41 protein-coding genes and 2 tRNA genes (1 of these 43 running past the window's edge) are annotated in these 57,671 nt (G+C 71.0%); 36 read left to right on the top strand and 7 right to left on the bottom strand.

The genetic code is table 11. From position 1 onward, the window contains the following. The 10 genes from ACWCXB_RS06410 to ACWCXB_RS06365 all read left to right on the top strand — a co-directional run. On the top strand, nt 1–1,330 hold the 3' portion of the coding sequence (locus tag ACWCXB_RS06410) for a TIGR03960 family B12-binding radical SAM protein (protein ID WP_450719623.1). 596 nt of this gene lie to the left of the window's left edge; only the last 1,330 of its 1,926 coding nucleotides appear in the window; its start codon lies beyond the left edge, outside the window; its stop codon occupies nt 1,328–1,330. 62 nt (nt 1,331–1,392) lie between these two features. Then, nucleotides 1,393–2,499: a hypothetical protein gene (locus ACWCXB_RS06405; protein WP_450719621.1), complete on the top strand. Its 1,107-nt coding sequence runs from the start codon at nt 1,393–1,395 to the stop codon at nt 2,497–2,499. Between the two features lie 127 nt (nt 2,500–2,626). Further along, nucleotides 2,627–3,382 carry a TIGR03936 family radical SAM-associated protein gene (locus ACWCXB_RS06400; RefSeq protein WP_450719619.1) on the top strand — a complete coding sequence of 252 codons (756 nt, stop codon included), beginning with the start codon at nt 2,627–2,629 and terminating at the stop codon, nt 3,380–3,382. A gap of 285 nt (nt 3,383–3,667) precedes the next feature. Then, nucleotides 3,668–7,915, top strand: coding sequence for an Rne/Rng family ribonuclease (locus tag ACWCXB_RS06395; protein WP_450719617.1), 4,248 nt, complete (start codon nt 3,668–3,670; stop codon nt 7,913–7,915). A 336-nt stretch (nt 7,916–8,251) separates the two neighbouring features. Continuing rightward, nucleotides 8,252–9,370, top strand: coding sequence for a DegT/DnrJ/EryC1/StrS family aminotransferase (locus ACWCXB_RS06390; protein ID WP_450719615.1), 1,119 nt, complete (start codon nt 8,252–8,254; stop codon nt 9,368–9,370). Beyond that, on the top strand, nt 9,367–10,383 hold the full coding sequence (locus ACWCXB_RS06385; protein ID WP_450719613.1) for a Gfo/Idh/MocA family protein: 1,017 nt from the start codon (nt 9,367–9,369) through the stop codon (nt 10,381–10,383). The genes ACWCXB_RS06390 and ACWCXB_RS06385 overlap by 4 nt, the downstream gene beginning before the upstream one ends. Before the next feature lie 106 nt (nt 10,384–10,489). Further along, on the top strand, nt 10,490–13,069 hold the full coding sequence (locus ACWCXB_RS06380) for a glycosyltransferase family 4 protein (protein WP_450719611.1): 2,580 nt from the start codon (nt 10,490–10,492) through the stop codon (nt 13,067–13,069). 20 nt (nt 13,070–13,089) lie between these two features. After that, nucleotides 13,090–14,676, top strand: a complete 1,587-nt coding sequence (locus ACWCXB_RS06375; RefSeq protein WP_450719609.1) for a glycosyltransferase family 4 protein — start codon at nt 13,090–13,092, stop codon at nt 14,674–14,676. Then, nucleotides 14,673–16,325, top strand: a complete 1,653-nt coding sequence (locus ACWCXB_RS06370) for a glycosyltransferase family 2 protein (RefSeq protein WP_450719607.1) — start codon at nt 14,673–14,675, stop codon at nt 16,323–16,325. The genes ACWCXB_RS06375 and ACWCXB_RS06370 overlap by 4 nt, the downstream gene beginning before the upstream one ends. Beyond that, nucleotides 16,322–17,605 (top strand): nucleotide sugar dehydrogenase, encoded by a 1,284-nt coding sequence (locus tag ACWCXB_RS06365; RefSeq protein WP_450719605.1) that lies wholly within the window; start codon nt 16,322–16,324, stop codon nt 17,603–17,605. The genes ACWCXB_RS06370 and ACWCXB_RS06365 overlap by 4 nt, the downstream gene beginning before the upstream one ends. An 88-nt stretch (nt 17,606–17,693) precedes the next feature. Here ACWCXB_RS06365 and ACWCXB_RS06360 read toward each other — a convergent pair whose 3' ends face one another. The 4 genes from ACWCXB_RS06360 to ACWCXB_RS06345 form a co-directional block, all read right to left on the bottom strand. Then, nucleotides 17,694–19,238: a N,N-dimethylformamidase beta subunit family domain-containing protein gene (locus tag ACWCXB_RS06360; RefSeq protein ID WP_450719603.1), complete on the bottom strand. Its 1,545-nt coding sequence runs from the start codon at nt 19,236–19,238 to the stop codon at nt 17,694–17,696. A gap of 150 nt (nt 19,239–19,388) precedes the next feature. Further along, nucleotides 19,389–20,543 (bottom strand): acyltransferase family protein, encoded by a 1,155-nt coding sequence (locus ACWCXB_RS06355; protein ID WP_450719601.1) that lies wholly within the window; start codon nt 20,541–20,543, stop codon nt 19,389–19,391. A gap of 108 nt (nt 20,544–20,651) precedes the next feature. After that, nucleotides 20,652–21,254 (bottom strand): acyltransferase, encoded by a 603-nt coding sequence (locus ACWCXB_RS06350; RefSeq protein ID WP_450719599.1) that lies wholly within the window; start codon nt 21,252–21,254, stop codon nt 20,652–20,654. Between the two features lie 58 nt (nt 21,255–21,312). Further along, a complete protein-coding gene (locus ACWCXB_RS06345; RefSeq protein WP_450719597.1) occupies nt 21,313–23,184 on the bottom strand; it encodes a hypothetical protein in 1,872 nt (623 codons plus the stop codon). 250 nt (nt 23,185–23,434) lie between these two features. On the opposite strand from ACWCXB_RS06345, the gene rplU reads away from it, so the two are divergent. From rplU to ACWCXB_RS06285, 12 genes are all read left to right on the top strand, one after another. Then, entirely contained in the window at nt 23,435–23,755 is a 321-nt protein-coding gene (gene rplU, locus ACWCXB_RS06340) for a 50S ribosomal protein L21 (RefSeq protein ID WP_017944922.1), read from the top strand. A gap of 14 nt (nt 23,756–23,769) precedes the next feature. Next, the gene (gene rpmA, locus ACWCXB_RS06335; RefSeq protein ID WP_189937709.1) at nt 23,770–24,024 is read left to right on the top strand and encodes a 50S ribosomal protein L27; all 255 of its coding nucleotides are present in this window, start codon (nt 23,770–23,772) and stop codon (nt 24,022–24,024) included. A 124-nt stretch (nt 24,025–24,148) separates the two neighbouring features. Beyond that, a complete protein-coding gene (gene obgE, locus ACWCXB_RS06330) occupies nt 24,149–25,585 on the top strand; it encodes a GTPase ObgE (protein WP_450719595.1) in 1,437 nt (478 codons plus the stop codon). A gap of 188 nt (nt 25,586–25,773) precedes the next feature. After that, nucleotides 25,774–27,942 (top strand): glycosyltransferase family 4 protein, encoded by a 2,169-nt coding sequence (locus ACWCXB_RS06325; RefSeq protein WP_450719593.1) that lies wholly within the window; start codon nt 25,774–25,776, stop codon nt 27,940–27,942. Between the two features lie 199 nt (nt 27,943–28,141). Continuing rightward, on the top strand, nt 28,142–29,641 hold the full coding sequence (locus ACWCXB_RS06320) for an SDR family NAD(P)-dependent oxidoreductase (RefSeq protein WP_450719591.1): 1,500 nt from the start codon (nt 28,142–28,144) through the stop codon (nt 29,639–29,641). A 134-nt stretch (nt 29,642–29,775) separates the two neighbouring features. Continuing rightward, nucleotides 29,776–31,941 (top strand): hypothetical protein, encoded by a 2,166-nt coding sequence (locus ACWCXB_RS06315; RefSeq protein WP_450719589.1) that lies wholly within the window; start codon nt 29,776–29,778, stop codon nt 31,939–31,941. 179 nt (nt 31,942–32,120) lie between these two features. Further along, on the top strand, nt 32,121–33,461 hold the full coding sequence (locus ACWCXB_RS06310; protein ID WP_450719587.1) for a glycosyltransferase family 2 protein: 1,341 nt from the start codon (nt 32,121–32,123) through the stop codon (nt 33,459–33,461). Between the two features lie 154 nt (nt 33,462–33,615). Beyond that, on the top strand, nt 33,616–34,722 hold the full coding sequence (gene proB, locus ACWCXB_RS06305) for a glutamate 5-kinase (protein WP_450720064.1): 1,107 nt from the start codon (nt 33,616–33,618) through the stop codon (nt 34,720–34,722). 156 nt (nt 34,723–34,878) lie between these two features. Beyond that, nucleotides 34,879–35,469 carry a hypothetical protein gene (locus tag ACWCXB_RS06300; protein WP_450719585.1) on the top strand — a complete coding sequence of 197 codons (591 nt, stop codon included), beginning with the start codon at nt 34,879–34,881 and terminating at the stop codon, nt 35,467–35,469. 160 nt (nt 35,470–35,629) lie between these two features. Further along, nucleotides 35,630–36,913, top strand: coding sequence for a glutamate-5-semialdehyde dehydrogenase (locus ACWCXB_RS06295; RefSeq protein ID WP_450719583.1), 1,284 nt, complete (start codon nt 35,630–35,632; stop codon nt 36,911–36,913). 67 nt (nt 36,914–36,980) lie between these two features. After that, on the top strand, nt 36,981–37,589 hold the full coding sequence (locus ACWCXB_RS06290) for an SCO2584 family spore wall biosynthesis protein (RefSeq protein ID WP_450719581.1): 609 nt from the start codon (nt 36,981–36,983) through the stop codon (nt 37,587–37,589). A gap of 78 nt (nt 37,590–37,667) precedes the next feature. Next, complete coding sequence (locus tag ACWCXB_RS06285) at nt 37,668–38,783, top strand: SCO2583 family membrane protein (RefSeq protein ID WP_450719579.1); 1,116 nt, start codon at nt 37,668–37,670, stop codon at nt 38,781–38,783. Here ACWCXB_RS06285 and ACWCXB_RS06280 read toward each other — a convergent pair. Next, nucleotides 38,768–39,850, bottom strand: coding sequence for a M48 family metallopeptidase (locus ACWCXB_RS06280; RefSeq protein WP_450719577.1), 1,083 nt, complete (start codon nt 39,848–39,850; stop codon nt 38,768–38,770). The genes ACWCXB_RS06285 and ACWCXB_RS06280 overlap by 16 nt on opposite strands. Nucleotides 39,851–40,102: 252 nt before the next feature. Between ACWCXB_RS06280 and ACWCXB_RS06275 the strand changes: the two genes are divergently transcribed. The 9 genes from ACWCXB_RS06275 to ACWCXB_RS06235 all read left to right on the top strand — a co-directional run bounded on the left by ACWCXB_RS06275 (nt 40,103) and on the right by ACWCXB_RS06235 (nt 45,046). Next, the gene (locus ACWCXB_RS06275; protein WP_450719575.1) at nt 40,103–40,264 is read left to right on the top strand and encodes a hypothetical protein; all 162 of its coding nucleotides are present in this window, start codon (nt 40,103–40,105) and stop codon (nt 40,262–40,264) included. Between the two features lie 59 nt (nt 40,265–40,323). Then, the gene (gene nadD / locus ACWCXB_RS06270) at nt 40,324–40,926 is read left to right on the top strand and encodes a nicotinate-nucleotide adenylyltransferase (RefSeq protein WP_450720062.1); all 603 of its coding nucleotides are present in this window, start codon (nt 40,324–40,326) and stop codon (nt 40,924–40,926) included. Between the two features lie 19 nt (nt 40,927–40,945). Beyond that, complete coding sequence (locus tag ACWCXB_RS06265; protein WP_450719573.1) at nt 40,946–42,715, top strand: LCP family protein; 1,770 nt, start codon at nt 40,946–40,948, stop codon at nt 42,713–42,715. A 162-nt stretch (nt 42,716–42,877) separates the two neighbouring features. Then, the gene (gene rsfS, locus ACWCXB_RS06260) at nt 42,878–43,318 is read left to right on the top strand and encodes a ribosome silencing factor (RefSeq protein ID WP_450720060.1); all 441 of its coding nucleotides are present in this window, start codon (nt 42,878–42,880) and stop codon (nt 43,316–43,318) included. After that, nucleotides 43,315–43,974 (top strand): histidine phosphatase family protein, encoded by a 660-nt coding sequence (locus ACWCXB_RS06255; protein ID WP_450720058.1) that lies wholly within the window; start codon nt 43,315–43,317, stop codon nt 43,972–43,974. Before rsfS ends, ACWCXB_RS06255 begins: the two co-directional genes overlap by 4 nt. A gap of 152 nt (nt 43,975–44,126) precedes the next feature. After that, nucleotides 44,127–44,199, top strand: a tRNA-Ala gene (locus ACWCXB_RS06250). A 152-nt stretch (nt 44,200–44,351) separates the two neighbouring features. Continuing rightward, the gene (locus tag ACWCXB_RS06245; protein WP_450719571.1) at nt 44,352–44,516 is read left to right on the top strand and encodes a hypothetical protein; all 165 of its coding nucleotides are present in this window, start codon (nt 44,352–44,354) and stop codon (nt 44,514–44,516) included. A gap of 3 nt (nt 44,517–44,519) precedes the next feature. Then, nucleotides 44,520–44,753, top strand: a complete 234-nt coding sequence (locus ACWCXB_RS06240; RefSeq protein ID WP_026277450.1) for a hypothetical protein — start codon at nt 44,520–44,522, stop codon at nt 44,751–44,753. A 220-nt stretch (nt 44,754–44,973) separates the two neighbouring features. Continuing rightward, nucleotides 44,974–45,046, top strand: a tRNA-Ala gene (locus ACWCXB_RS06235). A gap of 66 nt (nt 45,047–45,112) precedes the next feature. On the opposite strand, the gene ACWCXB_RS06230 is transcribed toward ACWCXB_RS06235, so the two are convergent. Then, nucleotides 45,113–46,687 (bottom strand): NADH-ubiquinone oxidoreductase-F iron-sulfur binding region domain-containing protein, encoded by a 1,575-nt coding sequence (locus tag ACWCXB_RS06230; protein ID WP_450719569.1) that lies wholly within the window; start codon nt 46,685–46,687, stop codon nt 45,113–45,115. Then, nucleotides 46,684–48,240 (bottom strand): ferric reductase-like transmembrane domain-containing protein, encoded by a 1,557-nt coding sequence (locus tag ACWCXB_RS06225; protein WP_450719567.1) that lies wholly within the window; start codon nt 48,238–48,240, stop codon nt 46,684–46,686. The genes ACWCXB_RS06230 and ACWCXB_RS06225 overlap by 4 nt, the downstream gene beginning before the upstream one ends. Before the next feature lie 454 nt (nt 48,241–48,694). Here ACWCXB_RS06225 and leuS point away from each other — a divergent pair, with 454 nt between their 5' ends. From leuS to ACWCXB_RS06200, 5 genes are all read left to right on the top strand, one after another. Further along, nucleotides 48,695–51,592 (top strand): leucine--tRNA ligase, encoded by a 2,898-nt coding sequence (gene leuS, locus ACWCXB_RS06220; protein WP_450719565.1) that lies wholly within the window; start codon nt 48,695–48,697, stop codon nt 51,590–51,592. A gap of 128 nt (nt 51,593–51,720) precedes the next feature. Next, nucleotides 51,721–52,512, top strand: a complete 792-nt coding sequence (locus ACWCXB_RS06215; protein WP_450719563.1) for a hypothetical protein — start codon at nt 51,721–51,723, stop codon at nt 52,510–52,512. A 305-nt stretch (nt 52,513–52,817) separates the two neighbouring features. After that, on the top strand, nt 52,818–53,666 hold the full coding sequence (locus tag ACWCXB_RS06210; protein ID WP_450719561.1) for a DegV family protein: 849 nt from the start codon (nt 52,818–52,820) through the stop codon (nt 53,664–53,666). 101 nt (nt 53,667–53,767) lie between these two features. Beyond that, on the top strand, nt 53,768–54,967 hold the full coding sequence (locus tag ACWCXB_RS06205) for a helix-hairpin-helix domain-containing protein (protein WP_450719559.1): 1,200 nt from the start codon (nt 53,768–53,770) through the stop codon (nt 54,965–54,967). Continuing rightward, a complete protein-coding gene (locus ACWCXB_RS06200; RefSeq protein WP_450719557.1) occupies nt 54,964–57,465 on the top strand; it encodes a ComEC/Rec2 family competence protein in 2,502 nt (833 codons plus the stop codon). Before ACWCXB_RS06205 ends, ACWCXB_RS06200 begins: the two co-directional genes overlap by 4 nt. Nucleotides 57,466–57,671: the final 206 nt, after the last annotated feature.

Here is a 57,671-nt window from a genome sequence, read left to right as displayed (position 1 = left end):
CCGCCTCGCGAAGACCGGTGGCGTCTACGTCCCGGGCTTCTACGACGTCGAGTACCTGCCGGACGGCCGCATCGGGCGCGTCGTACCGAACAAGTCGGGTGTCCCGTGGCGCGTGTCCAAGCACACCGTCATGGACCTCGACGAGTGGCCCTACCCGAAGCAGCCGCTCGTCCCGCTCGCCGAGACCGTCCACGAGCGGATGTCCGTCGAGATCTTCCGCGGCTGCACCCGTGGCTGCCGCTTCTGCCAAGCCGGCATGATCACGCGCCCCGTGCGCGAGCGCAGCATCACCGGCATCGGCGAGATGGTCGAGAAGGGCCTCAACGCGACCGGCTTCGAGGAGGTCGGCCTGCTGTCGCTGTCGTCCGCGGACCACAGCGAGATCGGCGACATCGCCAAGGGCCTCGCGGACCGGTACGAGGAGGACAAGATCGGGCTGTCCCTCCCGTCCACCCGCGTCGACGCGTTCAACATCGACCTGGCGAACGAGCTGACCCGCAACGGCCGCCGCTCCGGTCTCACCTTCGCCCCCGAGGGCGGCTCCGAGCGCATCCGCAAGGTCATCAACAAGATGGTCTCGGAGGACGACCTGATCCGGACCGTCGCCACGGCGTACGGCAACGGCTGGCGCCAGGTGAAGCTGTACTTCATGTGCGGTCTGCCGACCGAGACCGACGACGACGTGCTGCAGATCGCCGACATGGCGACCAAGGTGATCCAGAAGGGCCGCGAGGTCTCCGGCTCGAACGACATCCGCTGCACGGTGTCGATCGGCGGCTTCGTGCCCAAGCCGCACACCCCCTTCCAGTGGGCCCCGCAGCTCTCCGCCGAGGGGACCGACGCCCGTCTGGAGAAGCTCCGCGACAAGATCCGCGGCGACAAGAAGTACGGCCGCTCCATCGGCTTCCGCTACCACGACGGCAAGCCCGGCATCGTCGAGGGCCTGCTCTCGCGCGGCGACCGCCGCATCGGCTCCGTCATCCGCGCCGTCTACGAGGACGGCGGCCGCTTCGACGGCTGGCGTGAGCACTTCTCGTACGACCGGTGGATGGAGTGCGCGGAGAAGACGCTGCCCGAGTTCGGCGTCGACGTCGACTGGTACACGACCCGCGAGCGTACGTACGAGGAGGTCCTGCCCTGGGACCACCTGGACTCCGGTCTCGACAAGGACTGGCTCTGGGAGGACTGGCAGGACGCGCTCGACGAGACCGAGGTCGAGGACTGCCGCTGGACGCCGTGCTTCGACTGCGGTGTCTGCCCGCAGATGGACACGCACATCCAGATCGGCCCGACGGGCAAGAAGCTGCTCCCGCTGACGGTCGTCAAGTAACACTCCTGCGACGGCCCGGCCCCGGGGAAACCCGGGGCCGGGCCTTTTGCGTCTCCTCGATCATGGATCTGGAGAAGCGGCAGCAGCGGCCCGAGCAGCCCGAAGGCTGTCTGACGGTGGCCATCAGGATCCCGGTACGCATCGTGGTGCTGCTGGTCGTCGTGCCCCTGCGCATGGTGTGGGACCTGCTCGTGGTGTGCGGACGGGTGCTGGAGCGCGTGCTGCTGCGGCCGCTCGGCCGGGCGCTGGAGTGGCTCTACGAGGCGGTGCTGGCCCCGGTCGGACGCGCGATCGCCCGAGGGGCCGAGGTGGTCGCCATGGGGGCGTGGTGGCTGTTCAAGGCCGTCTTCTACTGGCCCTGGGTGGCCCTGTGGCGGTACGTGGTCGTGCCGGTCGCCACCTACGGCATCGCGGTTCCGCTGGCCTGGCTGTACCGCGCGGTCCTGACCCCGGTCGGCCGCGGACTCGCCCGGATCCTGGGCTGGGTGTACGTCCGGCTGCTCACACCGCTCGGCCGTGGCATCGGGTGGCTGGTGTGGGCGGTCTTCGTCTGGCCTTGGACCGCGCTGTACCGGTGGGTCCTGACCCCGCTGGGGCACGGTCTGGCCTGGGTGTACGCGTACGTGCTCGCCCCGGCGGGCCGCGGGCTGTGGAACGCCGTCGTATGGCTGGCCCGGATCCTGGTCGTCGCGCCCGCCCGCTTCGTGTACCGCTGGATCCTCACCCCGGTCGGCCGTGCCCTCGTGGTCGTCGGCCGGGAGATCGGCGACGCGCTCGTGGTCGCCTGGCGCGTCGCCGGGTACGTCTCGAGGGCCGTAGGGCGCGCCCTGAAGTGGCTGGCCCGGAATCTGCTCGGGCGCCCGGCGGCCTGGTTCTACCGGAACGTCTGCACACCGGTCGGACACTTCGTGCGCGATCAGGTCTGGGCCCCGGCCAGGCGGGCAGCCGTCGAGGCCGGACAGGCCGTCCGAGGCGCGCTGAGCTCGGCCCGCGAGACGCTCCGGCAGGCCCGGCGTGATGCCTGGCGGGCGCTCGTGGGCGGGGCGCCCGCGCCCGAGCCCGTGGAACCGGCACTGCCTCGGGCGCGTAACCTGGAACATACGCAACAGACACCGACCGTCCCCGGCGCGGAGCCCGGACCCGAGATCTCCCTGCGGAAGTGGGGGTGAGCCGGGCGACGGGCCCCTGGGGGGTCACCGAAGACCAGAAAGGACGGCGCACGACAGCGCCGCCCCGCACCGAGGAGAAGAACCACTGGGCAAGCGACAGCCCGAAGGCCCGCCGCCCGCACCTGCGGTGCAGCGCATCCGACTGCGCTACACCAAGCGCGGCCGCCTCCGGTTCACCAGCCACCGCGACTTCCAGCGCGCCTTCGAGCGTGCGCTGCGCCGTGCCGAGGTGCCGATGGCGTACTCGGCAGGCTTCACTCCGCACCCGAAGGTGTCGTACGCGAACGCCGCGCCCACCGGCACGGGCTCCGAGGCCGAGTACCTGGAGATCGCGCTCACCGAGACCAGGGACCCCGAGAGGCTGCGGGTCCTGCTCGACGAGTCGCTGCCGGCCGGGCTCGACATCACGGACGCGGTCGAGGCCCGTACGTCGGGTCTGGCGGACCGGCTGACCGCGTCCGTGTGGGAGCTGCGGCTCGACGGCGTCACGGTCGAGGACGGGGAGAAGGCCGTCGAGGCCTTCCTCGCCGCCGAGACGGTGGAGGTCCAGCGCCGGACGAAGAACGGCATGCGGACCTTCGACGCACGGGGTGCCGTGGCCGGGCTGGAGGTGGACTCTCCACAGCCTGATAGGCCCGGAGAGGGGCCCTGTGCGATACTGCGGCTGGTTGTGCGGCACGTGACACCTGCCGTGCGACCCGACGACGTCCTGTCCGGTCTCCGAGCTGTGGCCGACCTGGCGCCGCCGGTCCCCGCAGCGGTGACCAGGCTGGCGCAGGGGCTCTTCGACGAGGAGTCCGGCACGGTGACCGACCCGCTCGCGCCCGACCGCGAGGCAGTCACGGCCGCCCCACCCACGGCCGCCGGACTCGCCTCCCCCTAGCTCCGCTGGGGTCCCAACGACGGCGCCGGAAGGTGCCGGTCCCGCGCAAGGGCAGTCGTCGTAGCGCCGCCCTCGTACTCGGGAGCCACCTGGGTCGGGCAGCGCACAGACCAGGAGACTTTCGCCAGGCCGTGCGTACATCGCGTACGGAACCGGCGAGCCAGACATACAGCTCCCGTGCGGCGCCCGCGCCCCGGACAGCGGCTTCCGCGCTCATCACGCGGAACGTGCCGCCGGACCGGAACCAGGCGCGGCGCCCGGGAGCGTGACGGGAGAACCGCCCGCATGCTCGAGCCGAACGACCCCGGTGTGACCGGGGACGACAACACCCAGGACAACGAGAACTCCACCCCCAGCGACACGCTGCCCCCGCGCCGTCGTCGCGCCGCGTCGCGCCCGGCGGGTCCGCCGGCGGCCGCCGAGGTGGAAACGGTGACGGACGTGACTGCGTCTCTCACCGCAGCCATACCGGCACCGTCCGCGGAGGCGCCTGCCGCCGAGCCCGCTGCCGATGAGGCCCCTGCGCCGCGTACGCGGCGTCGTGCGACGCGCAAGGCGACCGCGCCCGCGGGTGCCCCCGCTGCCGCCGAGGCCCTCGGCGGGACCACCGCTTCGACCAGCGACGCCCCTGAGGCCGCCGCTGCGGAGGAAGCCACCCCCGCGCCGGCCCGCACGCGTCGGCGCGCGACCCGTAAGGCGACCGCTCCGGTCGGCTCGCCCGCGGCTGCCGAGACCGGGACCATCGCCGAGTCCACTGCCGCGGAGGCGCCCGCCGCCGAGCCGGCTGCTGCCGAGCCTGCTGCCGATGAGGCCCCTGCGCCGCGTACGCGGCGTCGTGCGACGCGCAAGGCGACCGCGCCCGCGGGTGCGCCTGCCGCCGCCGAGGCTGCCGAGATCGTTGCTGAGCCCACTGCGGCATCTGCCGCTGCCGAGCCCGCCGCCGAGGCGCCCGAGCCGCGTACCCGCCGTCGGGCCACACGCAGGACGGCCGCGCCCGAGGGCTCGCCCGCCCCGGTGGAGGCGGCCGTGGCCGCCGGCGCCGTCGAAGACATTGAGGAAGGTGCCGTGAGCGACAACGCCGCGGAGACCGAGGGTGCCGCAGAGGCGCCCGCCCGCCGCACCCGCCGTCGGGCGACCGCTCCGGCCGGTGCGCCGGAGGCGGTCGAAGCCGCCGCTCCCGAGGCCGCAGAGGCCGAGGAGACCGTGAAGACCGAGGCCGAGGCCGAGGAGGCCCCCCGCGGCCGTACGCGTCGGCGCGTCAGCCGTCGGGCGACCGCTCCGGCCGGTGCGCCGGAGGCGGCGGAAGCCGCCGCCCCCGAGGCGGCAGCGGCCGAGGAAGCCGAGGAAGCCGAGGAGGCTCCGCGCGGCCGTACGCGTCGCCGTGCCACCAGGCGGGTCGGCGCGCCTGTGCAGGAGGACGAGGCCGTGGCCGGAGGCGAGGGCCTGCCCGCGGACACCGTCACGCAGATCGCCGCCGACGAGGCCGAGGTCGAGGCGGCCGAGCGGGCTGCTTCGCGCGGGCGTACGCAGCGGCGCGCGACCGCGCCGAAGTTCGCCACCGCCCCCGAGCCGGAGAAGCCGGAGAAGGCCGAGGAGCCCGCGCGCGGGCGCCGGGCCGCACGGCCGGCCGTGGCCGTGTTCCAGGCCCCGGTGTTCACCGAGCCGATGTTCCAGACGCCGGAGACCGCCGCTGCCGCGGCCGCCGCCGAGGCCGCCGAGGTGGCCGAGGAGGAAGAAGAGGCCGTCGAGCCCGCCCCGGTCGCCGGGACCACACCGCGCCGCCGTCGCCGCCGCCGTGGCGAGCCCGTCGAGGTCGCCGAGGTCGCGGAGGAGCCGGAGGCCGAGACCGCCGAGGAGCCGGAGGCCGAGGCCGAGGGCGAGGAGGCCGAGGAGTACGAGGACCGGCCTTCGCGCCGCCGCCGCCGCGGTGGCCGTCGCCGTCGCCGTGGCGAGGCCGTGGAGGCGGAAGGTCCCGAGGTCGCCGAGGAGGCCGAGCAGGCCGAGGAAGAGGCGGAGGAGGAGGCCGAGGAAGAGGCCGAGTCCGAGGCCGTCACGCCGTCCGCCCCCGGTACCAGCAGCAGCCGTCGTCGCCGTCGCCGTCGCCGTCGCACCGGTGAGCCCGCCGACGTCGAGGCAGAGGCAGAGGCCGGCGAGGAAGAGGGCGTTCGTACGGTCGTCAAGGTCCGTGAGCCCCGCCCCAAGGCCGAGCCGTCCGACGAGGTGCAGTCCATCAAGGGCTCGACCCGTCTCGAGGCGAAGAAGCAGCGCCGCCGCGAGGGCCGCGAGCAGGGCCGCCGCCGTGTGCCGATCATCACCGAGGCGGAGTTCCTGGCCCGCCGCGAGGCGGTCGAGCGTGTGATGGTCGTCCGGCAGAACGGCGACCGCACCCAGATCGGCGTCCTCGAGGACAACGTGCTCGTCGAGCACTACGTCAACAAGGAGCAGTCGACCTCGTACGTCGGCAACGTCTACCTGGGCAAGGTGCAGAACGTCCTGCCGTCGATGGAGGCCGCCTTCGTCGACATCGGCAAGGGGCGCAACGCCGTCCTGTACGCGGGTGAGGTCAACTTCGAGGCGCTCGGGCTGGCCAACGGCCCGCGCCGAATCGAGTCCGCGCTGAAGTCCGGCCAGTCCGTCCTCGTCCAGGTCACCAAGGACCCGATCGGTCACAAGGGCGCCCGGCTCACCAGCCAGGTCTCCCTCCCCGGCCGCTACCTGGTGTACGTGCCCGAGGGCTCGATGACCGGCATCAGCCGCAAGCTGCCCGACACCGAGCGCGCCCGGCTGAAGACCATCCTCAAGAAGATCGTCCCCGAGGACGCGGGCGTCATCGTCCGTACGGCCGCGGAGGGCGCCAGCGAGGACGAGCTGCGCCGCGACGTCGAGCGACTGCAGGCGCAGTGGGAGGAGATCCAGAAGAAGGCGAAGAACGGCAACGCTCCGACCCTTCTGTACGGCGAGCCGGACATGACCGTCCGTGTCGTCCGCGACATCTTCAACGAGGACTTCTCCAAGGTCATCGTCAGCGGTGACGAGGCGTGGGACACCATCCACGGCTACGTCGGGCATGTCGCGCCCGACCTCACGGACCGGCTGAACCGCTGGACCTCCGAGGTCGACGTCTTCGCCACGTACCGGATCGACGAGCAGCTGATGAAGGCGCTGGACCGCAAGGTCTGGCTGCCGTCCGGCGGCTCGCTGGTGATCGACAAGACCGAGGCGATGGTCGTCGTCGACGTCAACACCGGCAAGTTCACCGGCCAGGGCGGCAACCTCGAGGAGACCGTCACCAGGAACAACCTGGAGGCGGCCGAGGAGATCGTGCGCCAGCTGCGGCTGCGCGACCTGGGCGGCATCGTCGTCATCGACTTCATCGACATGGTCCTGGAGTCCAACCGGGACCTGGTGCTGCGGCGCCTGCTCGAGTGCCTGGGCCGGGACCGTACGAAGCACCAGGTCGCCGAGGTCACGTCGCTGGGCCTGGTCCAGATGACCCGTAAGCGGGTCGGCCAGGGCCTGCTGGAGTCGTTCTCGGAGACCTGCGTCCACTGCAACGGCCGTGGCGTGATCGTGCACATGGAGCAGCCGACCACCGCCGGTGGCGGTGGCGGTGGCAAGCGGGCGAAGAAGCGCGGCCGCGGCGGCGCCGAGCTCGTCCACGAGCACGAGGTCGTTCTCGAGGCGCCGGGTGGCGAGGCTCCGCCCGTCGAGGAGGAGATCGAGGCCGAGACCGTGGCCGAGGTCGCGGCGGAGGCCGCGGCGCCGGTCGCGCTGCCCGAGCCCGCCTTCGCCCCCGACGAGGAGCTGTACAGCAGCGCTGCCGAGGCCGAGGCGGCCGCGACGCGTGGCCGTGGCCGCCGCCGGGCGAGCCGCAAGGCGACCGCCCCGGCGGGTGCGCCGAAGCAGCCCGAGCCGGTGCAGGAGGTCGTCGAGGCCCCCGTCGTCGAGGTCCCTGCCGCCGAGCCTGTCCGGCCGGTCGAGGAGGAGCCGGCCCCCGCGGGCCGTACGCGCCGCCGCGCCACCCGTAAGGCGACGGCCCCGGCCGGTTCGCCGAAGGGGACCGAGGCCCCCGTCGAGATCGTGGCCGAGGCACCGGCCCCCGAGCCCGTGGCCCCCGCGGCCGAGGTCCCGGCGGCCGAGGCGGAGGCGCCTGTCGCCGCTCCGCCGCGCGCCCGCCGTCGGGTGACCCGCAAGGTCACCGCCCCGGCCGGTTCGCCGTCCGGCGCGGAGGAGGCCGCGGTCGTCGTGGTCGCCTCGACGCCGCAGGCCGCGCCCGAGGCGGCCGCCGAGGCCCCGGAGGTCCCGGAGGCCGAGGAAGGCGCGGAGGCCCCGGCCAAGAAGGCGGCCCGCAAGACCGCCAAGAAGGCCACGGCGAAGAAGGCCGCCACCAAGAAGACGGCGGCCAAGAAGACCGCGGCGAAGAAGACGACCGCCAAGAAGGCCACCAAGGCGGCGACGAAGAAGACCGCCGCTGCGGAGCAGCAGGCGCTGCCCTCTGTGACGGCCTCTGCGACGGTGTCCACCGAAAGCTGAACAACCGATGGCCGGTCGCTGAACGTTCGTGTCCCGCTCCTCATGACCGAGGGGCGGGACACGGCTTTTGTTTCGCAATTGATGCCTGACAGCGTTAACGGCCACGAAATTGACTAGGAAATTCCTGATAATGTGACGGCGGTCGCTGCCGTGTCGGGGCCTCGCCCGGAGACTACAGTCGGTGACCGGCCCGGTTGAACGGACAGACCGGTCCCAGCAATTCCTCGGTAGGGCGTCGGCCATCGCGCCGGAGGGGTACGCGCGGCCCACAGGACGCCCCGCAAACCCCGGACCTCTGCCACATAGAGCTCTTGCGGTGTTCAAGGAGGACGTCCAATGCCGAGCAGCATCGAGCAGCCCATCCCCGCTGCCCGCCCGGTCATCGGTGAAGAAGAGATCGAAGCCGCCGTACGCGTACTGCGCAGCGGCCGGGTCGTACAGGGCCCCGAGGTGGCCGCTTTCGAGGAGGGCTTCTCGGAGCTCGTGGAGGGCCGCCACTGCGTGGCCGTCAACTCCGGTACCTCCGCGCTGCACCTCCTTCTGATGGCTTTGGGTATCGGTCCGGGTGACGAGGTGATCGTCCCGTCGTTCTCGTTCGCCGCATCGGCCAACGCCGTCCGCCTGGTCGGTGCCGACGTCGTCTTCGCCGACATCGAGGCGGACACGTACTGCCTCGACCCGGCCGCCGTCGAGGCCGCCATCACCCCGCGCACCGCCGCGATCATGCCGGTGCACCTGTACGGTCACCCGGCCGCGATGGACAAGATCATGGCCATCGCCGACAAGCACAAGCTCGCCGTCGTCGAGGACGCATGCCAGGCGCACGCGGCCGCTCTCAACGGCACCCCGGTCGGCGCCTTCGGCTCCGGCGGCACGTTCAGCTTCTACCCGACCAAGAACATGCACAGCCTCGAGGGCGGCATGATCTCCACGGCCGACGCCGAGATCGCCCGCACCCTCCGTCTGCTGCGCAACCAGGGCATGGAGCAGCGGTACGCGAACGAGATCGTCGGCGCCAACATGCGCATGACGGACGTCGCCGCCGCCGTCGGCCGCGTCCAGCTGTCGAAGCTGGGCGGCTGGACCGAGCAGCGCATCGCGAACGCCGCGTACCTCACCGCGAACATCACCGCGCCGAACGTGGTCACGCCGGTCGTCGCCGAGGGCGCGCGCCACATCTACCACCAGTACACGATCCGTGTGAGCGGTGACCGCGACGCCGTCATGGCGAGCCTCACCGAGGCGGGCATCGGCAACGCCGTCTACTACCCGACCCCCATCCACCGGCTGAAGCCGTACTGGGAGCCGGACCAGAAGGCGGGCCGCAACTGGGACCTGCCCGAGACCGAGCGTGCGGCCGCCGAGGTCGTCTCGCTCCCCGTCCACCCCTCGCTGTCCGAGAACGACCTTGAGCGCATCGTCACCGCTGTGAACGCGCTGGGAGAGAACCTGTGACTGCCGCTGCACTGCGGGCCGGCCTGATCGGCCTCGGTTCCATGGGACGCCACCACGCCCGCGTCCTGGCCGGTCTCGACGGCGTCGAGCTGGTCGCCGTCGTCGACCCGATGGGCGACAAGAACGGCTGGGCGCAGGGCGCCCCCGTGCTGTCGACCGTCGAGGAACTGATCGCACTCGGCATCGACTACGCCGTCGTCGCCTGCCCGACCGGGCTGCACGAGGAAGTCGGCCTGAAGCTGGCCGAGGCCGGGATCGGCGCGCTCGTCGAGAAGCCCGTCGCGGACACCGTCGACGGCGCCCGGCGCCTCGTCGAGGCCTTCGAGTCGCGCGGCCTGGTGGCCGGTGTCGGCCACATCGAGCGCTGCAACCCGGCGCTGCGGTCCCTGCGCTCCCGCCTGGAGGCCGGCGAGCTCGGTGACGTCTACCAGGTCGTCACCCGCCGCCAGGGCCCCTTCCCGCACCGCATCGCCGATGTCGGTGTGGTCAAGGACCTCGCCACCCACGACATCGACCTCACGGCCTGGGTCACCGGCCACGAGTACACGTCGATCGCGGCGCACACCGTCTCGAAGTCGGGCCGCCCGCACGAGGACATGGTCTCCGCCGTCGGCCAGCTCTCCGACGGCACGATGGTCAGCCACCTCGTGAACTGGCTGAGCCCGCTCAAGGAGCGCTTCACCTCGGTCACCGGTGAGCGCGGCTGCTTCATCGCCGACACCCTCACCGCCGACTTGACGTTCTACTCGAACGCTGCCGTGACCACCGAGTGGGAGGCGCTGCGCGCCTTCCGCGGTGTCGCCGAGGGCGACATGATCCGGTACGCCATCCCGAAGCGCGAGCCGCTCCTCGTCGAGCACGAGCTCTTCCGCGACGCGGTCCTCGGCAAGTCGCAGGACATCTGCACGCTGCGGCAGGGCCTGCGTACCGTAGAGGTGGCCGCCGGCGTGCTCGAATCGGCACTCGGCGGCATTACTGTCCGCTTCGACAAGGTCAGCGGCGGAGTTGCCTGAACCACCAGCTCGGCGGTGGGTTACCGCAGCCCGTCAGTCCCCGGTTCCCTCCTGACCAAGGGAACCGGGGCGCCGAACTTTGTGTTCCACCCGGAGGAAGTACGCAATGGAATCCCCTGCCCGTCGGCCGAAGCTCGCGGTGATCGTCGGCAACGGCATCACGGGCGACTCGCGGGTACAGAAGACCGCTGTCGCGGCGGCACGTGACGGCTGGGACGTCACCCTGATCGGCAGGAGCGACACCAAGCGCGTCCAGCACTCCAGGATGGGCCCCATCGATGTGATCCGGGTCCCGGTGGGCAAGGAGTACTCCCGGGCGGTGAACACGCGCAAGCCCCTGCGCGCCACCGCCACCCAGTTCCACATTCAGGACCAGGCAGCGCTGAACCGCTACCGGGCGGCCTACCGCGCATGGGATCGCCAGAAGTCCGCCGAGACCGCCTGGGCGGGCACCCCTCGCCGGGTCTCGGTCAAGGCGCTGCTGAAGGCCCGCCGCACGATGCACCGGCTTCGCGTCCGTGCGTACCAGTGGGAGCAGCGGCGCCGTCCGAAGGACCCGGCGCCCATCGGCGACTGGCGCCGCGACTGGCCGCAGGTCGTCGATCTGGACCTGGCCTTCGGACCGGTGATCGAGGAGCTGAAGCCGGACGTCATCCACGCCAATGACGCCACCATGATCGTCACCGCCGCACGCAGCGCCGCGCGGCTCAGGGCGAGTGGCCACCGCTGCGCCTGGCTGTACGACGCGCACGAGTACATCAAGGGCGTCGAATGGCCCAACGCCCGCCAGGCGGCGGCCCTGCCTGCGATGGAGGCCGAGTTCATCGGCCGCGCCGACGCCGTGGTCACCGTCTCCACCCAGCTGGCCGAGCTGCTCAAGAACGACCACAAGCTGCCCGAGCTGCCGCTGGTGGTGGGCAATTCACCGGTCCGCGAGGTGATCGGCGGCGGCAAGGCCCGGGCCTCGGTCCGTGAGGCCTGTGGCCTCGGCCCCGAGGTTCCGCTGATGGTCTACTCCGGCTGGATCGGCCCCGAGCGGGGCGTCGACGCGGTCATCGCCGGCCTGCGGGAGCTGCCGGGTGTCCATCTCGCCCTGGTCGTCGGCCGTACGACTCCGCTCCTGGAGAAGCTGCTCGCGCAGGCCGAGTCCCTCGGCGTGCGCGACCGGATCCATCTGGCGCCGTACGTCCCGCAGCACGAGGTCGCCGACTATCTGTCCTCCGCGGACCTCGGCCTCACCCCGTTCAGGCGGGTCCCCAACTGCGAGGTCTCGCTGCCGACCAAGGTCTCCGAGTACCTCCAGGCCCGCCTTCCGCTGGTCACCAGCGATGTGAAGGTCATCAAGGCCTACGTGGAGGAGCACGGCCTCGGCGAGGTGTTCACCTGGGACGACCCGAAGACCTTCGCCGACGCCGCTGCCCGCGCCATGAAGGGCCGCGACGAGCTTGCCGCGAACATCACGGAGGAGGTCCTCACCGACCTCTCGTGGGAGGAGCAGAGCGGCCGGCTGCTCCAGCTCTACCGCCGGCTGTCGAAGAAGACCCCGCCCGGTCCGCGCCCCGAGGTGTCGTGGACCGTCCAGGAGTCCCCGAGCGGAGTCCGTACCGCCGAGGGCAGCGGGACGGACGGGCCGGCCTGGCGGAAGCTCGGCAACACCCGCGTCAAGCTGGGCCTCGGCCCGGCCAACTACGCGGGTCAGGCCGCCGCGTACGCCCAGGCGATCACGCGCCTCGACCGGGACGTGTCCGTCGAGGTCGTCATGAACAAGCGCCCGGAGTCCTTCGACTACCCGGCGGACGTGTACGTCGACGCGACCCGGCTCGGCGAGCTGGACGTGCAGGTCCAGCAGGTGGAGCGGGTCGTCGGCCGCTACACGCACCTCCTCGTCGACGCGTTCCTGCCCGTCTTCGGACTCCTCAACGGCGGTACGGTCGCGGGCGATCTGGACGCCCTCAAGCAGGCCGGGATCAAGGTCGGGCTGCTGGCGCACGGCAGCGACATCCGCCACCCCGGCCGGCACCTCGAGCGCCACGAGTTCTCGCTGTTCCGCGACGCCCCCAAGGGCATCGCGGGGAAGCTGCAGGTCAAGGCCGAGCGGAACAAGAAGATCGCCGACGAGAGCGGACTTCCGCTGTTCGTCACGACCCCGGACCTGCTCGACGATCTCCCGAAGGCCACCTGGACCCCCCTCGTCGTCGATGTCGACGCCTGGGCCACCGACCGCCCGGTGATGGAGCGCAAGCGGCCCATCGTGCTGCACGCCCCCTCCAAGCGGTGGACCAAGGGCACCGACCGGATCATGCCGGTCCTCACCGAGCTCCACGACAAGGGCGTCATCGACTTCCGGCTGGCCGAGGGCATCCCGTGGGCCGAGATGCAGGAGCTGGTCAAGGACTGCGACCTCGTCCTCGACCAGTTCACCACCGGCAGCTACGGCACCTTCGCGGTCGAGGCCATGGCCGCGGGCAAGCCCGTCGTCGCCTACATCAGTGAGCAGGTGAAGGGCGCCACCCAGGGCGCGCTGCCGATCGTCAGCGCCACCCCCACCGACCTCCGCGAGGTCATCGAGTCCCTCGTCGGGGACCGTGAGAACTCGGCCCTGATCGGGCGGGAGTCGGCGAAGTTCGCCCGCACGTACCACGACGGAACCTGGACCGCACAGGTCCTGAGCGGCTTCCTCAAGTGACCGGTCCAGAAAGGCTGTTCATGGATACGCAGAATGCCGACGCGTCCCGTCCCGTGAAGGGACGCGTCGTCATGCTGGTCGACAACAAGGTCGAGGGCGACTCGCGGGTGCAGAAGGCCGCCGAGTCGGCCGCCGCGGCCGGCTGGGACGTCGTGCTGCTCGGCCTCGTCCGTTCCGGCAATGGGCGGACCTGGAAGCTCGGTGACGCCGAGGTCCGGTTGCTGCCGCTGAAGACTCCGCTGGCCAAGCGGCATGCCGAGCGGCACCGTTCGCTGCTGCGCCGCCCGCTCGCCTACCCGCCCGGCCCCCTCGCCGCCTACCGCCGGCAGTGGGCCAAGGCGTGGCGCGCGGACGTCGCCACCCGCCGTGCCGCGCTGCGCGTGGCGCCCCAGGCCGTCGGCTCGCCGCTGTTCCGCAAGGTCGAGAAGGCCCGGCTGACGGTGGCGGGACCCGCCTCCAAGTTCATGCAGAAGTGGGTCGGCTTCCGCGCCCGCCAGACCGGCGAGGCGCAGAAGGCCGGGCGCCGGCTGCGCGGCCCGCTGGACCGCGCGTTCACCGCGTCCTGGAAGGCCGCCAAGGGCAAGCGCGCCTGGCGTCGGCTCGAGCCGGTCCTGTGGGACTACGAGCTGACGTACGGCAAGGAGATCGACGCACTCAAGCCCGATCTGATCCACGCCAACGACTTCCGCATGCTCGGTGTCGGGGCCCGCGCCGCGATACGGGCACGGGCCGCCGGCCGTCAGGTCAAGCTCGTCTGGGACGCCCATGAGTTCCTGCCCGGGGTGCGCCCCTGGGAGGACAACGCCCACTGGATTCCGGGCAACACCGCGCACGAGAGCGAGTACGCCCCGTACGCCGATGCCGTCGTCACCGTCTCCGACGGGCTCGGCGACCTGCTGCGCGAGCGGCACGGTCTCAAGGAGCAGCCGACGGTCGTCCTCAACGCCCCCGACCGGCCGGTCGAGGTCGACGAAGCACTGGAGGACTCCGAGCCGGTCCCCGACCTGCGCGCCCTGTGCGGCATCGGCCCCGAGGTCCCCCTGGTCGTCTACAGCGGCTCGCCCGGTCCGCAGCGCGGGCTCGGCGACATGGTCGAGGCCCTGCCGAAGCTGGACGGCGTCCACATGGCGTTCGTGGTGCCGAGCCCGGCCGCCGGTTACATCCAGGGGCTGCTCCGCCGCGCCGAGGAGCTCGGAGTCGGCGACCGGCTGCACGCCGTGCCGTACGTCCCGCACTGGCAGGTGGTCCGCTTCCTGTCCGCGGCGAACGTCGGCTGCATCCCGATCCACCACTGGCCGAACCACGAGATCGCGCTGATCACGAAGTTCTTCGAGTACTCGCACGCCCGGCTGCCGCTGGTCGTGAGCGATGTGAAGACCATGTCCGAGGTCACCCGGGCCACCGGTCAGGGCGAGGTCTGCACCGCCGAGGACATCGACGATCTCGTACGAGCGATCAAGGCGGTCCTCGCCGACCCCGAGCGCTACCGCGCCGCCTACGACAAGCCGGGGCTCCTCGACACCTGGACGTGGGAGGCGCAGGCCGAGGTCCTCGACCAGCTCTACACGCGCCTGCTGTCCGACCGGAAGCCTGGGACGAGAGCATGAAGAAACCCTCCGGCGGCACGGCCGCCGCTCCCGACGTCACCGTCGTCGTGGCCGTCTACAACACGATGCCGTACCTGACGGAGTGCCTGAACTCCCTCGTCGGGCAGAGCATCGGCCTCGACCGCCTGGAGGTCGTGGCGGTCGACGACGGCTCCACCGACGCCAGCGGCGCGGAGCTGGACCGTTTCGCCGAGCGCTACCCCGGCACCGTCAAGGTCGTCCACCAGGAGAACTCGGGCGGCCCGGCGGCGCCCAGCAACCGGGCCCTGGAGCTGGCCACCGGCCGGTACGTCTACTTCATAGGGTCGGACGACTACCTCGGCAGCGAGGCGCTGGAGCGCCTCGTCGCCTGCGCGGACAAGCACGGCTCGGACGTCGTCGTCGGCAAGATGGTCGGCACCAACGGGCGCTATGTCCACCAGGCGCTGTACAAGCAGAACGATCCGGACGTCAGCCTGTACGACTCGGCGCTGCCGTTCACGCTCGCCAACACCAAGCTGTTCCGGCGCGAGCTGGTGGAGCGGTACAAGCTGCGCTTCCCCGAGGACATGCCGGTCGGCAGCGACCAGCCGTTCACCATCGAAGCCTGCGTACGGGCCCGCAAGATCTCGGTCCTCGCCGACTACACGTTCTACTACGCGGTCAAGCGCGGCGACGCGAGCAACATCACCTACCGGGCGAACCATCTGTCCCGGCTGCGGTGCACCGCCGCGATCATGAAGCAGGCGGCCGGACTGGTCGAGGCCGGCCCGAACCGCGACGCCCTGTTCAAGCGCCACTTCACGTGGGAGCTCGCCAAGCTCGTCCAGGACGACTTCCCGTCGCTGGACCCGCAGACGCAGCGCGAGATCTGCGCCGGTATCGCGGCCCTCGCCGACGAGTACTTCACCGAGGCGCTGCGCGACTCGATGGACGTCAAGCGACGGGTACGGATCGCGCTGGCCCAGCGCGGCGCCGTCACCGAGCTGGTGCGCGCCATCAGCGACGAGGCCGAGCACGGCGCACCCCCGTTCCTGCTGGAGGACGGCCGCGCCTTCGCGCGCTACCCCGGCTTCCGGGACGAGGGCCTGGCGCTGCCCGACCGGCTCTTCGAGGTCGTAGGAGAGTCCGTGGCCCGGCAGCTCGCCGACGGCACGGGACTGGTCTCGGCCACGTGGGAGCAGGCGGGCCGCGAGCTCGCTTTGTCCCTCGCGGTACGGGTCCCGGTCGCCGGTGAGACCGATTCGGCCGTGATCCGGCCGGCTCCCAAGGCGATGCCGAAGAGCGCCGACAAGCCCGGCGGCCGGAGGCTGCCGGTCGGCACCGAACTGTCCGCCCCGGCGGGGGAGTCGAGCAGGACGTCGACCCCGGACGGGACGGCCACGGTGGTGACCACCCTGATCCCGATCCCGGCCGTCCGCGCCAGGCTCGGCGTCCGTGCCTACCTGGACGTGGCAGGCTCGACGTATGAGATTCCGGTGACCACCCGAGGCCTGCCGCTGCCGCTGGCACGCCGCTGGCGTGCGCATGTCCCGTACCGCGTCTCGGTCAACGCGAACGCCAAGGGACGGCTGGTGATCACGACGGCTCCGCTCTGGGAGCCCTCGCCCGGCGTGGGCAAGCGACTGCGCCGAACGTTGTCCCGTGTGAAGAGGAAAGTAATCCGATGAATATCTGTGTAGTCGCGCTGGGCAAGATCGGCCTGCCGCTCGCCGTGCAGTTCGCCGCCAAGGGCCACAAGGTCATCGGCGCCGACGTCAACGAGAAGGTCGTCGAGCTGGTCAACGCCGGCACCGAGCCCTTCCCGGGCGAGCACGACCTCGACCGGCTGCTCAAGGAGACCGTCGGCGCCGGGCTGCTGTCCGCGACCACCGACACCACCGCGGCTGTCGCCCAGTCCGACGCCGTCGTGGTCGTCGTCCCGCTGTTCGTGGACGCCGAGGGCATCCCGGACTTCGGCTGGATGGACGCCGCCACGAAGGCGATCGCCAAGGGCCTCAAGCCCGGCACCCTCGTCTCGTACGAGACCACCCTGCCGGTCGGCACCACCCGCACCCGCTGGGCGCCGATGCTCCAGGAGGGCTCGGGTCTGACCCCCGGCCAGGACTTCCACCTGGTCTTCTCGCCGGAGCGCGTCCTCACCGGCCGAGTCTTCGCCGACCTGCGCCGCTACCCGAAGCTCGTCGGCGGCATCGACGAGGCCTCGGCGAAGCACGGTGTGGAGTTCTACGAGCAGGTCCTCGACTTCGACGAGCGCGCCGACCTGCCGCAGCCCAACGGTGTGTGGGACCTGGGCACCGCCGAGGCCTCCGAGCTCGCCAAGCTCGCCGAGACCACCTACCGCGATGTCAACATCGGCCTGGCGAACCAGTTCGCGCGCTTCGCCGACAAGAACGGCATCGACGTCAAGAAGGTCATCGAGGCCTGCAACTCGCAGCCGTACAGCCACATCCACCAGCCCGGCATCGCCGTCGGCGGCCACTGCATCCCGATCTACCCGCGGATGTACCTGTGGAACGACCCGGAGGCGACCGTCGTGCGCTCGGCCCGCGAGGCCAACGCCGCCATGCCGGAGTACTCCGTCGACCTGCTGGCCGCCGCCTACGGCGACCTGAAGGACGTGCACGTGCTGGTGCTGGGCGCCGCTTACCGCGGTGGCGTCAAGGAGACCGCCTTCTCCGGCGTCTACGGCGTCGTCGAGGCCCTCAAGGCGCGCGGTGCCGTGCCGTTCGTCTCCGACCCGATGTACACGGCCGAGGAGCTGGCCGCGCACGGCCTCACCCCGCACCGGGGCGAGAAGGTCACCGCCGCGATCCTGCAGGCCGACCACGCCGAGTACCGCGAGCTGGCCGCCTCCGACCTGCCGGACGTGACCGTCCTGGTCGACGGCCGCCGCACCACGGACCCGGCCAACTGGGAGGGCGTGCGCCGCGTCGTCATCGGCGGCTGACACGAGAACCCGTGAACGGGAGGGCCCCGTCCGGCAGTGCCGGGCGGGGCCCCTTCGTGTCGATGCGGCCCGTTCCACAGGACAGGCCCTAGCGCAGCATCCGGGTGACCAGGTTCGCGGTCGCCGTCCGAATGTGCTCGTGCCGGTACTCCGGGTCGTCCAGGGCCAGCGCCCAGTGGAAGGTGCCCGCGACGAACACCATGGCGCCGCTCGGCATTTCGGTGAGGGCGGTGTGCTGGACACGGCGCTTCCCCTTGCCGCGCTTGTCGCGGTACGGCGACTCGGCCAGCAGGGTGCGCCGGGCGCCGGGCGGGCTGGGGGCCTTCGGGTCGTAGCCGTCCGCCTCCACCCCGACCATCCGGGGCAGCCGGGCGCCCTCACGCAGCCCGGTGCCCGCCCAGAACCAGTGCCCGCTCTCCTTGACCACCAGCGGCGCGGGATCCTTCAGGATCCCGTTGAACTGGATTCCGAGCAGACTCTGCTCGGCCTGCCGCTGATCCGGTGAGAGCTCCCGCCAGCGGGAGGTGCAACCGGCCTTGTCGGGGGCGGGGTCGGCCGACGATTTGTAGCAGGCCATGATCCGGTTCGAGCGACCGTCGGCGGACGGCTCCATCCGGACGTGGAAGTAGACGTTGTTCGATGCGAGGAACGCGAGGTGGGTTCCGGCCGAGACGGACTTCTTCGCGGAATCCAGCATCGGCTTGGACCAGTACTCGTCGTGGCCGGGGAAGAACACCGCGCGGTAATTGGCCGTATCGACCGTTCCTTCGTGCAGATCGAGACTGCTCGCATACGTCACATCATGTCCGGCCCGCTCTGCCCAGCGGATGAAACTGGTGTCCATCTGGAGCCAGTTCGGAGTGCCGGCGCCCGAATACGGCCGGTCGAAGGAGACCTTGTACGCGCGTTCATCCGCGCCGCCGACCTTTCCCGACGCGGTGTATCCCCGGTAGAGGTTCTTGCCGGTGTGACCGTTCTTCGGCCACATGTTGTAGGCCTGGTAGGTGGTGAACGGCAGCACCACCAGGATGTCGGACGCGCGGTCCGGCTCCCGCACCACGAACGGCGTGCTGCTGCGATGCCCGTCGTCGGTGGTGAACACGGCCTGATAGAGGCCGGACATCCAGTCGGACGGGATGCGCAGGCTCCAGGAGACGGGCCAGTCGCAGGCTATGGCCCCGGTCTCCGGATCGGCCTCGGGTATGGTGCGGCGCCTGCCCTGAAGGCTGGAGCTGGTGGTCCGCAGCCGGGCGCCGGTGCCGCCGTAGTCGCCCAGCCGGAACACCGTGATCCGGTAGCGCTGACGGTCGTGTACCGAGACATGGAAGTCGATCACCTCGCCGTGGCCCACCGATGTGGCCGAGGCGTACCCCTGGATCTGGCCACGCCTGTCTCCGGAGGCCTGGGGATGACGGGGGTCGGAGAGCCATTGGTCGGAGCCCGTCAGGAGGTTCTCGTCCGCGACGGAGGGGGAGGGAACCGAATGCGCAGGCTCGACCGGCTGCGGTTTGGGCTCGGTGACCGGGAGTTCCCTGGCTTCCGGCATCAGATCGTCGCGGGAGGCGTAGGCCGCCACCCCGGCCGCTCCGACCCCCAGCAGCCCCAGCACAGCACGGCGTGACCGAACCGACATTTCATACCCCCAAGTGCTTACTCGGGAGGTATGAGGGCTGCTGATTACGTGAGGTTCATTCCGACGCTGATCTTTCTTCGGATAATCGTCACATCGCCCGCGAGTGCCGAAAGCGGACGCAGAACTTCCGCGCCGGGGCCGGTGCGCGGCTCAGATACGGCTGATCTCCGGCGGGTTGCCGGACTCACGCGCCAGGGCGGCGCGCAGCCACCGCTGCGAAGGCCCTTCCACGAACCGGTGCACCAGCCAGGCCAGCACGAGCAGTGCGGCCGTGGTGATGCCCAGGGTGGCCCAGGCGCCCGTACGCCCGTACAGCTCGCGGATCATCGCCCAGCCCAGCTCCTCGTGGAGGAGATAGAGCGGGTAGACGAGTGCGCCCGCGGTTGCCAGCCACTTCCAGCTGACCCACTCGAGCTTGCGCAGCGCGACGGCGAGGACGAGGAGGTAGCAGACGGTCACGATGGCGAGGGCCACGTAGAAGCTGCGGTCGTAGCCCCGCTCGCGCCCCTTCATCACGGACTCGAACAGGTCGTGCTGCATGACCAGCCAGCTCGCCCCGAGCAGACCCCACAGCTTGAGGTCCGGGCCGAAGCGGTACATCAGGTACATCGCGATGCCCGCGACGAACAGGGCCGTGTTCAGCGGCTGGGTGAAGACGCTGAGCAGCGGGACGGCCTGGCCGGGCTGCTGCATCAGGACGCCGGCGATCAGCCAGACCCAGCAGAAGACCGTGACCCTCATGTAGTCCAGGCCCTTCCAGAGGACCACCAGGAAGATCATGTAGAAGGTGAGCTCGACCCACAGCGTCCAGTAGGCGCCGACCAGATGGCGCGCCGAGAGCGGGACCTGGAACATCGTGAAGTTCGCCAGCGAGTCGCTGACCGTGGGCGCCTGGCGCTGTCCGTCCGGCAGCCCCCGCCAGATCACCAGCGCGACCACCACGGAGAACCAGTAGGCCGGGAAGAGCCGCAGGAAGCGGGCCCTGACGAACTGGCCGGGGGTACGGCCCCAGGCCGAGAGGCAGATCACGAAGCCGCTGATGATGAAGAAGAGCTGGACGCCGTAGTTCCCGTACACCGTGAAAGGGAACAGGGAGGGGAACAACTCCTTGGGGTGCACGCCCCAGTTGGCCTTCGTCGCCGCGTCGATCCCGGTGTAGTGGAAGAACATGACGGACAGGGCGGCCACCACGCGCAGCGCGTCGAGCGCGTACAGACGTGGTGCGGCCTGCTTACGGGGCACTCGCGCGCCGCTCGCCTCGGTCGTGTCCGGTCGGCTGGGGACCTGGACATCGGTCTGGGACATTGTCGGCCTCGTTTGCGTCGGGGCGTCGGTAAACCCGGCCATCCTATGTGGCCGAAAGAGCGAGGGGACCGGGAGCGGTCCCCGCGGAGCTGCTGGTCCGGTCGCGGTTCAGACCGCTTCGGTGAGCGTTCCGTCGGCGGTCTCGCGGTAGAGCCGCCCCGACCTCGGGCACTCCCACACACCGGCCTCGCCCTCGCGCTCGACCAGGCGTACGCCTTCGTGGCCCACCCAGCCGATCTGGCGGGCCGGGACACCGACGACCAGCGCGAAGTCCGGGACGTCCTTGGTGACGACCGCGCCGGCCGCGACCATGGCCCAGCGGCCGATTTCGAGCGGGGCCACGCACACCGAGCGCGCGCCGATCGAGGCTCCGTCGGCGATCTTCACACCGACGGCCTCCCAGTCGCCGCCGCGCTTCTGCTTGCCCTCGGGGTCGATCGAGCGCGGGTTGAGGTCGTTGGTGAGGACCACCGCGGGACCGATGAAGACACCGTTCCCGAGCTCGGCCGGCTCGTAGACCAGGGCGTAGTTCTGAAGCTTGCAGTTGTCGCCCATGTGCACGTCCGTGCCGACGTACGCGCCACGGCCGATCACGCAGCCCTCACCGAGGCGGGCGCCTTCGCGGATCTGGGCGAGATCCCACACGCTGCTGCCGGCGCCGATCTCGGCGGTCTCGTCGACCTGGGCGGTGGGCTGGACCCTGTAGTTCACTTCTCTGCCTTCCGGTGTCTGCTTCGCCCGGCGAGCATACGCCGCCCCGGCGCGGGGCTCAGTGGCGCTGCCGCTCCGTGCGGGCAGAGGCGAGCTGCGCGCCGAAGTACACCGTCACCAAGGAGACCAGGACGGAGCGCAGGACGCCGACGCCGGGCGACCACCAGGCCCATGCCGCGGCCGCGCCGAAGAAGACGAAGGCCAGGGTGCGCAGCAGCCACCAGCGCTTCGGGCGCGGGGCCGGGCCGGTGCCGGGCCGGGAGGTCAGCAGTCGGTCCCCGTCGTCCGCCATCGTGTCCCGCATGCCCGCGAGGAGCCCGCGGCGCTCCAGCAGCCGGGCGCCGGGGACGTCCGCCAGCGCATCGGGGCGCTCGCCGAAGCCGTCAGGGAGCGGCGGGAGGCCGAGGGCGGCGACGAGATCCGTCTGGCGGCGGGCCGGGGTGCCGGGGGAGCGCAGCAGGCCGGTCAGGGGGCGCGGGTCCTCGATCGCGAAGACCCGGGCGAGCGCGGCGGCCTTCGCCGCGGCGGTGGCGTGGTCGCCGACGGGCGCGGCCGGGTCCCACTCGTGCGTGGCGACCTCCTTGCCCTTGTGGAGCAGGGTGAACCCGGCGCGGTCGCCGATCCTGCGCAGCACGAGGGCGGGCCACCTCTCGCCGGTGGTGAAGGTGTCGGCGGCCGCGGTGAGCCGGTCCCCGCCGATCAGTGTGGCCCGCCTGCCGGGGGACGCGTCGGGCGCGAGCGCCACATAGCTGGCCGTGCTGCCGGCCGGGGCGATCCGCAGCGGGATCCCGCAGAGCAGGGCGGCCTCGGCGACCTTCGCCGGTGACGCCGCGGCGATGGCCAGGAGGTGGACCGGGGGACCGGCGGGGGCGGCCGCGGGGGTTCCGGTGACGGACGTGGGCGGCGAGGAGAAGAACGGGACGCGGCTCGCTATCTGCATCCGTACGCCCGTACGGAACTCGAGGAACTCCTCGCGGGCGTCGCCGAAGTACCCCCAGGGGCCCGAGCGTGCGTGCACCCCGATCGCCCGGAAGACGTCCAGCGCCTCCTCGAACCGCTTGGCGAGGATCAGCACCAGGGCGAGATCGTTGCGGAATCCGGCCGCTTCCGGGTCGCCCGGGTCGTAGAACGAGGACAGCTCAAGCGCGCGGTCCACCGCGGCGTCGATGCGGGACCGGTCGATCGGCCCGTCGTCGGTGCCGGAGGCCACGACGTCGTACTCGATGGCGGCGTCGAGCGGCAGGGCATGCAGCAGGGAACCCGGCAGGGCCTCGGCGGCGGCCCGCTCCGCGAACGCGAACATCTCCTCGTGCGAGCCGTACCACTTGTCGCACAGATACTGCAGAGCGGTGGCGTGGCAGCCGTAGTGGTGCGGGGCGCGCGCGGTGGCCTCCGCCCAGTAGGCGTCGAAGATGTCGCGCGGCGCCTGGATGCCGCGGGCGTGGGTGAGGGCGATCCGCCACGGCACCGGGTCGTCCGGGTTGAGCTCCGCGGCGGCGCCGATCACCGGGACGGCGTCCTCGAGCAGCGCGAAGAACGCCTGGAACTGGTCGCGCGACACATGCCGGGCGCGTGCCCCGGTACGCACCGCCCACGCCCGGTCGATGCACAGATCGGCCTTGACCAGCACGGCGTCCGGGTCCTCGGGGGACTCGTCGAGCCAGGCGTCCAGCCAGCCGGGGTTGTGCAGCGCGGACTCGGCCAGCACGCCGACGTAGGAGCTGCGGCGCTCCCACTCGGCCCCGAGCCGGGTCGCTGCGAGCAGCTCACGGGCAGGCCCATGGTCCCCGGCGGTGGCCGCGGACACGGCGGCACGCAGCGCGGCGGGCGGCTCGTCGAGGAGCACGGCCTCGTCCGGGGGCAGATCGGCGCCGATGGCCGAGCCATGGCGCAGCAGACGTGGCACGGTGATCAGGGAGCGCAGGGACACGAGCGAACATTCAACAGGCGCAGGTACTCGACCACCAGATGTTCCGCTGGTAGGGAGCCGGTTTGACCCCCTGGGGCCCGCCCCGTAACCTTGACCGTCGGCGTGTTTCCATGCGCGCCAGCTTCTGAGCACCTCCCTCCCGACCTCGGGTCGGGAGAGGCCGTCCATCCATTGCGGACAGTCGCGGGCCCCGGCCCGTGCCGGACGGCTGGCATCAGGGGTTCCCGTTCCGAGCGAGAGAGAGATCCGCGTGTACGCCATCGTGCGCAGCGGTGGTCGCCAGCACAAGGTTGCTGTCGGCGACATCGTTGAGGTTGACAAGATTTCCACTGCCAAGGTTGGCGACACGGTCGAGCTCTCGACCCTGCTCGTTGTCGACGGCGACGCTGTGACCAGCGACCCGTGGGTGCTGGCCGGCATCAAGGTCCAGGCCGAGGTCGTGGACCACCACAAGGGCGCCAAGATCGACATCCTGCGCTACAAGAACAAGACCGGCTACCGCCGTCGTCAGGGCCACCGCCAGCAGTACACGGCGATCAAGGTCACGGCGATCCCCACGGCTGCGAAGTAAGGGACTGAGGAGAGATGGCACACAAGAAGGGCGCATCGTCCACCCGGAACGGTCGCGACTCCAACGCTCAGCGGCTCGGCGTGAAGCGCTTCGGCGGTCAGGTCGTCAACGCCGGTGAGATCCTGGTCCGTCAGCGTGGCACCCACTTCCACCCGGGCTCGGGCGTCGGCCGCGGCGGCGACGACACGCTGTTCGCGCTGCAGGCCGGTGCGGTGGAGTTCGGTACCCACCGTGGCCGCAAGGTCGTGAACATCGTTCCGGTCGCCTGATCGGTTCTTCGCGAGGGGCGGACCTCACTTCCCGTTCGGGAAGTGGGTCCGCCTTTCGCATGTTGTGCACATAGACACTGCACTGAGAAGACTTTCCGTACGTATTTCATCTGGAGGCACATCCATGACCACCTTCGTGGACCGCGTCGAGCTGCATGTCGCCGCGGGTAACGGAGGCCACGGCTGCGCCTCCGTACACCGTGAGAAGTTCAAGCCCCTCGGCGGGCCGGACGGCGGCAACGGCGGCCGTGGCGGTGACGTCATCCTCACCGTCGACCAGTCCGTCACGACGCTGATCGACTACCACCACTCCCCGCACCGCAAGGCCACCAACGGCAAGCCGGGCGAGGGCGGCAACCGCTCCGGCAAGGACGGCCAGGACCTGGTGCTTCCGGTGCCGGACGGCACGGTCGTCCTGGACAAGCAGGGCAATGTGCTGGCCGACCTGGTCGGCCAGGGCACGACGTACGTGGCCGCCGAGGGCGGCCGCGGCGGCCTCGGCAACGCGGCGCTGGCCTCGGCCCGCCGCAAGGCGCCCGGCTTCGCGCTGCTCGGCGAGCCGGGGCGCGCGGGCGACATCGTGCTGGAGCTCAAGACCGTCGCGGACGTGGCACTGGTCGGCTACCCGAGCGCCGGCAAGTCCTCGCTGATCTCGGTGCTGTCCGCCGCCAAGCCGAAGATCGCGGACTACCCCTTCACGACGCTCGTCCCGAACCTGGGCGTCGTCACCGCCGGCTCCACCGTCTACACGATCGCGGACGTCCCCGGCCTGATCCCGGGCGCCAGCGAGGGCCGGGGCCTCGGCCTCGAGTTCCTGCGGCACGTCGAGCGCTGCTCGGTGCTCGTCCATGTCCTGGACACGGCGACGCTGGAGTCCGAGCGGGACCCGGCGACCGACCTCGATGTCATCGAGGAGGAGCTGAAGCAGTACGGCGGGCTGGACGACCGTCCTCGTATCGTCGTCCTGAACAAGATCGACATCCCGGACGGCAAGGACCTCGCGGACATGATCCGCCCCGACCTGGAGGAGCGCGGCTACCGCGTCTTCGAGGTGTCGGCGGTCGCGCGTACGGGCCTGAAGGAGCTGTCCTTCGCGCTGGCCGAGATCGTGGCGGCGGCGCGCGCGGCCAAGCCGAAGGAGGAGGCGACCCGGATCGTCATCCGCCCGAAGGCGGTCGACGACGCGGGCTTCACGGTCACGCAGGAGGAGGACGGCCTCTTCCGCGTGCGCGGCGAGAAGCCGGAGCGCTGGGTGCGCCAGACCGACTTCAACAACGACGAGGCGGTCGGCTACCTCGCGGACCGGCTCAACCGCCTCGGCGTCGAGGAACAGCTGATGAAGGCGGGCGCCCGGGCGGGCGACGGCGTGGCCATCGGCCCCGAGGACGACGCGGTCGTCTTCGACTGGGAGCCGACGATGATGGCCGGCGCGGAGATGCTCGGCCGCCGTGGCGAGGACCACCGCCTCGAGGCCCCGCGTCCCGCGGCCCAGCGCCGCAAGGACCGCGAGGCCGAACGGGACGAGGCGCAGCGCGAGTTCGACGACTTCGACCCGTTCTAGGCCGGCGCCTGCCCCGGGCTTGTCCCCCTGCCCCCGTTCCGTAACGGGGGTGGGGCAGGGGGACAAATCCGATCCGTTCAATCCCGTTCAGTTCCGCGTGGTGGCGCAACCTCTGACCCGCTATCACCGTCTTGCTCGTGGGGGGTTGGGCAGCAAGGGTGCTCCAGCCGTTATTGAACGGAGCGTTGATGAAGGTCTCCTTCCTCATCCACACCATCTACGGCATCGGCGGCACCATACGCACCACGCTCAACCTCGCGGAGGAGCTCGCCGGCCGGCACGAGGTGGAGATCGTCTCCGTCTTCCGGCATCGCGACGAGCCGCTGTTCGCGATCGACCCCCGCATCACCGTCGTACCCCTTGTCGACACCCGCCCGTCGTCCCCGGACAACGAGAAGGAGCATCCGCTCGCGCTGCTGCCCGCCGAGCGGTTCCCGGCCCACGAGGCGCGCTTCAAGGAGTACAGCAGGCTCACCGACGAGCGGGTACGGGACCACTACGCCGCCTCCGACGCGGACGTGATCATCGGTACCCGGCCCGGACTGGTCGCCTACGTCGCCCAGTTCGCGCCGGAGTGCGCCGTGCGCATCGGCCAGGAACACATGACGCACAACCACCACAAGCCCGCGCTGCGCGCCGAGATGCGCGAGCAGCTCGCCGCCATCGACGCGTTTGTGACCGTCTCGGAGGGCGACGCGGCGGTGTGGCGGGAGCAGATGCCGCTGCCGGACACCCGGGTACTGGCGATTCCGAACAGCGTGCCCGAGCCCATGGTCACCCCCTCCGACCTGAGCGGGACCACGATCGTCGCGGCAGGGCGGCTCGCAGCGGAGAAGCAGTACGACGTGCTGATCGAGGCGTTCGGCAAGGTCGTCGCCGCCCGGCCGGAGTGGACCCTGCGCATCTGCGGCTGGGGCAACCAGAAGGAACGGCTCCGCAGACGCATCGACGAACTGGGCCTCTACAACAGCGTCCAGCTCATGGGCCCGCGCTCACCGATCGAGCCCGAGTGGGTCAAGGGCGCGATCGCCGTGTCCACTTCCCGCCATGAGTCCTTCGGCATGACGCTCGTCGAGGCGATGCGCTGCGGGCTGCCCGTGGTCAGCACCGACTGCGACTACGGGCCGCGCGAGATCATTGCCGACGGCGTGGACGGACTGCTCGTCCCGGTCGGTGACGTCGACGCCATCGCGGACGCACTGCTGCGCCTCGTCGACGACGAGGACCTGCGCCGTCGTATGGGCACCGCAGCGCAGACCAACGCGCGGCGTTTCGACCCCGGGCCGGTCGCCAAGCAGTACGAGGAACTGTTCGCCGAGTTCGGCGCGGGCGCCTCCCGGAAACCGGATTTGTATACAGAGGCAGAGGCAGAGGCAGAGGCAGAGGCAAAGGCAGAGGCAGAGGCCGAAGCAGGGACAGCCGACCCCGTCCACGACACCGGGTCCGGCTCCCCGTCACCGGCGGCCGCCGCCTTCGTACCGGTGGCCGACTGTGTGGCCGAGGCCGACGGCAGCCTGACCGTGCGGCTGACGGCTCCCGAGTCGGCTGTCACCGCTCACCCGGGACTGAGGCTCGTGTGCACCGACGAAGGGAAGAAGGCCGCGGAGCGTGTCTTCCCGTTCCGGGCGGATGGGACGGCAACGATCGCCGGCGGCGAGGAGTTCGCCGACGGCAGCTGGATCTGCCACGCCGACCACCCCTCCTCCGGCCGGCGTGTGGGCATCCTCGCCCGCGCCGTCGACCAGCGAGGCTCGATGACCGCCCAGCGGCGGATGGAGCCGGGCGAGGGCGTCCGTCATCTCGTCCCCTACATCCGCGCGCCCAAGAACCTGCTCGCACTGCGCTCCTGGGTGGGGCCCGTCCATGCCGAGGCGGGTGACCTCCGCATCGTCGGGCCTCAAGTGACGGTGTCCGGACGGTTCTACGGCCCCGCGGATGCGCTGGGCGACCGCCCCGTCCTCCTGCTCCGCCGCCGTGGCGGGCAGCCCGCAGAGCTGGAGTACCCCGGCATCCGGCGGGGGGACGACGGCTTCCGGGCAACGTTGTCCTGCGCGGATGCGGTCGCTCGGCGGCCGGCCGGGCCCGTCGGCGCCGACCCGGAGGAGAGCGGGCGCTGGGAGCTCTGGCTGCGGTACGCCCCGGACGCGGAGGCGGTCAGGATAGGCAGGGTGCTCGACGACGTGGTGGCGAAGAGCTCCGTGTTCCTCTTTCCGCCTGTGCTGCTGCCCCGGCGGCGCCCGTTCCTCCTGCTCCGCCGAGCCCTGCGCAGGCTCCGGGGCCGCCCCCAGCTGATGGTCTCGGCCAGGCTTGCCTACGACCAGCAGAACGCTCTGGTGCTCGATGTCACCGACCACTGACGCGGCGTTGACGACGCAGCTGCACAGGTGTGGCATCGCTCACCCTCGCGGGTCGGCGCGCCTTCGTCAACATCCCTGGCCACCCGGTAAACACAGGGTTTCGAGAGGGTGGTCAGAGCCCTATGTCCGCCTTGCGGGACGGTCACGGAGAGTGCGACCATCACACCGTCCCCCCGTCAACGCAAGGTAGAGGTCGTCTGTGTCCGTGCCGCACGAAGCCAAGCCCCGCACCACAGCAGTCGTGCTCGCCGGTGGTACCGGCCAGCGCGTGGGACTCGCGATCCCGAAGCAGCTGCTGAAGATCGCCGGCAAGGCCGTTATCGAGCACACCCTGACGATCTTCGAGCAGGCCGATGCCATCGATGACGTGATCGTGCTTATGGCACCGGGTTTTGTGCCCGACGTCGAGAAGATCATCGCCAAGGCGGGACTCACCAAGGTCAGCAAGGTCATCGAGGGCGGCGCGACCCGCAACGAGACGACCGAGCGCGCCATCGCCGCCCTCAGCGAGGGGCTCGCGGAGGGCGAGGACGCCAATGTCCTCTTCCATGACGCGGTGCGTCCGCTTCTGTCACAGCGAGTGATCGCGGACTGTGTGAACGCCCTGGAGCGCTACCAGGCCGTCGACGTCGCCATCCCCTCCGCGGACACGATCATCGTGACGCGCACCCACGGCGAGGACGGCGAGTTCATCACCGAGATCCCGGACCGCTCCCGCCTGCGCCGCGGCCAGACCCCGCAGGCATTCAAGCTGTCCACGATCCGCAGGGCGTACGAGATCGCCGCCGGCGACCCCAACTTCCAGGCCACGGACGACTGCAGCGTCGTGCTCAAGTACCTGCCCGACGTGCCGATCTACGTCGTCGCGGGTGACGAGTACAACATGAAGGTCACCCAGCCCGTCGACGTCTTCATCGCCGACAAGCTCTTCCAGCTCGCCTCCACCGCCGCCCCGCGCCAGGCCGACGAGGCCGCCTACCGTGAGCTGCTCGCCGGCAAGACCCTGGTCGTCTTCGGCGGCTCGTACGGCATCGGTGCGGACATAGCTGCCCTCGCCGAGCGGTACGGTGCGAAGGTCTACGCCCTGGGCCGCTCCACCACGGGCACCCACGTCGAGAACCCGGAGCACGTGGACGACGCGCTGTCGCAGGCGTACGCCGAGAGCGGCCGTATCGACTACGTGATCAACACTGCGGGCGTGCTGCGCATCGGCAAGCTCGCCGAGACCGACAACGCGACCATTCAGGAAGCGTTGAACGTCAATTACCTGGCACCCGTCCAGATTGCGCGTGCTTCGTACAAGTATCTGGCCGAGACCAAGGGGCAGCTGCTTCTCTACACCTCTTCCAGCTACACCCGCGGCCGCGCCGAGTACAGCCTTTACTCGTCCACCAAGGCGGCCATGGTGAATCTCACCCAGGCCCTCGCCGACGAATGGGCGGCCGACGGAATCCGCGTGAATTGCGTCAACCCGGAGCGCACCGCGACGCCGATGCGCACCAAGGCGTTCGGCCAGGAGCCCGCCGGTTCGCTCCTCTCCTCCGAGGCCGTCGCCCGTACCTCGCTGGACGTGCTGCTCTCCGAGCTGACCGGCCATGTCATCGACGTACGCCAGCAGGACCCGACCCGCGAGGCGAGCGAGGCCTCCGGATTCGAGCAGGCGCTGGCGTCCGTTCTTGACCGCCAGGAGGATGTGTAATAATCCTCCGTTAATGGACTAATTCGGGCCTCTGTTGTCGCCTCGGCGAATACAGAGGCCCGAGTTCGTGAAGCTCCCCCTTCACACTTCCCGCAACAACGTGAATCAACCGGCACCTTTGGAGCAGGTTCTACGTGATTTCGACCGCCATTCGCCTGGCACGTGTGGGCAGCCGGTCAGAGCTGGCCGCGGCAGTCCTGATGGGACTGGGCTACCCGTGTGTCATGATCGCCGCGCTGATCCCGGACATCTGGATGTTCGCGGTGGCCGCCGCCGTGACCTACGCCTCGGACTGGTTCCTGCACCAGCGCGGCAGCTACCTGGTCAACCGGCTCAACAAGGTCCGGGCCGGTCTGCCGATCCGCTTCCTGCTCCGCCAGCTGCTGCTGATCCTGCTCCTCGCCCGCGAGGGCCTCGCCGAGCAGCCGGTCTTCTACGCGGCGGTCGCCTGCTTCCTGCTCTTCTACGGTCTCCAGGCGCCGCACGGCGCGCTGACCACCCTGATCAGGCTGCGCCGGACGATGCCGGTCGTCACCCGTAACGTCGACCTCAACGCCGTACGCATCCCGGACGCCCCGCCGCGCGCCCTGCTGCGCCGCTCCGGCGAGAAGATGCTCCACCTCGACATCCCGGCGATGGCGGGCGTGATCATCGCGGCCGCGACCGGGCGCTACCTCGTCGGATACGTCGGCGCGGCCGTCACCATCGGCCTGGGCCTGCTCTACACCGCGGCCCTCGTGCCCTATCTGCGCCGCAAGCGCCGGGTGCCGTCCGCGCCCGCGGTGCTCAAGGCCGTACAGAAGTGGCTGAGCGAGTACCAGCCCACCGTCGCCCTGTACTTCTCCGGCTCCGACGAGTCCGCGTACCAGGTCAACATGTGGCTGGAGACGATGGAGCAGATCGAGGGCCGGCCGATCATCATCATGCGCGAGCGGAACCTCGTCGCGAAGCTCAACGAGACCTCCGTGCCGATCCTCTGCGTCCCCGGTGGCCAGCACCTGATGGCGATGAAGCTCGACACGGTCCGCGTCACGCTCTACCCGGCCAACGTCGGCAAGAACATCCACATGCTCCGCGTCCCGACCATGAAGCACGTCTTCATCGGCCACGGCGACAGCGACAAGCTCGCCAGCGTCAACCCCTACTCCAAGGTGTACGACGAGGTGTGGACCGCGGGCCGGGCCGGGCGCGACCGGTACGCGCTCGCCGACGTCGGCGTCCGCGACGACGACATCGTCGAGGTGGGCCGCCCGCAGCTCGCTCCCATCAAGACCTGGACCGGGACGCCCAAGAACGCGATCCCGACCATCCTGTACGCCCCCACCTGGGAGGGCTGGGACAACGATCCCGGTAACACCTCCCTGCTGCTCGCCGGCGAGAACATCGTCCGGCGACTCCTCGAGGCCGATCAGCCGGTGCGTGTCATCTACAAGCCGCACCCCTTCACCGGCATCCGCAACAAGAAGGCCCTGGCTGTCCACGAGCGGATCACCGTGATGGTGCAGAAGGCCGCCGCCGAGCGGGCCACCGACCCCCGCTGGGCCGAGCAGGCCGCCGCCGCACAGTCCGGCCAGTCCGTCGCGCGCGCCGAACTGACCCGCATAGAGGCCGGGCTGGCCGAGCTGACCAAGCCCGGGCGCGCGGGCGGCGACGAGGCGGAGGAGTCGCGGGTCTCCCTCGCCGATCCCCAGCGGCTCGCCGAGATCAAGACGCTCCGGGCCGAGTGGAACGACGCGTACTGGCGCTCCTTCGGCTGGTGGGAGCACCGTGTCGTCACGGGCTCCGAGCCCAAGCTGTACGACTGCTTCAACGAGTCCGACGGCATGATCTCGGACATCTCCAGCGTCGTCTCGGACTTCATCGCGAGCGGCAAGCCGTACGCGGTCACGGACTCGGCGGAGCTGGGCGTGGAGGAGTTCAAGCGGCAGAACACAGCCGTACGGGCCGCGGTCATCCTCTCCAACAGCGCCGAAGAGCTCGATCAGCTGCTCGCCGCCGTGGCCGACCCGGCCGCCGACACGCTGGCGGACGCGCGCCGCGAACTGAAGCAGTACCTGCTCGGGCCCGACGAGCCCACGTCGATCGAGCAGTTCGACGCGGCGGCACGGGCGCTGGCGGCCAAGGCCGAGGCGCGCAACGCCGGTGTCGCGCAGCGCATCGGTACGCAGGCGATCGGTGAGCTCGACCGGGAGTCGGACTCCGAGGCCGCCGGCGCCGGCGGCGCCGAGGGCATCGGCGTCGTGGAAGGCGGCGACAGCGAGGGCAACGGCGCGGAGGCGGCGGCCACGGTGGCCCGCTGAGCCGTGTTCGTGGCCCGCTGAACCACGGTGGCGGCCCGGTGAACGGTGTCGGTGGCCGGTGAACCCCATCGATGGTCCCGTCGGCCGAACGGCCCGTAAGTCTCCCCGGCAAGGGCGGACTTACGGGCCGTTGCGCGTGCCGTCACACCGCTGATACATGCGCTGTGGACGATGTGTCGATGTCCGACAGCCGATCCCTTCAGGACGCCGTTCCAGACGCCGTTCCGGACGCCGTTGCAGAGGCCCTTCCGGATGCCCCCGAGGACTGTCCCGAGGACTGTCCCGATGTCAGCGTGATCATCGGCGCCTACGAGGCGATGCCGTATCTCGTGAAGTGCCTCGACTCGGTCGAGGCCCAGACGCTCGGGTCCGCCCGGATAGAGATCGTCGCTGTCGACGACGGTTCGACCGACGGCACGGGGGAGTACCTGGAGGACTTCGCGGCCCGGACGAAAGTGCCGATGCGGGTGGTCCGCCAGCCCAACTCCGGCGGCCCCAGCGGCCCGCGCAACACCGGCCTGGCCATGGCCCGCGGCCGCTACGTCTTCTTCCTCGACGCCGACGACCACCTGGGCGAGGAAGCACTGGAGCGGCTGGTGGCGATGGGCGACCGGGCAGGCACGGACGTCGTCCTCGGCAAGGTCGTCGGCGTCAACCGCAACGCCGCCAAGTCGATGTGGGGCCGCACCGTGGAGCGGGCCGACATCTGCACCTCCAACGTCAAGTTCACGCTGAGCGCGCAGAAACTGTTCCGGCGCGAGCTGCTCGTACGGCACGGCATGAGGTTCGACGAGTCCCTGCGTACCGGCGAGGACGCGCTGTTCACGATGGAGGCGTACCTGCGAGGCGCGGGAGTCTCCGTCGTCGCCGACTACACGTGCTACTACCTGGTCGGCCGGGAGGACGGGAAACACCTGACGAAGACCGGCGGTTACGAGCCCCGCTTCGACTCTGCCGCCGCGCTGATGAAGCTGATCGCCGCCCACGTACCGCCCGGCGAGCGCCGCGACCTGCTGATGGTCAGGCCCTTCACGATCACCCTGCTGCCGCAGTTCGGCCCGATCGTGCTGCGTCAGCCGGAGGAGCACCTCCGGCACAAGATGGAGCTCGCCGCCCCGCTCATGGCCGCCTACTGGACCCCCGGTGTGGCGCGCCGGCTCCGGGCGGAGGAGCGGCTGCGGCTCACCTGCGCGGCTCTGGGCCGACCCGATCTGCTGCGGGACGTGCTTGTCTTCGTCCGCGACGGCGGCCGGCCCGAGGTGGTGCGCCGCCGCGGCCGGGAGCATCTCGCGTATCCGCACTTCGGTGACCCGGACGCCGGAATCCCCCTGTCCGCGTACGAGGTGACCGTGACCGAGCGGATCGGCGAGCGGCGGGTCGAGCCGCGTCTCCCGCTCTCCCGCCGCGTGACGCGGCGCGCTGTCCGGCGCCTGCGGCGGGTGGCAGCCGGATACGGTCTGGGCCGGGTGAGGGCCGGCCTGTCGCGGCTGTCCCGGCTGTCCCGGCTGTCCAGCGGGTGAGCCCGGCCGGGCTGCCCGGCGGGTGAGTTCGCCATGCGGCCGGCGATGCGTCCGTCGGGCTGTCCAGCGGATGAAATGCACGAGCACCGAAGACGCGGCCTGGCATAGATTCGCCCTTGTGACAGGTGCAAGGCAGACAGTGGCAAGGCAGTACGTGGCGGAAGCCCGCAGGATCGTCGTCAAGATCGGCTCGTCCTCGCTCACCACGGCCGCCGGCGGCCTCGACGCCGACCGGGTGGACGCCCTCGTCGACGTACTCGCCAAGGTCCGCAGCGGCGGTGAGAAGGAGATAGTGCTGGTCTCCAGCGGCGCCATCGCCGCCGGACTCGCACCGCTCGGCCTGGCCCGCCGGCCCAAGGACCTGGCCCGTCAGCAAGCCGCGGCCAGCGTCGGCCAGGGCCTGCTCGTCGCCCGCTACACCGCCTCCTTCGCCCGCTACGGCGTCCGCGTCGGCCAGGTGCTCCTCACCACCGACGACACCAGCCGCCGCGCCCACTACCGCAACGCCTACCGCACCCTCGACCAGCTCCTCGCCATGGGCGCCGTCCCTGTCGTCAACGAGAACGACACCGTCGCCACGGACGAGATCCGCTTCGGCGACAACGACCGGCTCGCCGCCCTCGTGGCCCATCTCGTACGGGCCGATCTGCTCGTCCTCCTCTCCGACGTGGACGGCCTCTACGACGGCGACCCGAGCAAGCCCGGGACCTCCCGGATCCATGAGGTCCGTGGCCCCGCCGACCTGGAGGGCGTCTCGATCGGCTCGGCGGGCAAGGCAGGCGTCGGCACCGGCGGCATGGTCACCAAGGTCGAGGCCGCCCGGATCGCCGCGGCCGCGGGCGTCCCCGTCGTCCTCACCTCCGCCAGCAGGGCCGCCGACGCCCTCGCCGGACGCGACACCGGCACCTATTTCCGCCGCACCGGCCGCCGCTCCGCCGACCGGCTGCTGTGGCTCGCGCATGCCTCGACCCCGCAGGGCTCGCTGACCCTGGACGACGGGGCCGTGCACGCCGTCGTCCAGGGCAGGAAGTCGCTGCTGCCCGCCGGAATCGCCGCGGTCGAGGGCGAGTTCAGCGCCGGGGACCCGGTGGAGCTGCGCGATTCCGAGGGCCGCGCCGTCGCCCGCGGGCTCGTCAACTTCGACGCGAAAGAGATCCCGCAACTCCTCGGCCGCTCCACCCGCGAGCTGGCCAAGGAGCTCGGTCCCGCCTACGAGCGGGAGGTCGTACACAGAGACGATCTCGTCGTCCTGCAGCCCTGACAAACCCCTGAAACGGCTGAAACTCCTGCCTACCGACAAGGACCTTCACCAAAACCGCCCCACCACTGGCCCGGGACTGGTCAACTTTGTCAGGGGAACTTTGGCACGGGGACAGGGCGGGGTTCAGCACCACAACGCATCAACAGGAGGCCGCCGGTGAGACGAGCGCGCCCAGGGGCGGCGCCCCGAGGGACAGGGGGCACGACCCGCACCCGCAGGGCCGTGGGGGAGCAACGGGCCCTCACCAGTGTGGAGGCGGGGCCCGACTTCGACAACGGCACCGACGACACCGACGACGAGCGCGACGACGACACGACCGGCGCGGTCGGCACGGACACCCGCGCCGACGGTGCGAGCGAGCACGATGCGAGCCTGCACCCGGAGACGTACGGCAGAGACCGCGCGGTGTCCAAGCTCTGGCACATCACCCTCTGCGTCTCTGGTGCGGAGGCCCCGCTGAAGGAGGTCAGGCGCGGTCTCGAACAGCTCGCGCACGACCACCCGTTCCTGCTGACCAGCCGGTACGCCAACGACCACGCCGAGATCCGCTACTGGGAAGAGGCCCGGGACCTGCACGACGCGGCCGCGGTGGCGCTGCGCCTGTGGGGCGAGCACCGCTCCAGCGCCAAGCTGCCGCCGTGGAAGATCGTCGGCCTGGAGGTCATCGACCGCGAGACCTACCACCAGCGCATCGCGGAGGGCTACGGCCCGCCGCCCGCGGCCCCTGTCGGCGTTCACCCCTTCTGAGGCTTTCGCCGGCGGGTCCGCCGTCGGCGGCGCACACGGGTCCCGGCCTCGTACCGGGGCCCGTGCCGTCTCGTACCACGTCTCGTACCGCGTCTCGTACCGCGTCTCGCAGTACGGAATACGCGAGGGATGTCCGCGGACCGCGCATTACCCTGCGGGCATGACCTCGCTCTCGCCCTACGACAACATGTCCCCGGTCGCCCAGGCCGCCTACCGGGCCCGCGCGGCCGCCGCCGAGATCGCGCCACTCCCGCGCTCGGTGAAGGACGACGCCCTGCTGGCGATCGCCGACGCCCTCGAGGTCCGCACGGCCGAGATCGTCGAGGCCAACGCCGAGGACACCGCCCGCGCCCGCGAAGCCGGCACCAGCGAGGCGATCATCGACCGGCTCAGCCTCACCCCGCAGCGGATCCGTGCCATCGCCGCCGACGTCCGTGACGTCGCCGCACTGCCCGACCCCGTCGGCGAGGTCGTCCGCGGCTCGACCCTCCCCAACGGCATCGACCTGCGCCAGGTCCGCGTTCCGCTCGGTGTCGTCGGCATCATCTACGAGGCCCGCCCGAACGTCACGGTGGATGCCGCCGCCCTCTGCCTGAAGTCCGGAAACGCCGTTCTGCTCCGTGGCTCCTCCTCCGCCTACTCGTCCAACACCGCCCTGGTGAGGGTCCTGCGTGACGCGGTCGGCGGCGCCGGGCTGCCCGCCGACGCCGTGCAGCTCGTCCCCGGCGAGAGCCGCGACTCCGTGCGCGAGCTGATGCGTGCCCGCGGCCTCGTCGACGTCCTCATCCCGCGCGGCGGCGCCTCCCTCATCCGCACGGTCGTCGAGGAGTCCACCGTCCCGGTCATCGAGACCGGCACCGGCAACTGCCACGTCTACGTCGACGCCCAGGCCGACCTCGACATGGCCGTCGACATCCTGATCAACTCCAAGGCCCAGCGACCCAGCGTCTGCAACGCCGCCGAGACCCTCCTCGTCCACCAGGACATCGCCGGCGCCTTCCTGCCCCGTGCCCTGGACGCCCTCGCCGAGGCCGGCGTCACCGTCCACGCCGACGAGCGGACCCTGGCCTTCGCCGAGGGCTCCAAGGCGACCGTCGTGGCCGCCACGGCGGAGGACTGGGAGACCGAGTACCTCTCCTACGACATCGCCGCCGCCGTGGTCGACTCCCTCGACAAGGCTGTCGAACACATCCGCCTCTGGTCCTCCGGTCACACCGAGGCCATCGTCACCACCTCCCAGGCCGCAGCCCGTCGCTTCACCCAACTGGTCGACTCCACGACGGTCGCCGTCAATGCGTCCACCCGTTTCACCGACGGGGGCCAGTTCGGTTTCGGCGCCGAGATCGGTATCTCCACGCAGAAGCTGCACGCCCGCGGCCCGATGGGGCTCCCCGAGCTGACCTCGACGAAGTACATCGTCACCGGCGACGGTCACATTCGGTGACCGAGAAGTGCGGGCAGTTGCCCGCACTCCCTGCCCAAAACCCACGCCCCGGTCTACTCTGAAAGGCGTGCCGGACGACGTGGGGGGCAGGCCGTTTCCGGACGGCTGGGAGCCCGACGACGACCGCGGAGGCGCCGACGAGGACTTCGCCTCCGTGGTGTTCGACGAGGACTTCGTACGGGCAGCCGCGATCCATGAGCCGACCGCCGTCGAGCGGCTGCTGGCGGCCGCTCAGGCGCGCGCCGAGGCGGAGGCCGCCCGCGCCCGTGCCGGAGCGGGTCCCGCGGACGACGAGCTCTACGACGACGGCTACGGCCCGGGCGGCGAGTACGGCAGCGAGCGCCCGTACGACGAATATGACCCGGACGATCGCGCCGGGCGGTACCTCGACCCCTACCCTCACGGCGGCTCCCTGCGCCCGTACCGGGGCGCCGCCCGCTGGCACCGCCCCGTCGCCTGGGTGCTTGCCCTCGTGATGGGCATCGGCATGGTCGCCCTCGCTTTCACTGCCGTCTACCGCGGTGCGTCGGCCAACCGCCAGGACCGCGTCCCTCCGCCCGCCACGACCGGTGTCGACGTCCCCTCCGGGACACTCGCGCCGGAGCGCGTGACCAGCCCCTCCGCCTCCGCGGAGTACTCCGCACCTCCCGTCTCCGCCGTGCCCCGCACCCCCTGACGGAGTGCGTAGGACCTTGTCAGAACTTGTCGCGCAGCACCGCGTTTACGTCGGCTTCCCCGGACCTAACCTGAAGGTATGGCAGGGCGTGGAGACCCACCTGAGGGGACACCCGAGGGGCTCCCCGGCGGAGGTGAGGACGAGTACCGGTCCGTCGTCTTCGACGAATCGTTCATCCGCGCTGCCCGCCTCCAGGAGTACTCCGCCGCGGAGCGCATGGGCGACCACGCCAGGGCCGTTCGCAGTCGCCCGGGCTGGGGCGCAGGGACCGGGTCGAGGCAGGCCTTCCTGCTGGTCCTGCTGATCGTCCTCGCCTTCGGCACCGCGATCTACATGGGTGTCCGCCACCCCTACCAGCCGCCGCCCGCCCAGCCCGCAGGGCCCCTGCGGAGCACGGTCATACCTCTGGCGCCCACGGGCGCCGTGCCCGGCGGGGAGCCCGACGAGCTGTACGAACAGAGCCAGGCCGCCCAGTTCCGCACAGGAGCCGCCGGAATCACCCTCCCGGCCGCCATGCGCACCAGGAACTTCTCGGAAAGCCAGGTCATGACCGCGCTGACCATCGCCAAGGACTACCTCGTGGAGTCCTCGCTCGCCCCCGATGTGCTCACCGGCGCCGCGGCACGGCCGGTACGGGTGCTCCTCGACCCGGACCAGCTTGAGCAGTTCGACCGGTCCCTCGATGCCCCGGCGGACGACGGCCGGCACGCGGCCACCGGCTGGCTGGTGCGCTTCGACCCGGCGCACGTCGCCCTCGCCGACCCCGAGGTGAGGGTCCAGGGCACGCTCCGCGTCCACGACGCCGGACCCAATGCCCTCGAAGTGATCTCGGACCACACCTTCGCCTACGCGCTCCGTCCTGCCGGAGCGGGAGCCGGGCCCGGACCGGATGCCGCCACCGCCTCCGGGGGCGAGCAGCACGCGGACGACGCCTCCCTGTTCACCGTCCGCCGCGAGCTGCACTTCCGCTTCGACCGCGACGATCTGCGCACCCACCGCGCCGAGCTGGTCTTCAGCTACGTGCAGGCCGGACCGATGGCCTGCTCGGCCGACCCTTCCGGGGCCCTGCAGCCGCTGCTGGCCGGCGAGCGGGCCACCGCCGAGGGCCCGGCCGGCACCGACCCGTACGAGACGCACCGGGCCGCCGCGGCGCTCTGCGGCACCCTTGCCCCCGACGCTCAGCCCTCGCCCTGACCTCCGCCGCCCTTGCCGCCGTCGCGGTCCGCACCGGCCGCGCCGCCCGCGCCCGTGAACTTGTCGCGTAGTCGGCCACCCAGGTCACCGGCGCCCCCGGCTATGTCCCCGACCAGCTTCATCAGCGGATCCTTGCTGGTCCGCACCGAGTCCGCGTAGTGCGATGCCGACTCGCGGAAGGAGTCCGTGACCGAGGTGTCCTTGTCCTCCGTGCGGCGCGCGTAGTGGCCGTCCATGATCCGCTGGTAGTCGCGGCTCTCGGCCCACTTCTTCAGCTCGGCGGCGCGCACCGTGGTGAAGGGATGTGTGCGCGGCAGGAGATTGAGGATCTTCAGCACGGAGTCCCGCAGGTCGCCCCCCGCCTCGTACTCCTCGGCCTGCTCCAGGAACGCGTCCACGTTCATCTCGTGCAGATGGTTGCCACCGGCGATCTTCATCAGGCCGCGCATCGACGCCTGCAGATCCTGGCCGACCAGTAGCCCGGCCCGGTCGGCCGAGAGCTCCGACTTTCGGAACCACTCCCGTAGGGCGGTCACGATCGCCATGATGGCGACATTGCCGAGGGGGATCCAGGCGACCTTGAGCGCCAGACTTGTGAGGAAGAGCAGGATCGTGCGGTAGACGGCGTGGCCGGACAGGGCGTGTCCCACCTCGTGGCCGACGACCGCCCGCATCTCCTCCTCGTCGAGGAGCTCCACGAGCCCTGTCGTGACGACGATGATCGGCTCGTCCAGCCCGATGCACATCGCATTGGGCTTCGGGTCCTGTGTGACATACATCGGCGGGACCTTCTCCAGGTCCAGGATGTAACAGGCGTCGCGCAGCATGGCGTTGAGATGCGCGAACTGGGCGTCGCTCACCCGTACGGAATCCGAGAGGAAGAGCAGCCGCAGGCTGCGCTCGGGCAGCAGACCGCTCAGCGCCTTGAAGACGGTGTCGAAGCCGGTGAGCTTGCGCAGCGCGACCAGCGCGGAGCGGTCCGCAGGATGCTCGTACGCCCGGGAGGAGATGTCCGGGAAGCGCTTGCGCTGCCTGCTCGGCACATTCTCGGAACTGCTGTCGGTCATCGGATGCCCCCTGTTCCTTACGCGATCTGACCCGTCCCCCTGACAGACCCCAGACTAGGTGCTGGGGTTGCGGCGCCGCGGGGGCCTGTGGATAACTACGCGGACGCCGTCGGCGCCGCATGCACCACGCTCGCCACCGAAGCCGGCGGCGAAAGCGACAACGACTGAGTCGGCGTGAGCGTGCCCGCACCTCCCGCATACGATGTGCGCGAAGTCTCCGCTCCGACTCCCGATCGATAGGTCCTGCAGAAGATGAGCCTCGCCAGCACCGCCGCCAACCTGGTCTCTCTCGCCGAGGTCACCGAGCACGAGGGTGCCCACGAAAGCCTCAGCCCCTACCTCACCGGTGGCGGCGCCTTCTTCATCCTGCTTCTGCTGCTGTGGATCACCACCCGCTTCAACCGCGACCGCTGATACGGGACCGGACAGCCGTGCCAGTAGGCTCTGCACGCATGGGCAAGGGACAGCAGGAAATGCCTACCAGGGGCGGCAAGCGCCGACTCGGCGTCATGGGCGGGACATTCGACCCGATCCACCATGGACACCTGGTGGCCGCCAGTGAGGTGGCCGCCCTGTTCCACCTCGACGAGGTGGTGTTCGTACCGACCGGGCAGCCGTGGCAGAAGGGTCACAAGGCGGTCTCTCCGGCCGAGGACCGCTATCTGATGACGGTCATCGCCACGGCGTCCAACCCGCAGTTCTCGGTCAGTCGCATCGACATCGACCGCGGCGGCCCTACGTACACCATCGACACCCTGCGGGACCTGCGGGCGCTCAACAGCGACTCGGATCTCTTCTTCATCACCGGAGCCGACGCGCTCTCGCAGATCCTCACCTGGCGGGACGCCGAAGAACTCTTCTCGCTCGCCCACTTCATCGGTGTCACCCGTCCCGGCCACGACCTGACCGACGACGGGCTGCCCAAGGGCGGTGTCTCCCTGGTGGAGGTGCCGGCCCTGGCCATCTCGTCCACCGACTGCCGGGCGAGGGTCGCGCAGGGCGACCCCGTCTGGTATCTGGTGCCGGACGGTGTGGTGCGCTACATCGACAAGCGCCAGTTGTACCGCGGCGACTGAGCCACGGAGAGGGGCACCGGTGAACGACCAGCAGAACCCGTACGACCCGTACTACTCGCAGCAGCCTCAGATCATCGGCTACGACGAGTACGGACGGCCGGTCTACCAGCAGCCCCACCACCCTCAGCAGCCACAGGGTTACGACCCGTACCCGCCGCAGCAGCGGCCGCAACAGCAGCAAGGCCGACAGCAAGGGCGCCCGCAGAGCCAGGGGCAGGGTCAGGGCTACGGATACGACCCGTACGCCCAGCCGCAGCAGCCCCAGGGTTATGACCCGTACGCGCAGCAGGGCCCGCAGACGCCCCAGGCCCATCAGACCCAGCAGGGCTACGACCACGACGGCTACGGCTACGACACCGGCCAGCAGGCCGCCGTGGACACCACGCAGCAGTGGAGCATCCCGCCGCAGCAGGCTCAGCCCCAGGCGGCCCCCCGGGCCCCGCAGGGCCCCGCCTCCGTACCGGGCCAGCGCCGCCCCGCTCCGGCGGGCCCGGGCCGTGGCGACGGCTCGGGCAGGGACCGCCAGGACCGCGAGTACCGGACCGAGCAGTTCTCGTTCATCGAGGAGCCGGACGAGGACTCCGAGGACGTCATCGACTGGCTCAAGTTCACCGAGAGCCGGTCCGAACGCCGCGAAGAGGCCAAGCGCCGAGGCCGCAACCGGGTCGTCGCCCTCGTCGTCGTCCTGGCCCTCGCGGTCGCGGGTGGGGTCGGCTACCTCTGGTACACGGACAAACTGCCCGGCACCTCCAGCTCCGGCACGGCCCGGAACACCGCCACCGGTGCGCAGAAGCGCGACGTCATCGTGGTCCATCTGCACAACACCAAGCAGGGCGGCACCTCCACCGCCCTCCTCGTCGACAACGAGACCACCAAGCAGGGCACCACCGTCCTGCTCCCGAACTCGCTCTCCGTCGCCGATGACGAGGGCGTCGCCACCACCCTCGGCAAGTCCGTCGACGAAGACGGCTCCACCGGCACCCGCGAGTCGATCGGCACCCTGCTCGGAACCAAGATCACCGGCACCTGGCGGCTCGACACCCCCTACCTGGAGAACCTCGTCGAACTGGTCGGCGGCATCGACATCGACACCAACGCCGAGGTGCCTCCCGCCAAGAAGGGCGAGGCTCCGCTGGTGAAGAAGGGCGAGAACCAGACACTCAATGGTCGGATGGCCGTCGGCTACGCCACCTACCGTGCTGCCGGCGAAGCCGAGGCCGAGCAGCTGCAGCGCTTCGGCCAGGTGATGTACGGGGTGCTGCGGAAGGTCTCGAGCGATCCGCGAGGCGCGACGGTGACCATCGAGACCCTGGCGCAGATCCTCGATCCCTCGCTGCCCGAGAAGGACCTGGGAGCCTCGCTCGCCAAGCTCTCCGAGTACGCGAAGGGCGGCGACTACAAGACCGCCCTGCTGCCCGTCCAGCAGGACGGCACGCTCAGCCAGGAGGCGAGCGCCGGCGTCGTCAAGGACGTCCTGGGCGGCAAGGTCAGCGCTCCTGAACAGGGCGCGGCGGTACGGGTCGGCGTACGGAACGCCTCCGGAAACGGCGATGCCACCGAAACCGCCAGGATCGCCCTGGTCAACGGCGGCTATGCCTTCGTCGACGCGGGCAAGGCGGACACCACTTCCTCCTCACGGGTCACCTACGGTGACGAGGCCCAGAAGGCGAAGGCCGTGGAGGTCGCCAAGACCCTCGGGCTGCCGGAGAGCGCGGTCGAGAAGGGCAAGGCGGCGGCCAACGCAGATGTCACGGTCATCCTCGGCCAGAACTACAAGGTCAAGCGCTGATCACAGAGATTCGGGCGCTGATCACGGAGATCAAGCGCTGATCGCAGGGTTGGACATGGACAGTGTCCGGCCGTCCCTCGGGGCGCCGGGACAATCACTGCGTGGGCTGTCGGCGGTCCGTGAGACCCTGGAGGGGTCTTGACCGCCGACGAAAGCCTGCATGTGACCGCCACGGACCGTTCCCTCGAGCTCATCAATGTCGCCGCCCAGGCGGCAGCGGACAAGCTCGCGCACGACATCATCGCGTACGACGTCAGCGACGTGCTGTCGATCACGGATGCCTTTCTGCTCGCCTCCGCCCCCAGCGACCGCCAGGTCAAGTCGATCGTCGACGAGATCGAGGAGAAGCTGCTGAAGGAGCTCGGCGCCAAGCCGGTGCGCCGCGAGGGCGACCGCGACGCGCGCTGGATCCTGCTCGACTACGTCGACATCGTCGTGCACGTCCAGCACAGCGAGGAGCGTGTGTTCTACGCCCTCGAGCGGCTCTGGAAGGACTGCCCCGAGCTGCCGCTGCCCGAAGACGCCGTCAAGACCCGCGGCAAGGCCGAGGAGCACGCCCGCCTCGCCGGCGACGGCAGCGGGACGGACGGTGAGCTGAGCTGAGCGTCACTGACACGGGTCCGGGCAGGGGCCGCCGCATCGTTCTGTGGCGGCACGGCCAGACCGCATGGAATCTGGAGCGCCGCTTCCAGGGCTCCACGGACATCGAGCTGACCGAGACCGGCGTCGGTCAGGCCCGCCGGGCCGCGCGGCTGCTGGCCTCGATGAAGCCGGACGCGATCATCGCGTCCGACCTCAAGCGGGCGGTCGCCACGGCCCACCAGCTCGCCGCGATCACGGGGCACGACATCACCTTCGATGCCGCTCTGCGTGAAACCTATGCGGGCGTCTGGCAGGGGCTGACCCACGACGAGATCATCGGGCAGTACGGCGACCAGTACGCGGCCTGGAAGCGTGGTGAGCCCGTGCGCCGCGGCGGCGGCGAGCTGGAGACCGAGGTCGCCGACCGGGCAGCGCCCTTCGTGCTGGGGCACACCGAGAAGCTTCCCTCCGGCGGCACGCTCGTCGTGGTGAGCCACGGCGGCACGATCCGCACCACCATCGGCCGGCTGCTCGGCCTGGAGGCGCGCCACTGGGAGAGTCTGGGCGGCCTCTCCAACTGCTGCTGGTCCGTGCTGGGCGAAGGCGCCCGCGGCTGGCGGCTGCTGGAGCACAACGCCGGCACGCTCCCCGAGCCGGTCCTCGGCGACGACGACTGAGGCCGTTCGCAGGCAGTCGGCAGGTCGGTGCGCAGGCCGTGCGCAGGCAGCCGGCAGGTCGTGCGCAGGCCCGGGACCGGCCGGATTTCACTTTCCGGCTGGTCACAGGCTAAGGTTCTTCTTGTTCGCAGCGCGGAGCGCGAAGAACACAAGGGGCTATAGCTCAGTTGGTAGAGCGCTTGCATGGCATGCAAGAGGTCAGGAGTTCAATTCTCCTTAGCTCCACAAGCTTCAACATCAGGATCCCGTCCCCGCAGGGGGCGGGATTTCTGCATTCCCGCCGGTCTCGTACCCCCGACGGCGCTGACCCCCTTGCGGGGCCATGGCAGAATCGGGACGGCCGGAGGGGACGACGGCCTGGACGGGAGGGAGAGGCGATGCCCGGTAGCAGCATCGAGGAGGACGATGACCTGCTCGCCGCTGCGGAGGCCACAGCTCGCCTCAGCTGCCCCTCGTGCGGTTCGCCCCATGTCGCCCAAGTGCTCGGCGACAACGGAGGTATCTCGTACGTGTGCACGGCCTGCGGCCACAGCTGGAGCTGAATGATGGGTGCACACAGGCGGAAATGCGACTGGTGCGGCAGCGGTACGCCGATCGTCCGCGACATGGACCCCGTCAACCCCGAGTACCAGTACTGGTGCGAGGAGTGCGCGCGGGCGCTGATCATAAAAGGCGACCCCATCGAGACGTACCGTGAGCTCGAGGGGGAGCCGATCTACGGCCGGCTGCTCGATGAGCACTGCACCCTGAAGCGGTTCTACTCGTTCGCGACGGCCTGAGCCCGTTCGCGATGGCCTGAGCTGAGCCCGCACGCGACGGCCTGAGTCCGTACGCGACGGCCTGAGGGCGATCGTCGGCGACCTCCGGAAAAGGGATCAACCGGACGCATCCGGTCAAGCTTGTCCAGGCCGGAAACGATTTGGTGGACCACCGGGGTGACCGTGTAATGTTCTCTCTGTCGCCGCGGGGGAAACCCGGGAACGGGGCGGCACACAGCAAGGGGCTATAGCTCAGTTGGTAGAGCGCTTGCATGGCATGCAAGAGGTCAGGAGTTCAATTCTCCTTAGCTCCACAGCAGCTCGGTAAGAGCAGAAGAAGAGGGCCATCCGATCCGGATGGCCCTCTTCTGTGTCTCCCGTCAACCCCGGCCGCTGCCAAGGGCCTTGCGGTTGCTGCTCGGCAACGCCGGGCGCTCGGAAGGCGCCTGCTCGATACGGAGCGCAAGCGCCGGGCAGCGGCGCACTGCACGCTGCGCACGCCCGCGCATGTGCATCGGCACCGCGGCCTCGGCCACCGAGGGATACCCGTCGGCGCCCATGCGGATCAGCTCGGGAACGATCTCCGCGCAGATCCCGTGGCCCTGGCAGAGCGTCCAGTCCACGGCGAGCTTCTCACCGCTCGGGATGGACTCCTCCGCGTCCTGGTAGCCGGGAACGGGCAGCGGCAGCACACCGATCGTCTCCCGGCCGCAGCCGCCGTGCAGGACGTGGGCGGCGAGATCGTCCGTGAACGCCGACAGGGTCGAGGCGAAGAAGCGCGCCGAGCCGTCGGGGTGCTTGCACGCGCCGCGCCCCTTCACCGCCTGGGTCACCTCGCGCAGCGCCTCCAGGGCGGCCGGTCCGCCGCCGTTGATCACGTCGGACAGTCCGCCCGCAGCCGCCGGCAGACCGAGCTTGCAGGGACCGCACTGGCCGGCCGTCTCGGCCGCGAGCCAGTTGGCCACGCGCTGCGCCTCACCGAGGGGGCAGGTGTCCGGGCCGATCGGCAGGATCGCACCCGCGCCCAGCGAGCCGCCCACGTTGGCCAGCGACTCCCGCGAGATCACGGCCTCGTGCGTGGCTGCGGCGTCGATCCAGTTGCCGTGGTAGCCACCGGTCAGCACACCCTGGGGGACCGGCGGAGCGCCCGCCAGCTGGAGCACGTACCGCATCGGCACACCGGTCGGCACCTCGATGACCATGGGGCGGGCGACCGCCCCGGAGACCGTCAGCATCACCGTGCCCGGCTCGTTCTCCAGGCCCGTGTGGCTGTACCGGCGCGCGCCGATCCGGGCGGCGATGGCCAGCTGCGCGAACGTCTCCGCGTTCGACAGGAGCGTCGGCGCCCCGGCGACGCCCGAGTCCGATGCGCGCTCGCGGCGGCCCGGGGGCAGCGCGGGGCCGCCGCCGATGGCCCGGATGACCGCTGATGCCTCTCCGGAGACCATGCGCTCGGGGTTGCGCTGCACCCGTGCGCGCAGCTGCTGGCCGCGCCGGTCCGACAGTCCCCGTTCGGCGAGAGCCGCTCGCATGGAGATCTCCGTGGAGTTGCGCGTCACCGCCACGATCAGCGTGCGGGCGCCCAGCGCCTCGGCCGCCAGGAGGGCGCCGTCCAGGATGAGATGCGGCGCCCGGTTGAGCAGAACGGTGTCCTTGCGGCAGGCGGGCTCGCCTTCACTGCCGTTGATCACGACGACGGGCCGCACTCCGCGCCGGATCGACGCCTTGGCCACGGCCCGCAGCTTCTGGCCGAAGGGGAAGCCGGCTCCGCCGCGGCCCCGCAGGGATATGCCCTCGGCGAGCTGGGCGAGCAGCTCCCCGGTCACGGGTTCGAGCGGTCCGTGCACCTTCAGGTGCATGGAGAGGTCGAGGCGCTCGACCAGATCGAAGCCCTGGGTCAGCTGGGGGAGGCCGACGACGCGGACTTCGGGGACATCGGGGAGGGGGGTGTTCACGGTCGGTCTCCTGCGGGTGCGTTCCAGGGTTCCCCGGCCGGGGGCGGATAGAGGGGGCCGGGCGACGGCTGGGTGTCGTCGAGCGAGCGGGGGAGCGGGGAGGTGGGTGTCAGGCCGTCGTAGCCGCTGGTGGCGGCGCCGCTGCCGGTGCCGTACGCGGACGCCGACCCCGGGTCGTACGGGTCGGCGTACTGGGGCGTGGTGCCGGTCTCGTAGGGGACGCCCGTCTCGTACCGCGAGGACGCGACCGGCGGGGGGAACGCCTGTCCGGGTGGCGGCGGGGAAGGAGTCGGCCAGAACTCGGGGCGGGGACCGGATTCGTCCACCACGGGGAGCTCCTCGGTCATGGGGATGCGCTCGGCGAGGGGTATCTCGCCCGAGGGCGCAGGTGCCGCCCCTGGCGTACGGGCCGCTGCTCCTGTCGCACGGGCGCCCGCCGTGCGGGAAGCGGTCTCACCGGCCAGGGAGACGGCGCGGTAGGCGGCGGAGATCCCCGTTCCGGGACCTTCGCCGGACAGCGGTCCGCCTGTCACCGGGCCGGCTCCGGGGAAGGACCCCGCGGCCGTGGCCGGCTCGGCGGACGGGGGCGGCGCCGCTTCGTAGAGCGGCTGCGCGGGGGCAGCGATGCGCCGGGGCTCTCCGCGCGGCGGGGCCAGTGGCTGCCCCACGGGGGCCCCGAGCGGCGATCCCAGGGGCTGACCGATCGGCCGGCCCAGCGGTTCGTCCGGGCCGGCCGGACGCCGCCTCGGGAACTCGCGCTCGTACTGGGGCTGCGATGCGTCGCCCGCGGTGCCGGGCAGAGGAGCGACCGACAGGTCGCGCAGGGGCTGCTCGGGTGCCTCGGCCGGGCGGCCGCCGGACCCGACCAGCGCGATGAGCCGCTCGGCAAGGCGCCGCTGCATCTGGGGCGGCAGCAGCCGGAGGGACACGGCGGCGGCGACACCTGCCAGCGCGAGGCAGTACATGACGACCACCCAGGTGGCCGCGGGGCGACCCGTGTAGAGGCCGTGCATCAGTGCCGAGCACCATGCCGGGTAGGCCAGCATGTGCAGGGCCCGCCAGCGGGCGGCGGTCCGGATGTTGCCCGCAAGCGCGCTGCGCGCGGCGCCCGTCGAGCCGGCGATCACCATCAGCAGTCCGGCGAGGGAGCCGAATCCGATGAGGCCGGATGTACCGGTGACACCGAGGCCGAACGGGATCAGCGCCCCGAGCAGTTCGACGTGTCCGAGCGAGACCTTGACCGTGGCGTGCAGCAGCAGAAATCCGAGTGAAGCAACCGCCGTTGCCCGGTGAATGCCCTGGGCGAGCAGCCGGTGACGGGTGGAGAGCAGCAGCCGGTCGGTGGCTATCAGACCCCAGGCGACCGAGGCCGTGAGTGATACCAGGGAGAGAACTCCGGTGGTGAAGTCGAGCGCGGCGCGGAATGCATCACTTCCTCCGATGGCGAGCAGAGGGAGGAGCACAAGCGCGGCGGCACTCAGTCCGCCCTGCACCTGCCGGCTCAGGCCTGGGTTCGGTCCGGGCGACGAACGGATCTTGCGACGAGGGTTCATGGGGGCGACTCCGAATGGTGCGGGAAAGCGGTCCCGTGGTTCGCATGCTAGGTCGAGCCATACCAAGCAGTACGAGGTTTCCTCGTTTAGTGGTCAGGCTGACCGGCAACTGACCCTGGGGTTGCCCCGGATAGGGTCGATACGCCGAGTAACCCGGAGGGCGGAACGGGCCCGATTGTGTTCGCGCGGCGTCGGTTCAGGTTCATGCTGTGGCCGTATCGCGTTCGCCTCTGCCCCGTGGACGCTCGATGCGGCCCGTACCGGCCCTGCGGTACCCTGACGCCATGCGTGCCGTACGCCTTCTGCTTAGCGGGCCGCGCTGATCAGTCCCGACCGGTGAATCGTCCGGTCGGAATCGGCGCGGCGTCCCCTCCTGTGCGAGGGGTCCTTTTGTTTGTGGGCACAGCCCGTTCCGGAAACGCTGGCAGAGACGATCGATGGAGCTTTAGGGATCATGAGCGAGACGAATTCCTCCCCCACAGCCTTCGGCTCGGGTGGGGCCCCCTCTGCCGAGGTGGCCGCACCGCACCGCTACACGGCGGCCATGGCCGCCGATATCGAGGCACGCTGGCAGGACTTCTGGGACGCCGACGGCACGTACGAGGCGCCCAACCCGAGCGGTGACCTGGCCGGTGCCCCGGCCGTCGTCGCCCGCCCCAAGAAGTTCGTCATGGACATGTTCCCGTACCCCTCGGGTGCGGGCCTGCACGTCGGACACCCGCTGGGCTACATCGCGACCGATGTCTACGCCCGGTACCAGCGGATGACCGGCCACAACGTCCTGCACACCCTGGGCTTCGACGCCTTCGGCCTGCCCGCCGAGCAGTACGCCGTCCAGACCGGCACGCACCCCCGGGTCTCCACCGAGGCCAACATCGAGAACATGAAGGTCCAGCTGCGCCGGCTGGGACTGGGTCATGACAAGCGCCGGTCGTTCGCCACGATCGATCCGGGCTACTACAAGTGGACGCAGTGGATCTTCCTGCAGATCTTCAACTCCTGGTACGACGACGAGGCGAAGAAGGCCCGTCCGATCGCCGACCTGGTGACGCAGTTCGAGAGCGGGGAGCGCGCGACGCCGTCCGGGCGCCCGTGGAGCGAGCTGAGCGCCGTCGAGCGCGCCGATGTGCTGGGTGAGTACCGCCTGGCGTATGCCTCCGACGCTCCCGTCAACTGGTGCCCCGGGCTGGGCACCGTCCTGGCGAACGAGGAAGTCACCGCCGACGGCCGCTCCGAGCGCGGCAACTTCCCCGTCTTCAAGGCCAATCTGCGCCAGTGGAACATGCGCATCACCGCCTACGCCGACAGGCTGCTGGACGACCTGGACGCACTGGACTGGCCCGAGGCGATCAAGCTGCAGCAGCGCAACTGGATCGGCCGCAGCGAGGGCGCGCGCGTCAACTTCGCGGTCGAGGGCCACGACAGCGAGCGGATCACGGTCTTCACCACCCGCCCCGACACGCTGTTCGGCGCCACCTACATGGTGCTGGCGCCCGAGCACGGCCTGATCGACTCGATCCTGCCTGCCGAATGGCCCCAGGGGATCCCGCAGGACGTCAGGGACGCCTGGACCGGCGGTGCCGCGACCCCGGCCGAGGCCGTCGCCGAGTACCGCAAGCAGGCGCAGACCAAGAGCGACGTCGAGCGGCAGACCGAGCACAAGGACAAGACGGGCGTCTTCACCGGCGCGTACGCGCTGAACCCCGTCACCGGCGCCCGGATCCCGGTCTTCGTCGCCGACTACGTCCTGATGGGCTACGGCACCGGCGCCATCATGGCCGTCCCCGGCCAGGACGAGCGCGACTGGGAGTTCGCCGAGGCCTTCGGCCTGCCCATCATCCGTACGGTGCAGCCGCCGGAGGGCTGGGAGGGCGAGGCGTACACCGGTCAGGGACCGGCGATCAACTCGTCGAACGACGAGATCTCGCTGGACGGCCTGGGCGTCGCCGAGGCCAAGGCGAAGATCACCGAGTGGCTGACCGGTCGCGGCATCGGCGAGGGAACCATCAACTTCCGCCTGCGCGACTGGCTGTTCAGCCGGCAGCGCTACTGGGGCGAGCCCTTCCCGATCGTCTACGACGAGGACGGCGTCGCCCACGCGCTGCCCGAGTCGATGCTGCCGCTGGAGCTGCCGGAGGTCGACGACTACTCGCCGCGGACGTTCGACCCGGACGACGCCGACACCCAGCCCGAGACCCCGCTGTCCCGCAACGAGGACTGGGTCAACGTCCAGCTGGACCTGGGCGACGGTGTGAAGACGTACCGCCGCGAGACCAACACCATGCCGAACTGGGCCGGTTCGTGCTGGTACGAGCTGCGCTACCTGGACCCGCACAACCGGTCGAAGCTGGTCGACCCCGAGATCGAGCAGTACTGGATGGGCCCGCGCGACGGTCAGCCGCACGGCGGCGTCGACCTGTACGTGGGCGGCGCCGAGCACGCCGTACTGCACCTGCTGTACGCCCGCTTCTGGTCCAAGGTGCTGTTCGACCTGGGGCACGTCTCGTCCGCCGAGCCGTTCCACAAGCTGTACAACCAGGGCATGATCCAGGCCTACGTCTTCCGGGACAGCCGCGGCTTCCCGGTGTCGGCCGCGGAGGTCGAGGAGCGGGACGGCAAGTTCTTCTTCGAGGGCGAGCCGGTCAAGCGCGAGCTGGGCAAGATGGGCAAGTCCCTGAAGAACGCCGTCACGCCCGACGAGATCGCCGCGGAATACGGTGCCGACACGCTGCGTCTGTACGAGATGGCGATGGGCCCCCTGGACGTCTCCCGCCCGTGGGACACCCGTGCGGTCGTCGGTCAGTACCGGCTGCTGCAGCGCCTGTGGCGGAACGTCGTCGACGAGACGACCGGCGAGGTCACCGTGGTGGACGACGAGCCGGACGAGGCGACGCTGCGCGCCCTGCACAAGGCCATCGACGGTGTCGGGCAGGACATGGAGGCGATGCGCTTCAACACCGCCATCGCCAAGATCACCGAGCTGAACAACCACCTGACGAAGACGGGCGGCCCGATCGCGCGATCGGTCGCGGAGCGGCTGGTCCTGCTGGTCGCACCGCTGGCGCCGCACATCGCTGAGGAGCTGTGGCGCCGGCTGGGGCACACCGACTCCGTGGTGCACCAGGACTTCCCGGTCGCCGACCCGGCGTACGTCGTGGACGAGACCGTGACATGCGTCGTGCAGATCAAGGGCAAGGTCAAGGCGCGCCTGGAGGTCTCCCCGTCGATCACGGACGCGGAGCTGGAGGCACTGGCACTGGGTGACGCGTCGGTCGCCGCGGCGCTGGGCGGCGCGGGGATCCGGAAGGTGATCGTGCGGGCGCCGAAGCTGGTGAACATCGTCCCCGCATAGCGGCCTCTTGGGGGTTACCCCTACGGGCAGGTTGGGGGTTCCGCTGGAACCCTCGGCCTGCCCGTTGCGTTTACGGTGGAAGAACACACCGCACGGGCAGCAGGCCCGCGAGTCCGGAGGGCGCTCCCATGGGAACCGTAATCCTCATCCTGGCGCTGCTCTTCGTCGCCTTCATGGCGCTCGGGGTGTACGTGAGCGTCAAGGCGATCGGTGCGGCCAAGCGCGGCGTGGACCGGACGATCACCCAGGCCCGGCGCACGGTCGAGGACACGACACTGCGGGCGAAGAGCCTCGGGCAGGCCGGTGTGGCCGGTGAGCTGGCACAGCTGCGTCTGCATCTGCGGACGTCGATGAAGGCCACGCAGGACGCGCTGGCTGCAGGCGTGGCCGAGGATCCGTCGCTGAAGGAGTCGGTAGGCCTCTTCGAGCGGCTGAGCGTGCACGGGCGCGACCTGGACGACGAGCTGAGGCGGCTGGAGCGTGAGCCCGACCGGAGCCGGGTTGTCGAGCGGCTGCCGGAGCTGCGTGAGCGGGTGGAGCGGATCACGCACTCCGCGGAGTCGCTGCGGTGGGCGGCCAGGGACCGGGCGCGGGCCTTCGCGGAGGACGACCTGGCGGCGCTGAGCGCGCAGATCGACGTGGAGGCAGGAGCGCTGCGGGACTGGTCGCGTACCGAGCCGGACTGGGCGGCGGAGGGGGCCTGGGACGCTGCCTCGGGGGCGCCCTCGTCGGCGGCCGAGCCTGGGTACCCGGTCTCCGAGCCGGCTCCTGGTACGGCAGCGGAGGCGGAGGCGGCGCAGGCACGGGCGGCGGAGCCCGACGCCGACGCAGCCGGACCCCAGGCGATCACGGCGCGTGATCCGCGTCAGCCGTCGACGTACTCGTGGCAGAAGACGTCGCGTCCGGAGACGACGAACTGACGAACCTGCGGTGCGGCAGGGTGCGGGGGAGCAACGACGACGCCGGGAGGCGGGGACCCCGGGAGACGGGGGAGCCCACAGACACGGCGCGGCCGGTACGCGCCGGGCAAAAGTCGGCAGAGGTGTCGACGAGTTGCAGAAACGGAATGCGTGTCCGAGCCGAGCTGAGGGTACGTGGAGGGCTGTGAGCCGGGCTCGGAGGCCGGTTCCGACCGGCTCGGGGCGGAGGCGTCCGCAGAGCGGAACCGATCGGGAGGGTGGGGTCGGGCTGCCGTGCGGCCTCCCCTGCGGGTAACCTCCCGCTCATGTCCCGCCATGTCGCGATCGTCACCGATTCCACGGCCTACTTGCCGCCACAGGCAATGGAGCGGCATGGCATCACGGCGGTACCGCTGACCGTCGTGCTGGGCGATCAGGCGCTTGAGGAGGGCACCGAGATCTCGGCCCGCTCGCTCGCACTTGCGCTGCAGAAACGGCGTTCCGTGACCACGTCCCGGCCGAGCCCCGAGACGTTCGCCGCGGCCTACCGGGCGAGGTCGGAGGCCGGCGCTACGGAGATCGTTTCACTGCATCTGTCTTCCGAGTTCTCCGGCACCTACGACGCGGCGGTGCTGGCAGCCCGTGAGGCGCCCGTGCCGGTGCGGGTCGTGGACACCGGCATGGTCGCGATGGCCCTCGGCTTCTGCGCGCTCGCTGCGGCGGAGACGGCGGATGCAGGCGGCACGCTGGACGAGGCGGTGGCCGCGGCGGAGAAGCGGGCCGCACGCACGTCCGCATACTTCTACGTCGACACCCTCGACTATCTGCGCCGCGGGGGCCGCATCGGTGCGGCCCAGGCGCTGCTCGGCTCGGCGCTCGCGGTGAAGCCACTGCTTCAGCTCGACGGCGGACGGATCGAACTGCTGGAGAAGGTCCGTACGGCATCGAAGGCGATCGCCCGGCTCGAGGAGATCGTCGCCGAACGCTCAGGCGTCGCGGGCCGGGTCGACATCGCGGTGCACCATCTCGCCGCGCCGGAGCGCGCGTCCGCCCTGGCGGAGCGGCTCCGCGAGCGGGTGCCCAATCTCGCGGAACTGCATGTCAGCGAGGTCGGCGCCGTGATCGGGGCCCACACGGGCCCTGGACTCCTCGGGGTTGTGGTCTCACCTCGCTGAGTCGCTCGGGTGGGTGACGGAGTTGTCCACAACCGGCCGGGCATCCACAGGAATTGATGCTGCTCGGCGGACCTGGGCGGATGTGCCTAACGTCGTGGGGCATGACGTACCGATCACGCTCCGCGACGAGTGGCCCGGGCCGTGCCCCCGCCTCGGACGGCCGTGTCCGCGACAGCAGACGGCTGCTGCGGGCAGGGCGACGACGCCCGGCATCCGCTTCGTCGATCTCGCCGTCGACCCCGTCGTCGAACCTGCCACCGCCCTCGCTGTCGTCGAACCTGTCGCAGTCGCAGTCGCCATCGCGGTCGCCGCGTCGGTCGCGGTCGTCGCAGTCGGGATCGGCAGTGGCTCTGCGTCGGCGTGCGGACGCGCTGTTTCGGACGCCCGGCGCCGGCGCTGTGGCCTCCGCCGGTGGCACGGCGCCGGCGGACACGCCTGTTCGGGGGACGCCGGGAGCGCCGGAAGCGCAGGCAGTGCCGCGCGCAGGTGGAGCGCTTGGTGCCCCCGGTGCGTTGAGGACGGGGCCGCTGCCGCTGCCGTGGCCGCCCGCGCCCGAAGGGGAGGAGCCGGGTCCGTCCACGCCTGAGCTGTCGGCGCGCGAGCGCGGACGGCTCGCGCTGCGGGAGCGGCTGCCGCTGTGGATCCAGCTCAGATGCGGGGTGGAGCCGAGGACACTGGCCGCGCTGACGGTTGTCCTCGTGGTGGCCGTGGGGTTCGCCGTGCAGCACTTCTGGACCGGCCGGCCGGAGCCGGTGCGTGCGCCGGAGCTGGTCCGGGAGAGCCGTCCCGCCCCTGCCGCGCCTGTCGGGCCGGAGCCGGAGCCCTCGCCAGGACCGCCGCCCACAGCCGGGCCCGGGGCACGGATCGTTGTCGATGTGAGCGGCAAGGTGCGGCGGCCGGGAGTGCTCCGGCTGCCCGCCGGTTCGCGGGTCGCCGACGCCCTGCGCGCAGCGGGCGGTGTCAAGGCCGGGACGGACATCACCGGGCTCAACCGGGCGCGGGTGCTCATGGACGGCGAGCAGGTGGTCGTGGGTGCCCCGCCGACGCTCGGCGCCCCCGCTCCGGGCGGGACGAGCGGGACGGGCGGTGCCTCGGCCGGACCGGCCATGGGGCCGGTGAGCCTGAACTCCGCGACGGTGGAGCAGCTCGACACCCTCCCGGGCGTCGGCCCGGTGCTCGCCCAGCACATCGTCGACTACCGCACCGAGCACGGCGGTTTCCGTTCCGTGGACGAGCTCCGCGAGGTAAAGGGGATCGGTGACCGCCGGTTCGCGGACCTCCAGACCCTGGTACGGCCATGACGCGCCCGGGAGTTCACACCGCGGCCGGGCACCGGCTCGGCGCGTCCGATCCCCGGCAGGAGGGCCCGGTCGACCTCCGCCTGGTCCTACCCGCACTCGCGGCATGGGGCGCGGCGGCCTTCGCCCTGACCGCTCGACCGCCCTGGCCGGCCGCGGTGGTGGTGCTGTGCCTCGCCACGGCCGCCATGCTCCTTGCGCCCCTGGTGGTGCGTGCCGTACGACAGCAGTCGCGGCCCGGCTCGGGGAACCGGGTGGCGGCCGCCGCCGTGCTCCTCTGCGCCGCCGCGGGGACGGCGGCGGGCGGGCTGTGCGGCGCCGATCTGTATCGGGGGCCGGTGCCGGAGGCCGCGCGTCAGTACAGCCGCGTCACAGGGGAGTTGACGGTCACGGGCGATCCGCGGACGATCCGGCCGCGCGTCCGGGGCAATCACATGACGGGAGCAGCGGTCGCGCTGGACGCGGAGGTCACACGGGTGACAGGGCCCGACGGATCCGCCGTTGCCACCCGGGCACCGGTTCTCGTGATCGCGAGGCCGGGTGCGTCGGCAGGGGAGTGGTTACGGCTGCTGCCGTCGACCCGGCTGCGCCTGTCCGCCCGGTCGGAGCCACCGCTGGACGGGGACGGCAGGTTCGCCGCCGTTCTGAGAGTGCAGGGCGCCGGGCCCCCTCGTGTCACCGGGCCGCCGTCGGCGATCCAGTGGACGGCGGGGAAGCTGCGCGCCGGACTGCGCCGGGCGACCGACGGACTGGAACCGGACGCCCGCGCGCTGCTTCCGGGGCTGGTCGTCGGCGACACCTCCCGGATCGGGCCCGAGCTGTACGACGCCTTCCAGGCGACGGACCTCACTCATCTGCTGGCGGTGTCGGGCAGCAACCTCACGGTGGTGCTGTTCCTGCTCATCGGCCCTCCCGGCACGGCCCTGCGGGCGGAACGCGGCGGGCTGGCGCCCCGGTTGGGCATCTCGCTCCGGGCGACGGCGCTGTTCGGCGGGGCGCTCACGCTCGCCTTCGTGGTGGTGTGCAGACCCGACCCGAGCGTGCTGAGGGCGGCGGCCTGCGGGCTGATCACGCTGCTCGCCGTCGGGACCGGCCGTCGCAGATCGCTGCTTCCGGCGCTGGCCGGGGCCGTGCTGCTGCTCGTGCTGTACGACCCATGGCTGGCCCGCACCTACGGCTTTCTGCTGTCCGTGCTGGCCACCACCGCGCTGCTGACCGTCGCCCCGCGCTGGAGCGAGGCCCTGCGGCGGCGCGGGATGCCGGGGCGGCCGGCGGAGGCGCTGGCCGCGGCCGCTGCGGCGCAGATGCTGTGCGCCCCGGTGGTGGCTGTGTTCGCGGCGCGGGTCAGTCTCGTGGCGATCCCCTGCAACCTGTTCGCCGAGCTCGCCGTCGCGCCCGCCACGGTCCTGGGTTTCGCTTCGCTCGCCTTGGCTCCGGTGGCGATGCCGGTCGCCGAGATGGTGGCCCGGTGCGCGGGCTGGCCGGCCGAGTGGATCGCCGGGGTCGCCCGGGCCGGCGCAGCGCTGCCCGGCGCCCAGATGGACTGGCCGGGCGGCTGGCGCGGCGGCCTGCTGCTCGCCGTGGTCAGCGTGGCGGCGGTCCTGGCTGTGCGCGTGTCGGCGCGCCGCCCCTGGCCGGCTGCCGTCTGTGTCCTGTTGCTTCTGGTGGCGGTGGTGCGTCCTGTGCCGCTCACCCGGGTCGTCATCGGATGGCCGCCGCCGGCATGGACGTTCGCGATGTGCGACGTGGGTCAGGGCGATGCCACGGTGCTCGCGGCAGGGGAGGGCACGGCGGTGGTCGTGGACGCCGGGCCGGACCCGCTGCTCACCGACCGGTGCCTGCGCGAGCTGGGTGTCACGCGTATCCCGCTCCTGCTGCTCACGCACTTCCACGCCGACCATGTGGCCGGGCTGTCCGGCGTACTGCGTGGCAGGGCGGTCGGCGTGGTACAGACGACGACGCTCGAAGAGCCGTACGACCAGGCGGCGTTCGTACGGCGCACGGCAGCGGCGGCCGGGGTGCCGGTCGTCCGCGCGGTGCCGGGGGAGCGGCGCCGGGTGGGGCGGTTGGACTGGCGCGTGCTGTGGCCGGCCGCAGGGCCGGGGCCACCGCCGGAAGGGCCGAACGACGCGAGCGTCGTGCTGCTCGTCCGGGCCGTGGGCGGTCCCTCGCTGCTCCTCCTGGGAGATGTCGAACCGCCCGCGCAGCAGGGGCTGATACGGGCCCACCCAGGGCTGCCGCCGGTGGACATCCTCAAGGTCGCCCACCACGGCTCGGCATTTCAGCACCCCGGCCTGCTGGTGGCCACCCGGCCGCGGCTGGCCCTGATCTCGTGCGGACGCGACAACCCGTACGGCCATCCGGCGCCCCGCACCATCGGCGCACTGCGGGCCCAGGGGGCAGCCGTACTTCGTACGGACAGGGACGGAGCGATCGCCGTGACGGGAGCGGGTGAGGAGCTACGTGCGGTGGCGCGGGGTGCGGCCACGTCCGGCCACTGACCACCGCGCATGAACTGTGGCCGGCCTGCTCTTTCTCCTGTCGGCCCGCCTTCATCACGAGAGGAGATCCGGACGGCGGGGGCGGGAGCCCCATCCGCCGAACGGCCTAGGTGTATTGATCACGAGCGTTGTTAACAGTGCTGGGTCTTGATCATGGCGAAGACCTCCGGTGTGGTGGAGGTGTCTAGGCTCCACACCACGCACGG

This window comes from Streptomyces sp. NPDC001514 (assembly GCF_053597075.1).
The sequence above is the reverse complement of the archived record's forward strand: the minus strand, read 5'-3'. Positions and strand labels throughout refer to the sequence as shown.

Coding starts and splice junctions, on each gene's coding strand:
- obgE (WP_450719595.1), top strand. CDS start 24,149: ATGACCACCTTCGTGGACCGCGTCGAGCTGCATGTCGCCGCGGGTAAC.
- ACWCXB_RS06225 (WP_450719567.1), bottom strand. CDS start 48,240: ATGAACCCTCGTCGCAAGATCCGTTCGTCGCCCGGACCGAACCCAGGC.
- ACWCXB_RS06295 (WP_450719583.1), top strand. CDS start 35,630: ATGACCTCGCTCTCGCCCTACGACAACATGTCCCCGGTCGCCCAGGCC.
- ACWCXB_RS06240 (WP_026277450.1), top strand. CDS start 44,520: ATGGGTGCACACAGGCGGAAATGCGACTGGTGCGGCAGCGGTACGCCG.
- ACWCXB_RS06325 (WP_450719593.1), top strand. CDS start 25,774: ATGAAGGTCTCCTTCCTCATCCACACCATCTACGGCATCGGCGGCACC.
- ACWCXB_RS06285 (WP_450719579.1), top strand. CDS start 37,668: ATGGCAGGGCGTGGAGACCCACCTGAGGGGACACCCGAGGGGCTCCCC.
- ACWCXB_RS06405 (WP_450719621.1), top strand. CDS start 1,393: ATGGATCTGGAGAAGCGGCAGCAGCGGCCCGAGCAGCCCGAAGGCTGT.
- ACWCXB_RS06395 (WP_450719617.1), top strand. CDS start 3,668: ATGCTCGAGCCGAACGACCCCGGTGTGACCGGGGACGACAACACCCAG.
- ACWCXB_RS06355 (WP_450719601.1), bottom strand. CDS start 20,543: ATGTCCCAGACCGATGTCCAGGTCCCCAGCCGACCGGACACGACCGAG.
- ACWCXB_RS06205 (WP_450719559.1), top strand. CDS start 53,768: ATGACGTACCGATCACGCTCCGCGACGAGTGGCCCGGGCCGTGCCCCC.
- rpmA (WP_189937709.1), top strand. CDS start 23,770: ATGGCACACAAGAAGGGCGCATCGTCCACCCGGAACGGTCGCGACTCC.
- ACWCXB_RS06380 (WP_450719611.1), top strand. CDS start 10,490: ATGGAATCCCCTGCCCGTCGGCCGAAGCTCGCGGTGATCGTCGGCAAC.
- ACWCXB_RS06370 (WP_450719607.1), top strand. CDS start 14,673: ATGAAGAAACCCTCCGGCGGCACGGCCGCCGCTCCCGACGTCACCGTC.
- ACWCXB_RS06375 (WP_450719609.1), top strand. CDS start 13,090: ATGGATACGCAGAATGCCGACGCGTCCCGTCCCGTGAAGGGACGCGTC.
- ACWCXB_RS06210 (WP_450719561.1), top strand. CDS start 52,818: ATGTCCCGCCATGTCGCGATCGTCACCGATTCCACGGCCTACTTGCCG.
- ACWCXB_RS06360 (WP_450719603.1), bottom strand. CDS start 19,238: ATGTCGGTTCGGTCACGCCGTGCTGTGCTGGGGCTGCTGGGGGTCGGA.
- ACWCXB_RS06245 (WP_450719571.1), top strand. CDS start 44,352: ATGCCCGGTAGCAGCATCGAGGAGGACGATGACCTGCTCGCCGCTGCG.
- ACWCXB_RS06200 (WP_450719557.1), top strand. CDS start 54,964: ATGACGCGCCCGGGAGTTCACACCGCGGCCGGGCACCGGCTCGGCGCG.
- ACWCXB_RS06275 (WP_450719575.1), top strand. CDS start 40,103: ATGAGCCTCGCCAGCACCGCCGCCAACCTGGTCTCTCTCGCCGAGGTC.
- ACWCXB_RS06390 (WP_450719615.1), top strand. CDS start 8,252: ATGCCGAGCAGCATCGAGCAGCCCATCCCCGCTGCCCGCCCGGTCATC.
- ACWCXB_RS06280 (WP_450719577.1), bottom strand. CDS start 39,850: ATGACCGACAGCAGTTCCGAGAATGTGCCGAGCAGGCAGCGCAAGCGC.
- ACWCXB_RS06310 (WP_450719587.1), top strand. CDS start 32,121: ATGTCCGACAGCCGATCCCTTCAGGACGCCGTTCCAGACGCCGTTCCG.
- leuS (WP_450719565.1), top strand. CDS start 48,695: ATGAGCGAGACGAATTCCTCCCCCACAGCCTTCGGCTCGGGTGGGGCC.
- nadD (WP_450720062.1), top strand. CDS start 40,324: ATGCCTACCAGGGGCGGCAAGCGCCGACTCGGCGTCATGGGCGGGACA.
- ACWCXB_RS06215 (WP_450719563.1), top strand. CDS start 51,721: ATGGGAACCGTAATCCTCATCCTGGCGCTGCTCTTCGTCGCCTTCATG.
- ACWCXB_RS06365 (WP_450719605.1), top strand. CDS start 16,322: ATGAATATCTGTGTAGTCGCGCTGGGCAAGATCGGCCTGCCGCTCGCC.